This window comes from Streptomyces sp. NBC_01716 (genome assembly GCF_036248275.1).
GTDB lineage: Bacteria > Actinomycetota > Actinomycetes > Streptomycetales > Streptomycetaceae > Streptomyces.
Genome location: NZ_CP109181.1, coordinates 3,959,756 through 4,017,426 on the forward strand (window position 1 = coordinate 3,959,756; position 57,671 = coordinate 4,017,426).

Genomic DNA, 57,671 nt, shown 5'->3' on the forward strand with positions numbered 1-57,671 from the left:
CAACCAGCCCTAGCCGCCTGCCTCTTGACCCGCCGCAGCCTCATGCATGAACGAAGCCCCCGGCAAGGCCGGGGGCTTCAACCGCGACCTCTCAACCGCCATCCCTAGCGATCAACCTGCGGAAACCGGGATTGCCGTCCCATACGGCCCGCAAGCAGAGGAGCTGATGCCCAGTATGACCGAACCCCAGCCGAAGACCCCGTCTCACCGTGACGCGACGCCACCGTGGCCTCCGGTCGCCGTACCCGGCCAGCCCGTCAACTCCACCGTGCCTCCCACGGACGAGGACCGCGACGACGAGCCTCCAGCGACGCCGCTGCCCGAAGGGGCACAGGTACTGGCCGATCTGCAGGCGCAGATCACGCGGTACGTGATCCTGCCTTCGGCGGAGGCTCTCACGGCGGTGACGTTGTGGGTGGCGGCGTCGCATCTGCAGCCGGCGTGGCAGCACGCGCCGCGTCTGGCGGTGGTGGCTCCGGAGAAGCGGTGCGGTAAGTCGAGGCTGCTGGATGTTCTGACCGAGACGGTGCACAACTGCCTGATCACGGTCAACGCCAGTCCAGCCGCGATCTTCCGGTCGATCACCGACGACAATCCGCCCACGCTCCTGGTCGACGAGGCAGACACCCTCTTCGGCACCGCGAAGGCGGCTGAACGGAACGAGGATCTGCGGGGTCTGCTGAACGCCGGGCATCAGCGCAACCGGCCCACGCTGCGGGTCTCGGGGCCCGAGCACAAGCCGACCCCGTTCCCCACCTTCGCCATGGCGGCCCTCGCGGGGATCGGCGACCTGCCGGACACGATCATGGACCGGTCGGTCGTCATCCGGATGCGCCGCCGGGCACCGGGCGAGAAGGTCGCGGCCTTCCGCACCCACCGCGACACCCCCGCGCTGCACGCCCTGCGCGACCGCCTCTCCTCCTGGCTCCAGCCGCTGGGTGCGCTGGCGGCGGACCGGGAGCCGGTCATGCCGGTCGAGGACCGCGCGGCCGACACGTGGGAGCCGCTGGTGATCGTCGCCGACCTCGCCGGGGGTGACTGGCCCGCGCTCGTGCGTACCGCCTGCCGGATCATGAGCGACTACGAGGCGGGGCAGGACGAGGAAGGCGGGCTGCGCACGCGGCTGCTGGTCGGGATCCGCCGGGCCTTCGGCGCCGAGCGCGACCCAGGGGTGCTGGCCACCAAGCGCCTGCTGGAGGCACTGAACGCGGACAGGGAAGCGCCGTGGGCGGAGTACGGTGCCGGCGGTCTGACGCCGCGCGGCCTGCAACTGCTCCTGAAGCCCTACGGCATCAGCTCGGCCAACCGTCGCTTCCCCGACGGCACCCAGGCCAAAGGCTTCGCGCGCAACCAGTTCCTCGACGCCTGGGCCCGCTACTGCCCCGAACCGGCACCCGCGGTTCAGGTCACGGCGCAACGGCTGCCCGGCACCGCGCCCTGACCCGGAACGTCCCGTCGCACTCGTCCCCGCCCAGCTCAGCACGGGGACGAGTGAAGACCTCGCAACGAGTCGACTCGACATCACCATTCCACCCGTACCTGTCCTGACCAGGCACGCAACGAGTGGTACGAGTCCCACCCCCACGGCGGCCCTGCCCTCGCTGAGGCAGTGCCCGGATCCGTCTTGTGCCGTCCCGAGCGACTTCGCCGTGTCCCCCCGCCGCCAGGACGGACCACCGCTATCTGAGGAGAACCCGCTTGCTCCACCCCACCACCACCCGGCACCAGACCACCATCGCGACGAACCATGGCCAACGCATGATGAAGCACACGGCTGAGCGGTACGCGCTCGTGGCCGCTGGTGCCGTCATCGTGGCCCTGACCGCTGGGGCGTTCTGGCTGTCCTACACGCATCTTGCCGAGGTGTCCGGGAAGCACGGGCTGGGCGGTTCACCCGTCCGTCAATGGGCGTGGCCGGCGACGCTGGACGCGTTCATCGTCGCGGGCGAACTCCTCATGCTCCGCGCCGGTCTGCGCAGGGTCACCGACGGATGGGCCATCGCCGTAACCGCCACCGGATCGGCCGGCTCCATCGCCCTCAACGTCGCAGGCGTCAGCGGCACAGCAGGTGCTGGCACCGTGCCGCTGCTCGACTACGTGGTCGCCGCGGTCCCGCCCACCGCAGCCCTGCTCGCCTTCGGAGTCCTGATGCGGCAGATCCACCAACTCGTCGACCAACCCACAGCACCTCCGGACACCACTTCCGAACGGCACGTCGGCGTGCCGACCACGGCATCCGCGAAGCAGCCGGAACCACCGGTCCTGGCTACGGAGGCGAAGAGCGAGTCGCTCGGCGGCAGTCCTGAACTCACCGGAACATCCGGTTCTCCCACCCGTAGCGCGCCGGAAGTGCCCGACACGGTGCTGGATCAGGAGGCGCCTGCACCTCGGCGTACGGGGCGGCCCCCGAATGCCTCGCTCGACGAGCTGCTGGCCATCGCCCGCCCCGTGGTCGAACGGCTCGGTGGGATCGACCGCGACGAGATCACGGACGAGATCCGGAACGTGCAGGAACGCAAAGCCTCCAACGAGCGCCTGCTGAAGGTCATCAAGGTGCTTGAGAAGGAGCGGGACTCAGCGCGCTCCTCGGCCCAGCCATCCGGCTGACCTCCCCGCGCTACCCCACCCGCCGGAAGTCCGGAAGCGGTTCCGGACTTCCGGCCACCGGGTCGCCCCTGCCCCATTCGCACAACCCGCCCAGAGCCTCTGATCCAACGGCACCGCCGTTTCATAGCCCCTCAGCGGACCCCGCCGACGCATCACACCCCAGCCCGATCACTTACGGAACACGGAGATCCGCGCCATGACTGGCCAGCAACACGAACACCCGAGCCCACAGCAGGAGATGACAACCACCAGCACCAGCCGAGCAAGTTGGAGGTTCGGACACTCCCCCGCAGGGGGAGCGTCCGAACCCGGCCCCGCCTCCGGGGTGGCGGGGACCGTCCGGCGCCAGGGGGCGCCGGACGGGAAGCCTGCGACCGGGGGCGGATCGCAGCCAAGTGCGGGCGTCCGCAAGCGCCGGTCCAAGGGGAAGCCGCGTCCCCGTGACAAGAAGCAGCGCCCCGCGCAGAGCGTCCGCCTCAACGAACGCGAACACATCGTCATCCAGGCCGGCGCCGACGCCGTCGGCATGAGCGTCGCCGGATTCCTCGCCCACTGCGCCCTGGCCGCCGCCCGCGACCAGACCCGCACCGCCGCCACCATCGCCGCCGACCACGACGTTCTCATCGAGCTCTTCGCCACAGGCCGCAAGCTCAGCTGGGCCGGCAGCAACCTCAACCAGATGGCCAAGACCCTCAACTCCGGCGGCGACATCGCCCGCATTGAGGAAGCCCTCACCGACGTCCGCCGCGCGGCCACCGCCACCAGGGCGGCCGTCGAGCGGATCACCAACCGCCAGAAAGGCAAGACCGCTTGATCCCCTGTATCCACAAGCAAGGCAGCAGCACCCACGGGCTGCTCAACTACCTCTACGGCAAAGGCACCCGCGAGGAGCACGTCGACCCGCACCTGGTCGCCTCCTTCGACTCCATGGCACCCGACCCCGGCCGCGCCCCTTCCGCCACGAAGGAAGACCTCCAGCGGCTTCTCGACCAGCCACTGCACCTCCTCGACGAAGACCAGCGGCCCGACCAGCACGTGTGGCACTGCTCCGTACGCGCGGCAGGCACCGACCGCATCCTGAGCGACGTGGAGTGGGCCGACATCGCCCGCCGCATCGTGGCCGCCACCGGCATCGACCCCGGCGGCGCAGACAGCGCCGGGTGCCGGTGGGCCGCCGTCCGCCACGCGGATGACCACATCCACATCATCGCCACCCTCGTACGCGAGGACGGCCGCCGCCCCGACCACCACCGCTCCGGCCAACGCGCCCAGGCCGAAGCCCGCCTCATCGAAGCCGACTACGACCTGCACCGCGTCAACCCCGGCGACGGCACCGCGGCCAAACGCCCCACCAGCGCCGAACGCCACAAAGCCCAACGGGCAGGGCGGGAGCGTACAGCGCGAGAGGAGCTGCGAGAGGCCGTGCGCGGCGCCTCGGCCGGCGCCGCCTCCACGGATGAGTTCTTCGACCGTCTGGCCGCCGACGGCCTGCTGATCCGCAAGCGGATCGCGCCGTCGGGCGACCTGCTCGGCTACAAGGTCGCGCTGCCTGGCGACCGCAACAAGGACGATGAGCCGGTTTTCTATGCCGGTTCCACGCTCGCTCCCGACCTGTCTCTGCCCCGCATCCGCAAACGCTGGTCCCTCCAAGCGGAGGCGATCGCCGAGAGCGGTCCCGGGACGGCCCAGCCGGTTCTGCCGCCGGTGACCCACCCCGCGTTCGCCCGGCGACGGGCCGCCGCCGCCACCTGGCAGGCTCTGCTGATCATCGATCACGGCGACGACGGCACGGCAGCAGCGCAGATCGCCGCAGCAGGGGAGGTCCTGGACGCGCTTGCCAAGACCTCCGCCGCCCACACCCGCGCGGAACTCCGGCAGGCGGCGTTCGTGTTCGAGCGGGCCGGCCGCTCTCACGTGCGCGCCGTACGCGGACATGACCACGCCCTGCGACAGGCCGCCCACGATCTCGTCCACAGCGGCCCCGCCCTCGGCCGGGGCGAAGACGGAGCCACCACGGCGATGGTCATCGACATGGCCGTCTTCCTCGCCATCGCCGCGGCGAACTGGCACGCCAGAAGGCACCACAGCCAGCAGGCAGCCGCAGCCCAGCAAGCCGCCGAGCATCTACGCGCCGCCTATCAGGCCGCCGCAGCCCACCCCATCGCCGCCCTCCGCCGGCGAGGCCAGCGTCTGGCACCGCGTATGCGGCAGCGGCAAGCCGATCTCCTGCACCAGGCACTGCCAGAGCTCGCCGAACGAATCCAGGCCGAGCCCGGCTGGCCCGCCCTGGCCGCCACCCTCGCCGACGCCCGGCAAGCGGGCCACGACCCGGCAGCCCTGCTCGCCGAAGCCACCCGACGACGCGAGCTCGACAGCGCCGACTCCCTCAGCGATGTCCTCGTCTGGCGCCTGCGCCGCAGTGCCCACCTGCCCGCCGCACCCGAAACCCCCCAGGCCACACCCACCCGCGACGGCCGGCACACCCCGACCCCAACACCCGCCACACCACCAGCGGCCAAGGCAGCGAACCACCCCGGCCGTCCGCACTGACCGGGGGAAGCGGGCGCAACATAGCCGACGATCGCCGGTTAGCCCAACCGGCGATTCTCCAGACCATTGAAGCTCCCAATTCCACGAGGAGCATCCGTATGCCCAACACCGACTTCCGACCCGACATCGTCGCTCTACTCTGCGACGCGGACTTCAAGTACCGGCCCGACACCCACACCTGGACCCACCGCGACGGACGCCCGTTCAGTAAGGAGGAACAGGCTCACGTCTTCATGGCAACCCGCGCCGAGCTCGCAGAAGTACGTGCGCAGACCGCGCGGTACCGGCAGTACGTGCAGGCAAGGACAGAAGCCCCGGAAACCATGCAGCGCTTCCTCGCCCCGTTCATGCAGCAGCTCACCCAGAAAACCCTCGGCAACGCCACCCAGCTGATGAGCAAGGACGAACGGAACGAGTTCGATCGGCTGCTCGCCCTCGTGCTCGAGCCAGTGCGTCCCTTCGCCCCCAACGCGTTCTGATGAGGGGCCACTTCCCCCAGCAATGAGGGCGAGGGAATTCCGGGCCGGGATGGCTCCCGGTTAGCGATCGGAGCGGCCAGTAGCGCCAACGAGCTGCCAGAGCAACGTGAAGCCGGGCCTCCCGAATGGGAGGCCCGGCTTCTCACAGCGTGGGGGCGGTGGTCAGCTGGCAGGGGCACACAGGAGCTGGTCCCGCGTGCTCTCCGGCAGCACCCTGCGCAACACCGGCGCGGTGGAGCTGAGCGAGGAGGCGAACGCGGCGACAAGACCGTGCGGCACGCTGGCGCTGAATGACGCGGCCCACAGGTACGGGGCACTCATGGCCGGCTCAGCCCACGCCTGCCAGCCCATCGCCCCCAGCCCCTCCGCCTCGGCAGTCAGAGCGCGGGGGTCGGCGTCCTGGATCAGGGATGGCGCCTCGGCGAGGCTGAGGCGGGAGGTGAAGGTGGGGTGTATCGCCACCGCGCGGGGTTGGTCAGCGTCGCGGAGCCAGCCGTGTGCGGTGGCCGCATCGAGGACCGCCTCGGGACCGGCTGGCAACGTCGTGGGCTGGCCGCATTCGTCGAGCGCGGAGAGGAAGTCGGTGATGACCTCGCCCGGGACGTCGGGGGTGAAGTAGGCGGACCAGTCCGCGAGCGGACTGCTCGCGTCCGAACGGGCAGAAACCTGCCACGCGATCGGCAGCCCACCGAGGTGAAACGGCTCGTCCGGCAGCACCCACTGAGCCCACCGAAGAGCGTCGCGACTGATATGCAGGACCGTGCTGCGTAGCACCTGATGGTCCTCCAGCGGCTCGTCGAGCTCACGCCGCCCTCGAACGACAGTCAGGCTCGTCCAGCCGAAGCCGGCGAGGCTGTCCGCGACGGCATCGTAGAGACGACCGTCGTCGCCGGCTAGGTGTCGGGGACCGACCCAGTACGCGGGAGGGGCACCGGGTCGGAAGGGATCGCTGGGGTGGTGCGGGTACAGGGGCGCCTCCGTGGGCTCGGGGGTAGGTCTTCCGGCAGGGCGTTGTACGTTGACATGGTCTGCGGCAGCACACCAGTCCTTTCAGGGACCTCTCTGTCTGCCCCCAGCGAACTGGTGAAAAGGTGGACAGATTTGCCTCGAGTGCAGGGCCAGCCTGTCCCGCTCCAAGACTGGCTCAGCGACATCCGGCGCTGCTGCTCTCGACAACGGTCGGACTTCGGTCGCCACCGACGATCGAGGCGGCTAGACCCTCTCGGACGGTGGTTCGGTCCGCCATCGTGCGGCTGGAGGGACAAGGCCACATCGGTAACGGACCAACGCGGGGGCGGGCCATCCTCGCTCTGCCTGCAACACAGGAAGGTCAGACGGCATGACGACGAGCAAGCGAACTGCGTTCGACCCTGCAATGGCAGCGAGGATCTTGCGTAGTGCCTGCGGGCCAGCCGGGTTGGATCCCGACGGGATCGAGATGCTGCGACTCGGTGACCATGCGGTGTTCCGCATCGACGGCGGGCGGGTCGTCTCTCGCGTCGGCCGTCACGCTGACCGTCTGCCGTCCGTGCGCCGAGAGGTCGCTGTCGCGCAATGGCTCGCGTCTGAGGGCTATCCGTCGGCGCGACTCGTCACGGAGGTTGAACAGCCTGTCGTCGTCGAGGGGCACCCGGTGACCTTCTGGGAAGGGCTGGCCGACGGCGAGAAGTACGCAAGTACGCGTGAGATGGGCGAACTCCTGAGGCAGCTCCACGGACTGGAGCCGCCTCATTTTCTTCTGCCCGAACTCCGCCCCTTTGACAAGGTCCAGCAGCGGCTGAGGCGTGCTGTGATCCGTGCCGAGACTCGCGCATATCTCACTGACCTAGCCGGGAAGTTGGCTGCTGAGTACGAGAAGCTGGAGTTCGCGCTTCCGCCGGGACATCTGCACGGTGACTTCAACATCGGCAATGTTCTGTTGGACGCCGAAGGACACCCGAAGGTGATCGACCTAGATGGCTTCGCGACGGGCCCCCGCGAGTGGGACCTCATGCAGACGGCCATGTACTACGACAGCTTCGGCTGGCACACGGAAGCCGAGTATGCCGACTTCGCGGTCGGCTACGGCTTCGACGTCCGGCAGTGGTCCGGGTACACAGTGCTCCGGAGCGTCCGCGAACTGCTGATGGTCACCTGGCTTTCGCAGAACGCCGGGGCGAGTCCGCGCGCAGCTGAAGAAGTTGAGAAGCGCGTCGAGACGCTGCGGTCAGGTGGCTCCCGGCGGGCTTGGGCACCTTTCTAGGCGGCTCCGGCCTGCTGCCAAAGGCGGAATTCGCGGGCTTGTTCCTCGAACTCGCGGCTCTCCGGGGCCCGCCTCATGGCGTCCGTGACGCGGCCCTGGAACTCCCGCACGTACTGCAAGCAGCGTGCCGACTTCAAACCGTCACCGAGACTCAGGGCCCTCAGAGCGATCTCGTAGCCGCGGCCGATCTCTCCTTGGTCGATGTACGCCTCGGCCTGCACCATCGTCGCGAAGAAATCGCTTCGGTTGTTCATGCCATCGCCGAAGATGGAGCCCGCGCCCCGTTCGGTCGCTTCGACAGAGCGTCCCAGGTCACGGAAGCAGTGACCGATCTCCGCCGCTAGCTCCACCTCGTCGAAGTAGGCGATGTACGGCGGATCGCTGTCGGCCGTCCTCTGGCTGAGCTGGCGTTCCGCCTCCACCAGGGCCAGGTCGCAGCCTCGCTCGTCACCAAGACGAGCCAGAGCCCGTGCCTCCATCGCGCGGAACTGCGCGGCCATCGTCGGGCCCAGGCTTGCGGCCGGCCCCATGTACGCGGCACGGGCGAGAGATGCAGCGTCCTGGTACCGCCCCGTGAACGTGGCCTGATGGCTCATCGCGGACAGGATGCTTCCGCCGAGAAGCCTGTCGCCCGCCGCTTGGGCCATGCGCAGGCCCTGGATGAAGTAGCGCTGGGCGATGCCATGCAAGCCGCTGTCGTATGACATCCATCCGGCGAGCAGGAGCGCTTCGGCTACCGCGGAGTGCAGCTGCCTCCCCACCCCATCGGAGTACTTCCCATCGAGTATCGGCCGGACATCCGTGTGCAGGTACTGGATCAGCGCGCGTCGCGCGTGGCCACCGCCGAACTTCCCGTCAAGCATGCTGAATGCCTCGGCAGTTGAGCGCACCATCTCCACGTCCAGCGCGCCGATTGCCCGGTTACCGGTGCGCGTCAGCTCCCCGTCCGGCCGGGCGACGAGCCAGCGCAGTGCCGCGGTGTTCCATGCGGCAGAATCCGGCGGTGCCCGGACCAATCGCTCAGCCTCGCCAAGGTCTGCGCGCCACAGGTCAGCCACGGTCTTGGCCACGGCCTCGGGATGATCCGCGAAGTCAAGCCCCAGGTCAGGCTGTACGGCGGACACCGCCGCGTCGCCCATCCCGATGTCATCGACGGTGAGGCGGCGCCCCAGGAGACGCCCGACGGCCTCGGCGATGAACTGCGGCATGTTCCCGCGCGGCATCGAGCCCTTGAGCCATCGGGTGACGTAGGTGTGATCGCAGGTGATGGCTTCGCCCGATCGAGCCGCCGCGGCGACTACCGCGCGGGCAAGCGACTTGTGCGAGAAATCAGCTTCCTGCATGAGTGCGGCCAGCCTGGCATTCCGGTCTGCCATTGGACCTCCAGAGAACGGCCGTAGTGCCAGCTCGACGCACCGTCACTCTACGAAGATCAGGGCCAGGGTGCAGGGGATTTGCACGTAGGGGCGCACGAGTGCACCCCCAAGTGCACGCTCCCGAAGTCGCCTCTGGGTGGCGACAGTTGGATCACCGCGGGCAGGCCGGACGTTCCGAGTCGAACACCATGGGCGACTCCGCGGCCCCGTGAGCATTTTCCCCAAGCCTTGATCGCGTTGTGCGCCCCAAGCGACGGCTGGCGCAACGGCATCGCGACGTGGAATGAGAGGTCACCGTGCACGGCATGACAGAACAGCTCTCCGAGCAACCGGGCTGGTCGCGACGCCAAATCGCCTACTACCGCGCAAGAGCCGCCGAGTACGACAGTGCATACGGCGAACGCATGCACCTGCCCCAGCTCGCGAAGACACTCGACGAGTTGCCCATCCGCGGCGATGTCCTTGAGTTGGCGTGCGGCACGGGCCAGTGGACCCGACTGCTCGCCGATCGAGCGCAGAGTCTGACCGCGCTGGACGCCGCCCCGGAGATGCTGGATATCGCCCGCGCCCGGATGCAGGGTACGACGACTCGCTTCATCGGAGCGGACGTCTTCAGCTGGGAACCTGACCGCCAGTACGACACTGTCTTCTTCGCCTTCTGGCTCAGCCACGTGCCGCCCGTGGAGATGGAAGCTTTTTGGGACTTGCTTCGGTGGGCGCTGGCGCCCGGTGGCTGTGTGGTCTTCCTCGACGACTCCCCGGCGAAGGCCGAGATCGAAGACCTGGCGGTCGAGATGGACGTGCCCACCGTGCGCCGCAGGCTCGCCGACGGAACTCAGCACCACGCCGTCAAGGTGTTCCGTGACCCTGCCGGCATTACGCGCCAGCTGAACGACCTGGGATGGGGTGCCCAAGTCAGCCAGGCAGACCCGTACCACCTCGCCGGCATTGCACGCCCCCGGGACCACGCGTGACCGGCATCAACGGCTATCCCAGTCAGCCCAGCGTCCGCGCTGGCGAGACGGTTCGACTGCACATCGCCACATCGGCTCCCCACTTCAACATCGACTTCTACCGATGGGGCTCAAAACCGCGCCATGCAGGGCGTGTTGGGTGGCTAGGATGTGACGCCGCTCCCGGCCGCTACGACAGGGACTGGCACTGGCCCGCCTACGACTTCCGGGTGCCGCGTGACTGGCCATCAGGGGTTTACGTCGCGGTCCTGAGTACCGATCCGGTGTCCGGCACGCCGTTGATGGACACTCGCGAAGCCAGGATGCTGCTGGTCGTCACGCCTCCGGCTCCCTCAGGCCGCAAGGTCCTCTACAAGATCCCGATCTTCACCTACCACGCGTACAACACAGCAGGTGGCGGCAGCCTTTACAGCGCCTCCCACGTGACACTGCGGCGCCCGGGCGGTGGAGTCGGAGGTCCCGTCAAGGGATTGCCCGACCCGTACGACGCCACGTCCCCGCGCCAGACGTTCGCGCACTGGGACGCCCCCTTCATCTCAGGGATGGAAGGAAGCGGCATCGAAGTCGACTACTGCACCGACCTGGACATCGACGAGGGTCGGTTCCTGAACGACGGATACCGCCTGCTCGTCTCCGCCGGGCACGACGAGTACTGGAGTACGGGGGCCCGCCGGAACGTCACCGCCTTCCGCGACGGAGGCGGAAACATCGCTAACTTCGGGGCCAACACCTGTTGGTGGCGCGTGAAGGTCGCTCCAACCGGCATCTCCGGTCTTGAGTGCGACAAATTTCCTCCCGGAGCCCCCGAAGGAACCGACCCGGATGGCTCGTACGGATGCCCCGACCACTGGTGGGAGTCGGAACCGGAGAACACGCTGCTCGGCGTGAGCTACCGAAACGGCGGCGGCCACTGGGACGGACCCCGCGCCTCCCTCGGATTCACCGTGGCGGACGCGGACCACTGGGTTTTCTCCGGCACCGGCCTGAAGACCGGTGACACCTTCGGCCGCGACGGGGCACTGATCGGCTACGAGTGCGACGGCGCCGCGTATCAGATCGATAAGGACGGCCGTCCCCGCCCGACCGGCCAGGACGGGACGCCGAAGGACTTCGAGATCCTCGGCCTGGCCCAGCTGCCGGCCGACTGGCACTTCGCGGCCCGAGAACCGACGGACAGCCCTCGTGCGGCCACCCTCGGCCTCCGTGCCTCATCCGCGTCGGGCGGCGCGGTCTTCACCGCCGCCACCACCGACTGGGCTCGGCTGCTGGCCACCGACCCTCACGTCGCGACCATCACCCGCAACGTTCTCACCCGTCTCGTCTGACCAAGGGATCGTCATGTCTGGACTTATACGGCCGCTCAGCGTGATCATCGGCGTCAACGGCATCGGCATGGGCCACTCGGTCCGGCAGAGCGTGATCGCCCAGTACCTCCGCGATCGCGGGCACGAGGTGCGGATCGTCACCAATGGCACAGCCCGCGTCGAGTACTTCCATGACCTCGGCTTCACCGCGTGGAACGGGTGGATGCCGACCCTCCTCGCCCGCGGTGACCGCATATACGCGAGCGACGCCGCACGGGCCAACATCCGTCAGGCACCGGCTGGCATCGCCCAACACTTGCGCCTGCGCCAGCTCGTCCGCGAGACCCGCGTTCCCGACGTATTCATCACCGACTACGAGCCCAACACCCCACGTCTGGCCTACCACTTCGACAAACCGCTGATCTCCGTCGATCAACAGAGCAAGTACCGGCACCTGGACCTGCCGAACGTCGACCGCTACGCACGTACCGCCGACGAACAGCGGCTCCGCTACTTCACACCCCGCGCCGATCGATCCTTCATCTGCTCCTTCGTCCCCTTGAAGGACGAGGACCCCAAGCTCGAGTTCATCGCACCTGTCGTCCCCGACGTCGTCCGCTCAGCGCCGGTCAGCACCGAGCCAGTCGTCACCGCCTACTTCTCCCGGTACTTCGACCACGGTCCGGAAGACACCGTCCGCGCCCTGACCGATATCTTCCAGCAGCACGTCACTGACCGTGCCTTACGCATCTACGCTCAGGGCGCGGACATCGGGGGCCTACGTCGGTACGCAAGCGGCAAGATCGAGATCTGCCCCTTCGACCGAGAAGCGTTCATCGCCGACATGGCCCGGTCCGAAGCGGTGTTCTCCAACGCCGGCTTCAACCTCATCAGCGAAGCCTTCGTCCTCGGCAAGCCCGTCCACTTGGTGCCGCTGCCCACCTACGACCAGCACTGGTGCGCCAAGGTCGTCGACGAGGCGAAGCTCGGGACCAGCACGGCACGTATCAGTCCCGCGGGAGTCCTCGGCTTCCTCCGACATCTCCAGGAACTGCGCGAGAACGTCGTACGCCATCGGGATCAGCACCTCACGACCGACCCCCGTGAGCAGATCGCCTCCTACCTGGAGAGCCTGCTGTGGGAGTCCCCAAGTCAACTCCACAGCTCTTCCGCCCGGTAGACGGTCATGGGGCTGCCTTCGCTCTCCGCACAGACGGACACCGCGGTGACCGTCGCCGCTGTCGCGGCCTGCTACCGCTTCGCTGTCTCTCCGGCTGTACGGTTCCTTTCGCTACGTTCCTCGGCCCGACCCGCAGTGATCGCGAGCGGCGCGTCCACCGTGGTGCTCCCCTTCCTCCCCGTGCCGATCCCCGGACCGTTCCACTGGTTCGCCCTCTTCGTGACCGCGTTGCTCAGCTGGCAGGGCGCCACGAGCGACTACGACGTGACACGCCCCGTAGCGCCGCAACGCCAGGACAAGCAGCTGTTGCTGCTGCTCGCGGTCGCCTCGGCGTTGTGGACGCTGCTGCTGCTGCCGTGGCTCGTCGTGTATTGCGGCAGGCTGCGGGGGTGGAAACACCACGCGATGATGCCGCTGCGGCTGCTCAAGGCGTACCTGGCCTGGTTCTTCGTGGCCCTGCTCCTCGGCCCGTCGGGGTCACCAGCAGGACTTCTCCTGATTCTCGGCTGCGTCTGCCTCTCCCACTACGTCAAGCCGGCCTGGAGCAAGGCCCGCCTGGGGCCGCGCCCTTGGTCATGGGCCTGGCACAACCGCACGCACTACCTCACCGCCTCCGCGTACTGCTGGGGCTGGGCGCGATTCATCCCCCCGAAGGCCATGTCCCAGGTACTGCGCCGGGTCCGCGTCGTCGACCGGCCGGTCAACTTCCTCACGATGGCGGTAGAGGCCGCCGGTCTCATCGCTTTCCTCGACCGTCAGCTGCTCATCGCGGCCCTACTGGCAACTGGGATCTTCGGCCTCACGGTGGCCCTCGCCTCCGGCATCCTGTTCTGGGAGAACATCGCAACCAGCATCGCTCTGGCGCTCACCGTCGCTCTGGTCCCCGGCCATGACGCCACGTACGACCCAGCGTTCGGCTGGCCGGCCGCGCTCCTGGCGCTCGCGACGCTCCTGCTGAGCACCACCGACCTGCTGTGGCAGCCGTGGCATCTGGGCTGGTGGGACGCACCCTTCACCGCTCGCATGCACTGGCAAGTCGAGACCGTCTCGGGCGCGACGCTTGGCCTCTACAACGACTTCATGTGCCCGTACGAGCGCGAATACGGCCGGGTCTTGGGCTACTTCCTCACCGAAGAGCCCGTGCTCCACGGCCACCTCGGCATCGTCTGGGACCGACACCTCCGCGACCTCCTCGTCGCCGCCGACGGTGACCTCGACAAACTGCGCACGCTCAAGCAGACGTACGGCAAGGCCCAGACGAACGAGGAGCAAGCACGCGAGCACGTGGTCTTCCTGACCACGATGTTCACGCGCCTCAACTCCGGTGTGCCAAAGGGCCCTTTGCCTCGCTCACGGCGCTGGCTCAAAGCACCCGGAGGACAACTCTACCGGTGGGGAGACCTTCCTCCCCACCGCGGTGAGGAGCCAGTCCGCCGGATCACCATCCGGTACCAGGAGCGCTGCTACCGCCCGGACACCGGCGAATTCGCCCTGCTCACCAGCGCCATCGCGCTGGAGATCGAAATTCCCCTGCCTGCCCATGACTGAGGGAGTACCTCATGCGCAACGTCTTCATCGACTGCGGAACCAACCTCGGAGTCGTGCTGAAGCGCTTCATGCACGAACTTCCCGACCATGACTTCTACGCCTTCGAGCCCAACGAGAAGCTGCTGCAGTCCATCCGCGACGAAGTCGAACGGGCCGCTCACTCTCCTCGCGTGGAGATCTCTCACAGCGCGGTATGGACCCACGACGGAATGATCAACCTATTCCTGGGCCACCACGAGAGCTCCACCGTGATGCCCGGCAAGCGCGTGCCCCCGGTGTACGAGCAGCAGATCGACTACGGCTCACCCGTCCCCGTGCCCGCCACGGACTTCAGCTCCTGGCTGCGCAGGACCGTCACCCCGGACGATCACGTCGTCGTGAAGATGGACATCGAGGGCGCCGAGTACCCCGTGCTGACGAAGCTGATTGCCGACGGGACTCTCGGCCTCATCTCCGTCCTCTACATCGAGTGGCACTACGACCGCTTCTCCTACATGACCAAATCCGACCACGACCAGCTCGTCGGCGCCGTATCCGCGTGCGTCGACGTCCGCGACTGGGACTGACGCGAGGAAGGCGAGAGGGAAGGGGCGCCAAGTCATGCACACAAAGCACATCTACTTGATCAAACACGGCGAGACGGAGGAGAACCTCCGCGGCATCCACCAAGGCCAGGCCGTCGGCGGTCGTCTCAGCGAGCGCGGACGCGACGACATACGCGCCGTCGGCGACAGCCTCGCCGCCTCCGAAATCGCTGTCGGCCAGATGCTCGTCAGTCCGATGTCACGCGCCCGCGAGTCCGCTGAGCTGCTGGCCGCCGCGCTCGCACCGGACGACGTGCGGGTGAATGAGCGTCTGGTCGCGAAGAACAGCGGCCACCTCGGCGGAAAGTCAAGGGACTTGGCGGCCGTGGAAGCCACCCGCCAAGGAGTGCCGATCCACCAACTCCGCTCGCCTGGAGGCGAATCGTCCGAGGACGTCCAGGCCCGCTATGTACGCCTGCTGAACGACGTTTGCTCGGGACCGCACCGCACGACAGTCCTCGTCGGGCATGGAGGCGGAATCGCCTGCCTGCTGCTGCACCTCACCGGGCAGGGCTTCGGCCGCTACTTGGAGTACGTGCCGGAATCAGCGGGCTTGACGTGGATCGAGGTCGACGAGGGCCGTCCACGGATCCAGGTGATGAACGCGCGGCCGACCGCTTTGACCGACCACGTCCAACGCACAGCCCGTGCCGCCCGATGAACGCCGGGCCGGTACGGGTGCGAGTCCGGATGCGGCGACGAGGAGACCGCTCAGGCGCTCTCGGCGCCGCCGAATCGCTCACGGTAGGACTCCAGGTCCTCCTCCGTGATCTTCGCGAAGAGGACCGGCGGAACGGTGAACGCGGTGCCGGCCGGGACGGTGTCCAGCGTCTGGGCCTGCTCGGCGGTCACCCAGGTCGCTGTGTCGTCCTCCAGGGCGAACGCGCCGCGCATGGCAGTGGCCGACGCCGGGATGAATGGCTCCGAGACGACCGCGTACAGGTGGATCAGGTTCATCGCGGTGCGAAGAGTCAGCGCGGCGCCGTCCGGGTCGGTCTTGATCTCCAGCCAGGGAGCCTTCTCTTCCAGGTAGGAGTTGCCCGCGGACCACAGGGCACGCAGCGCGGCTGCTGCCTTGCGGAACTGGAGGGCCTCCATCTGCTCCTCGTACTCGGCGAGCAGCCGCGCGATCTCCACGCCCAGCTTCGCCTCTCCCTCACCAGCGGCATGCCCCGCCGGCACCTCATCGCCGAAGCGCTTCCGGGAGAAGGACAGCACGCGGTTGACGAAGTTGCCGAGAGTGTCGGCGAGGTCCTTGTTCACCGTCGCTGCGAAGTGCTCCCAGGTGAAGGAGGAGTCGTCGGACTCGGGGGCGTTGGCGATGAGGAAGTAGCGCCAGTAGTCGGCGGGCAGCAGCTCCAGGGCGGCGTCGGTGAACACTCCGCGCTTCTGCGAGGTGGAGAACTTACCGCCGTAGTACGTCAGCCAGTTGAAGCCCTTGACGTAGTCGACCTTCTTCCACGGCTCACGGACGCCGAGCTCGGTGGCCGGGAACATCACCGTGTGGAAGGGGATGTTGTCCTTCGCCATGAACTCGGTGTAGCGGACGGTGTTGTCGGCCTCGTACCACCACGACTTCCAGTCCCGGACCTCTCCGTCGGGCGCGGCGTCGGCCCACTCCTTCGTCGCGGCGATGTACTCGATCGGCGCGTCGAACCACACGTAGAAGACCTTGCCGTCGGCCGCCAGCTCCGGCCAGGTATCAGCCGGAACCGGGATGCCCCAATCCAGGTCGCGGGTGATGGCGCGGTCGTGGAGGCCCTCGGTCAGCCATTTGCGGGCGATGGACGAGGACAGCTGCGGCCACTCCCCACCGACCGCGTCGATCCACGCCTCGACCTCGCCCTGCAGCTTGGACTGCAGCAGGAACAGGTGCTTGGTCTCGCGGACTTCGAGGTCCGTGGAGCCGCTGATCGCCGAACGCGGCTCAATGAGATCGGTCGGGTCAAGGACGCGGGTGCAGTTCTCGCACTGGTCGCCGCGGGCCTTGTCGTAGCCGCAGTGCGGGCAGGTGCCCTCGACGTACCGGTCCGGCAGGAAGCGGCCGTCGACGGGCGAGTACACCTGCCGGATCGCACGCTCCTCGATGAACCCGTTCTCGTTCAGCTTGCGCGCGAAGTGCTGGGTGATCTCGGCGTTCTGCCGCGAGGAGCTGCGGCCGAAGTAGTCGAAGGCCAGCTCGAAGCCGTCGTACACGGCCTTCTGCCCGTCGTGCGCCTGCGCGCAGAACTCGGCGACCGGCAGCCCCTTCTCCTTCGCGGCCAGCTCGGCGGGCGTGCCGTGCTCGTCGGTGGCGCAGATGTAGAGGACGTCGTGACCGCGCTGGCGGAGGTACCGGGAGTAGACGTCCGCCGGAAGCATCGACCCGACCATGTTGCCCAGGTGCTTGATCCCGTTGATGTAGGGAAGCGCGCTGGTGATCAGGTGTCGAGACATCCTCGGATGCTCCATTTCGTAACGTACGGCGCCGCAGCCGACGGTGCGGCGCGATCATGTCGGAGGCTGCTGCCGATGCGACCACCCAAGCCGCACAGCGACGTCACGCTCGGTGACGATTCCGGTCTGCAGGCCGCACTCATCGTATCGAATCGGAAGCTCGCCCTTCCCCTGGGTTTTCCAGCCGCTCCGGGCGGGGCCGGAAAGGCGCTCGGCCGTCCGAGACAGGCCGCCAAGCGAGTCTCGGACGGCCGAGGCAGTCCCCATCTTAGAGCCGCCGCATCGCGGCAGATCCCCATGCATCGCTCTCACACGGTTCCTGATCCGACTCCAACGAGGTGGACAGCATGACCATCAATTCCGCGTTTCAGCGGCTCCGTGTCGTCGTGGTGGGCCAGGGGTACGTCGGGCTCCCGCTGGCGGTGAGGTCCGCCGAGGTCGGGCACCAAGTCGTCGGCCTCGATATTGACGCGCAACGCGTGAAACGGCTCGTGCTCGGAGAGTCGTACGTCGAAGACATCCCGGACTCGCGCCTGGCACCGCTCCTGGCATCAGGCTCTTACCGGCCGAGCCTCGACGCATCCGACTGCGCGGACTTCGACATTGCGATCGTCACTGTCCCCACCCCGCTCCGCGACGGGGTACCAGACCTGTCGTACGTCGAGGACGCGGCGCGGATGCTCGGACGCCATCTCAGACGGGGAGCGACCGTCGTGCTGGAGTCCACCACGTACCCCGGTACCACGGAGGAACTCTTCGGTCCGCTCCTGGAAAGCGTCTCCGGCCTGACTGTCGGCCGCGACTTCCATCTCGGCTACAGCCCCGAACGCATAGACCCCGGCAACCCCAACTGGACGATGGAGAACACCCCCAAGGTCGTCTCCGGAGTCGACGTAGCCTCAGCGGAAGCCGTCAGCCGGTTCTACTCAGCCATCGTCGACACGGTCGTCCCCGTCACCACCTGCAAGGAAGCCGAGCTGACCAAGCTGCTGGAGAACACCTTCCGGCACGTGAACATCGCTCTCGCCAACGAACTGGCGATCTTCGCCCACGAACTCGGCATCGACATCTGGGCGGCCATCGACGCCGCCGCCACCAAGCCCTTCGGATTCATGCGCTTCACCCCCGGTCCCGGCGTCGGAGGCCATTGCCTCCCCATCGACCCGTCGTACCTGTCGTGGCGCGTGCAGCGGACTTTGGGCCGCAGCTTCCGGTTCGTCGAACTGGCGAACGACGTCAACAACCACATGCCCGACTACGTCGTGCGCCGCCTCATCGACGGCCTGAACGAGCGCAAGAAGTCCCTCAACGGATCGCGGATCCTGCTCCTCGGCCTCGCCTACAAGGCCAACACCGGAGATGCCCGGGAGACCCCCGCGGCGCGAATCGCCGAGCTACTCGCCGGCATGGGCGCCGACGTCCGAGCCAGCGACCCGCACGTGGACGACGCCCACCCACGTGCGACCGATCTCGAACACGTGCGACACGTCGAGGCCACCCCCGAAAACCTCGCGGCGGCCGACGCCGTCGTCCTGCTCGCCGACCACGACGCCTTCGACTACCCGCTGATCACCGCACATGCCCCCTACATCCTCGACTGCCGTCGTCGGCTAATCGGCACACACGTCGACTCTCTCTGAAGGGAACCCACATGAAGATCGTGATCACCGGCGGAGCCGGATTCATCGGCAGCAACCTCGCGCGAACCCTGACCACGTACCCCCAGATCAGCCAGATCCGGGTGGTAGACAACCTCTCCACAGGCCACAAGGCGAACATCGCCGACCTCGACGTCGACTTCTTCGAGGGCGATGTGCAGGACTCCACCCTGCTGGACCAAGCGTTCCACAGCGCGGACGCGGTCGTCCATCTGGCTGCGCTGCCTTCCGTGCCACGCTCGGTGCGAGACCCCCTGGCCAGCCACCACGCCAACGCGACCGGCACCCTGCAGGTCCTCGAAGCCGCACGCCGCGCTGGGAACCTGCACGTAATCGCTGCCTCCTCGTCCTCCGTCTACGGCTCGAACACGCACCTCCCGAAACACGAAGACCTCGCCACGGCCCCCATGAGCCCGTACGCGGTCACCAAACTCGCCACCGAGGCGTACCTGGGCGCGTACCACCACAGTTACGGCCTGCCAGTCCTGCCCTTCCGCTTCTTCAACGTCTACGGCCCTGGCCAGCGCGCCGACCACCCCTATGCCGCGGCGATCCCGAAGTGGATCCACGCCGCGATCACCGACCAGCCCCTCACCGTTCACGGCGACGGCACACAGACGCGAGACTTCACCTACGTGGGGACCGTGAGCCAGGTCCTCACCGACGCTGTCCTAAGCCGACTCAACGAACCCCGTCCCGTGAACTTGGCCTTCGGGACCCGAATGTCCCTTCTGGACCTCATACCCGAGATCGAGGCCGCGACCGGGCACCACGCCCGCCGGGAGCACAAAGCCGATCGTGCCGGCGACGTCCCACACTCACAGGCTGACGGCGCCCGATTGCGAGCGCTCTTCCCGGCGATAGCACCCGTACCGATTCACGAAGGGATCTCCGCAACGGTGAACTGGTACAGAACTCGGCCATGAGCGCGGTTCCGAACTGAATCCTTGGGGCAGAGCAAGAAAAGGACCTCAGCTCTGGAGATACTGCTCCAAGCGGAGTCCATCGCAACCGAGCAGATCCGGCATCGCACCATGAGCCGGGAATCGGTTCTCCGCTTGATACTCAACTCCCGAAGTCGACCTCACCGCTACTGTTCCAGTCGAGGACGAGGACACACGCACCCCGAGGGTGGAAAATGGGTCGTCCGGGACTCAGCGGGGGGAAAGACACGCGTGCACGCGCAGGAGACCACGTTCAACGAACTCGTCCAGGGCGAGAAGCAGTTTCAAGTGCCGCTCTATCAGCGCACCTACAGCTGGCAGCGGGATGAGCTGCGGCAACTCTGGGACGATGTTCAGGAGTTGGTCGAGGAGCACCTGGAAGGACGGCCCCCCACAGCGCACTTCCTCGGCTCCGTGGTGCTGGCCCCGGGCCGGATCACCGCCGGCGGCATGCAGCGTTGGCTCGTCGTCGACGGCCAGCAGCGGCTCACCACCCTCATGCTGGCCTTCACGGCGTTGCGCGACCGCCACCGGGAACGCGGCGCGGAGCAGAAGGCCGAGCGCATCCACGACCTCGTGCTCGTCAATAAATACCGAAGTGGCGACGACCACTACCGGCTTCTGCCCACGCAAGCGGACCGCGACGCCTTCACCGCCTGTGTCGAGAGTTCGCCCAGGGCGGGCGGCCCCGGCAACGTGGGCGCCGCCTATCGGTTCTTCCTGGGCGCCCTCGCAGCGGGCGAGGAAATCGCCGGTGAGACGTGGACGGACGCGGTGGAGACCGTGCTGAGTGGTCTGCTGTCGATCGTGGAGATCACCGCGTCGGAGGGTGACAACGTCTACCGGATCTTCGAGTCGATCAACAACACGGGGGTCGGACTGAGCCAGAGCGACCTGCTGCGCAACTACCTCTTCATGTGCCTGCCGGCCCGGGGCGAGTCCGTCTACCAGAATCTGTGGCTGCCCATGCAGGAACGGCTGGGCCCCGCCAACCTCGAACTCCTCGTCTGGCTCGACCTGGTGGTGGCCGGCAACAGCCGGGCGAAGCAGAGCGAGATCTACCGGGACCAGAAGAAGCGCCTGGAGCCTCTGAGCTCCGACGAAGCGGCCCTGGAGGGCGAGATCGCCTCCCTGGCCCGCCGGGCGGAACGTCTGATGCGGATCCTGGAACCCGAGAGGGAGCCCGACCCGGGGCTGCGCGAAGTGCTGGAGAGGCTCTCCCGGTGGGGCGGCCAGACTCACTACCCGCTGGCACTCCACCTGCTCGACCGCGTGGACGACGGGCAGGCCACACCGCACCAGGCCGCCCGGGCACTGGCGTACGCCGAGAGCTACATGGTGAGGCGTCTGTTCACCGGACACTCCACCACGGGCAGCAACCGGGTGTTCATGGAGATGGCCAAGGAGATGGAGAAGGACGACGACCCGGCCGAGGCTGTAAGCCGCTTCCTGTCGAAGAGCAAGACGGGAGCCCGCGTCTGGCCCGACGACGACGCCGTCCGCGACGCGATCCGCACCCGCCCCTTCTACAAGGCGGGCCGCAGCAACCAGCGGTTCCAGGTGCTGCGCAGGCTGGAGGAGAGCTACGGAGCCAGTGAACCAGTCGACTATGTCAAGGCGCACCTGACCGTCGAGCACGTGCTGCCTCAGAGCCCCGCGCACCAGTGGCTGGACCTGCTGGCCGAGGAGACCGAGAACGGACAGGGCGCCGAGGAACTCCACGCCGTACTCGTCCACACGTTGGGCAACCTGACTCTCTCGGCTGACAACGCGAAGCTCTCGAACCATCCTTTCCGCCGCAAGCAGGAGATCCTGGACTTCAGCTCCCTGCGAATGAACCAGGAGATCGCAGGGCGGCAACGTTGGGGGAAGGCGGAGATCCTCGACCGCGCCGCCACCCTCGCCGACCGGGTGGTACGGCTGTGGCCCGGACCCGTCGCGGGCACGGTCCCGGTGGACGACGAGTGGCCAGGATGGAAGGAGCTGCGGGCCGCGCTTCTCGCCATGCCAGCCGGGACGTGGACGACGTACGGCGATGTCGCGGCGCTCATCGGCACCCACGCCGTCCCGGTCGGCCAGCATCTGGCGTCCAAGGTGGGCCTGCACGGCGCCTACCGGGTGCTGACGGCGGACGGCCGCATCTCGGCGGGCTTCAGGTGGCCGGACGGCCAGGACCTCGGTGATGTGCGAAGCCGTCTGGAGGCCGAGGGAGTTTCCTTCGACGGCGCGGACCGGGCCCGCCGATCCCACCGGCTGACCACCTCCGACCTGGCGGCCCTGCTGGGCAAGGATGTCGCCGACGAGGCCGAGCCGTCACTGCGGGCCGACGGCGACGAGCAGCAGTCGGCGGCCAGCCGGTTCGAAACGCAGCTGCACGACAACCAGACCGAGGAGACCGTCGACGGCGTCCTGGCCGCCCTGCGCTTCTGGGAGCAGCAGGGCGGTCATCTCGCCTACGGCCGGGCAAGCGAGACCAGTTGCTTCCCCACAGTGCGTTTCGGCAACGCGCCCGCTTCCCGAGAGCTGTGGCCCCTGGCTCTCTACCCGGTCTCCGGCACCGTCGAGGTCGTCTTCCAGTATCTGAAGAGGCGTCCCCCGTTCGATGACGAGCCACTGCGGCGCGAGTTGATGAACCGCCTGAACGGGATCGAGGGCATCGACCTGGCCGAGGCGAAACTGGACCTGCGCCCGTCCTTCGCGGTGGAGGTCTTCGCCGCGCACAGTGACGAGATCTGTGCGGTGCTGGAGTGGTTCGCGCATACGGCGGCCCTCGCGGAGGCCCGCCGTATGGTGGACGAGGACCCCGGCACCCCCTGACACCCTCCGTGACCCCTCCAAGTGGAGCGTGGGGCGACGGCATACTGCGGGCCCCACGCACGTCACGCATGAGGCCTGCAGCAACGGCGTGCGGGGCCGATGAGCACTACGGGAGCGGGTTGATGACCGGCGCTAGAAACGGACTCGGCGCCCCGTGCCAGGACACCCGCAGCGCCTCGCGCGCCCGTGTGCACGCCACGAAGAGCAGGTTCAGCTCGCCGTTCAGGTCCTCCTGGTGCTGCTGGGCGTCGACCTCGACCGCGGTGACGGCCGACTTCATCGGCACGGTGGCGTCGTTCACCCCGGTCACGGCGACACAGCGGAACTCCAGCCCCTTCATCCGGTGCATGGTGCCGATCCGGACACCGGGGCCACCATGCCCGGCGCCGAGCACGCACGCGGCGAGGCCAGCCCTCTCCAGGGCCTGGGCGATGTCCCGCCCCAGCTGGACGAAGCGCACCGCAACCCCGATGTCCTCCGCCCGCACCCCCGCGCCGGTCCAGTCCCGCACCCGGGCCACCAGCGCCTCGATCTCCTCGGGTTTGGTGGCATACGCGGCCGTCTCCGGCCGCTCTCCGTGCATGGTGGAGCGGTATCCCGCCAGCGTCTCGTTCCCGCCGTCCATGTCGTCCGGCTCCTCACCAGTCAGCAGCGAGGCCGACCAGGCCAGGATCTCCTGCGTAGTCCGGTAGTTGATCCGCAGCCGGTGCGAGCGGCCGACGACCTGGACGCCGAGCGAGCGCAGCGACACCCGGTTCCCGTAAATCCGCTGGTAGGTGTCCCCGGCGAGGAACAGATCGTCCTGACCGGGGGCGACCAGGGCCCGCAGGAACCGCCACTGCGCGGGGTGCAGGTCTTGCGCCTCGTCGATCACAACATGGTGGTACGGCCGCTGCTCCCGGCCGTCCAGGACGTGTGCCGCCTCCGCGCACACCTGAAGAAACGTCCACTCGCCGGCCTGGCGCAGCTGCTCCTCGAACGCGGAGACAGCCCGCCACACCTGAAGACGTTTCAGCGGTGGGAGCGGTGTGCCGCGGCCGGTGCGCGACGCCTTCAGGTACTGCTCCGGGGCCGTCAGGGCCTGCGCCAGGACGATCTGACGCCACTCCTGGTCGAGGAAGACGTCTGTGAAGTCCGTCCCCAGCCGCCGGGCGATGCGCGCCCAGCGGGCGGTGATCTCCTTCTGGTCAAAGACCAACTTCAGTGGGGCGCCGCCGCGTTCCGCCCGCACGATCTCGTTGGCCAGGGCGTCGACGTTGACCACCCGGATCTTCGCCCGGACGTTCTCCTCCTCGACCAGCAGCGTCAGACATCGCTCCAGCTCGGCCGCGAGATCCTTGGTGAAGGTGGTGAGCAGAACGCATCCGTCGGGGGCTTCCACGGGCAGTTGCCTGGCCAGGTGGTACGCCCGGTGCAGGGCGACCACCGTCTTCCCCGTGCCGGGCCCGCCGGTGACCCGGGCCGGCCCGGCGTAGCCCTCGTGGTACGCCACCCGGTACTGGCTCGGGTGTAGGAAGACTCGCCAGGCGTCGAACGGCTGCTCCAGGATTCCTTGCAGTTCGACGGGGCCCGACACGAGCGCGACTCGGCCGCGGGAACGGGCCATCGCGGTTCCCAGCTCATCGCCGTCATCGGCTCCGGGAGTCCGCGCGGCGGTCCGGGCATACGCCTGCACCAGTTCCCGGTCGATCGCCTCGGGCTTCATACCGGTCGCGAGCCCCAGCAGCACGTCGTACTGATGCTCCGGCAGCACCTTGTGCAGCGCCTCCAGATGATCTTCGTCTGGGATCAGCCGGATGATCGGCAGGATCTCCTCGTCCACGCCGAGGCTTCGCAGCACCTTGTCTGGATACTCGGAGGCGGGGAACAAGCGGGTCGGTTCCTCGGCGGCGAGCGCCCGCAACCCTGCGGTGGCGCGTGCCAAGGCCACGTCGTTTCGTATCTCGATGCCCTGCGTCGCCTCGTTCACCGAGGCCCGGTGCTTGGCAGCCCAGTCGTTGGCCTTGTCATGGGGGAGCACCTTGAGTAGCAGGTAGCTGTCGCCTGACTCACCCTTGAGAACGACGCCGCGCCAGAAACCGGTGATGCGGATGGTCCGCAGCCGTGGATCCTTCTGGTGAGTCAGCTTCTCCAGATGCAGCCCGGTGTGCGTGGCTGCCGCGAACTTCTCGAAGACCTCGAAGACCCTCTTCTGGACGGGTTTCTCCAGCGCCGCGAACTCCAGCAGAAAGTCCCGGTGCATGCCCAGCGTCGCCATCCGTGCCCCCTCCAGAAGACTACGATCACTTTACTGACCGGCTCCGATTCGCGAGGCCGGTCCGTACGTGCCGGAGCGCAAGTACAAACGGACCGCCTGGACCGGCGTCCACCTGCGGCGCCGGTCAGTTGACTCGGCGGTTGCCGGGCGGAACCTCGCTCCGGTGCATCCCCACGACGACGGAGCCCGGTCCGCCGACGGACAGGCTCTCGCGTATCAGGTCGATGACGTTAGTCCCAGCCGGTGCCGCGCGTGCCGATCCATCCGTCCCTGAGCAGCGTGGTGAAGGTGGTGTTGTTCAGGTACCGGGGAACCGACTCCTCGACGATGCGCGTCCCGCCGGACGGCCCGTCGGCCTCGGGGCGTTGAAGCAGTTCCTGGAAGTGCTCCCGCGTCAGATACATGCCGGGGATGAGCGCGGCGGAGTTCATCATGAAGGGAGTGGTCCGGCACAACTTGACCATGCTGGGCGTGGAGACCAGGCGCGGGTCACCCAGCGTCGCCGAGCCCTCTTGGCCGGTTCGAGACCACTCGTCCTCGGCCTTGCACTCGTCGTCCACGGTCTCCATCCGCTTCAGTTCCCCCTTACCGGTGGCGTCGTGCCAGTACACCCAGCCACGCCCGCTCTGACGCATGCGCTTGTACTGGACCATAGCCACGCTGCGGGCGTGCTCGTTCACGTAGATCATGTCGACGCCCATGACGGTCTCGGCGTTCGTGCGGTTGGCGTTGTACACGAACAGCCGATGGCGGGATTCGGAGTTGCGGCGGTAGATCCGCCAGCCGACCTGCACGGCGTCCTCGCCCTCCATGCCGGGGAAGCGCAGGTAGTCGTGGGCGATCTGCTGGTCCTCGATCTGCCGGAGGGCGGGCAGCCCTTCGATGAAGGGGACGGACCGGGAGCGGGGATCGTCACCGCTGAGCGGCTGCTGCCACGCTTCGAGCGGATCACGGTCCGCGCCGAACGTCTCCATGAGCGTGCCCACCGCGTCCTTCTCAAGGCTTCGCTGTTCTCCCTCCCGACCCGTCGGAGGATTGGACCCCAGGCTGCTCTCCAGATCGTCCAGTGTCTCGTTCAGTTCTGGCCGCAAACTCCGGACGGCAGCGAGCAGATTGTCGCCGGCCGCGGGAGACATACGGCCGTCGTCTCCGAGGAATCGGCGGCTGGCCCCCATAGCGTCTTCAAGGTCGACGAGCGGCAGCGGGAACTGGAGCGCGGTGAAGTCGCGTGCGAGCAGGGCGCGTTCGTAGGTGCCCGACCGTCTGCCCGGGAAGACGCCGCCCACCCCGATGATCCTGCGCTGCTCATCGCGGGCGTGACGGTCCGTGAAGAAGGCGAGACACCACACACGCGGTTTTCTCCAGTCCTTGTACGGGTACGCGAAGGTCCGCTCACCACGGGTCAGCCATGCCGGAGGCTTTTCGGGGAGCCGCTCCGTCATCAGCGCGGTGCTGTGGACCAGAGCGACGGCGACCATCTGTGACCTCCTGCATCGTGTGAAACCGGAGGCTCAATTGTTGGCCAGGTTCCGGCCGTCAGAGCACAGGGGCCATCAATCGGCCATGTGAATGGCGATGATTCGGTGGTCACAGGACCTCATCAGGCGCCTGGCCACCGCACGAGAACTCCTCGGCGCTGCAACTCCCGTATGTGGTCCGCCATCCGTCCCGGCATGGGACCGCCGTTCAGCAGGACGCCCGCCTCGATGTTGCGCTCGGCGCCGGCCGCCGTGAGGTTGGCGCTGGAAAGGAAGAGGATCCGGTCGTCGGCCACCGCCAGTTTCGCGTGCAACCTGCCGCCGGGAGTGGGGCGTTGACCTGTCGGCCAGTGCCAGAGCCGTAGGCCCGGTATGCGAGAGAAAGCGTCGGCCGGTTCGCGTCCGGAGAGCAGTCCGCCCGCGCCTGCCAACGTCTCCACGACGATGTCCACCGTGACGCCACGGGCTACGGCCTCGGACAGTGCCGCGGTCAGAGGTGCGTACGAGCGGGCCGAGTAGGTCATGGCGATGAGCCGGTGCTCCGCGGCGTCGACCACCTCCGTCAGTACCTGGGCGGTGGCGCGACCAGGTGTCCCGGGTGTGGAGGGGCCGCTCCACACAGTACGGGCCTCGGTGTCCTCTCGTCGGCGGGTCCAGGCCGCCGCGTAACCCCGCAGATACGCCGCCGCCTCCGCCGGGGGCACGCCGTCCTCCTTCATCGACGCCAGCAACGCCGAGACGGCCTCCAGCGCGGCCGGCGTCTGAAGCCTGCCGAGGACGTACGCCGGGGAGCGGCCCTGGGCGAGGAGTGCTGTCAGGGCCTTCGTCCGGGTGGGCCCGAGCGAGGCGGCGGCCGTCGCTGCCGCCGCCTCGAAGCGCCTGCGGCTCACCGGGTCGATCCGCTCACCCGAAGTCCGGGATCAGGGCCAGCGGTTCGGCGTCGCCCGCCAGCGGGGTGATGAACCGCCGGTCCAGGAACCGGTTGCCGCGCTCGCACGTGGTCTCGGACACGAACAGGCAAGCGTGGCAGGCGGCGCCGTGCAGAAAGTCTTCCGGCGCCTTGGGAAGGCGTTCGCCGCACAGGGGGTCCGAGGAGCACCGCCCCGCCTTGTACAGCGCCGTCCGTACAATCCTGGTCAGTCGGTTCTCGCCGGTGCTCGGGTCCTGATCGGCGAGGGAGACCAGCCCGCCGAGTGTGCCCTCCGAGTCCGGGACGGCCGTGTAGATGAGGATGCCGGTTCGCCGTTCCTCGGCGTCACCGCTGTAGATCCGCTCGGCCAGGCTCGCCGAGTTGTAGCCGCACTCCATCGCGATGGTGCGGATGAGCAGATGGGAGAGCGTGTGCAGGGCGATGTAGCGACTGCCCGGCCAGCCCTGCATCAGGTCGGAGCCGTCCTCGATCCGGTCCGACCTGCGGTGCTCACGGAACCGGCCGAAAGCCGCAGCGTGTGCGGCGAGGGCTTCGCTCGACGCGACCCGCTGCTCCCACTGCTCGATCAGGTGATCGTCCACCCGCAGGAACAGCCCCTCGCCGCGCACCTCGCTGGCCGGCACCCAGCCGCGCTCGCGCCGCCCCAGGTCCACACGGGTGACCAGGCCGGGGTCCTCCGGATCGGGGGCGTCGAGCCGGGTGAAGCCGATGAGTGCCCGCACTTCGCGCAGTCGTTCCGCCTGCCGCACCTGGGAGAAGACGGTGGACAAGGGCCCGCTGAGCGAGGCGTCCACCAGTGCGAAGTCCTCAGTCGGGTCGGCGGTCTTCGCCGCGGACAGCACCTGCCACTCGGGAGTCAGTAGGTCCGGAGGGCCTGGCGGCTGCTCGGTCTCGCCCGCATCGCCCGACAGGGCCGCACGGAAGGCGGACATGGCCTGCCAGACCTGTCCGGGCTCATAGTCGCGAAGGTAGCGGTGGTGCTTCGACTTCTTGGCGAACATGGCGATCTCCGCCTCATCCTCGAGGTCCTTCAGGTCCGGCCAGCGTTCCTCGACGAGCTTGCGCAGGGAGTCGGTTCCTGTGTCGGGCAGTGCCAGCGCGCTGAGCGTCACGGGGAACCACTGGTTGGACGCGCCCACGACCAGCAGGTAGGGCCGCTCGCCGCAGGTGTCGTAGACGCCGTCGAACTGCGGGTGCCGACCGCGGCAGAAAGGCAGGTTCTCGCGACCCTTGTCGCCCATCGCAGCCCGGATGTTGCGCTTGGCCTTCTTGCACACGAGACACTCGAGGGAGACGTTGGCCGCGAGGTTGCCGCCGTTGTCGCGCATCCGCAGTGTCGGGTACGTCGTGTCGGGGCAGGCGCGGCCCTCGTGCACGAACTCCGTGTACGGGAACTCGTCGAGGTGGCCCTTGGTGCAGGCGAGCGCGAAGCGGGCGGCCACGGCGAGGGGCTTGCGGCCCCTCTTCTTCCGGTGGCAGTTCTCGTGGTAGAACCGCGCCTCGTCAGGGCGGCGGGCGTTGTTGTTCTCGAACCCCCACTTGCCCGAGCCCAGGGAGGCCAGCTCATTGCACGCCGTGCAGCGCAGCCACTGCGGAAAGGGGGTTACGGGCACGCCGATCCGTGCCGCGTTCCCCTTCGGATCGGTGTCCGTGCCGGGGATCCACGGGGCGGCGCGCAGTTCGCCCACCTGGTTGGGGCCGTAGCGTCGCAGAGCCCGGTTGACGGCCCCGCGGAGCCGGGGCTCCTCGATTACCGGATCAGGCACACCGGCGTAACTCCAGTGGTCGAGGCCCTTGACCATGACGGAGAAGTTAGGCAGGTCGACGAGGGCGCCGACGCCGCCGGTGAACATGAGGTGGCTCGGCCGTACCGCCCCCACCCGCCTGAAATATCCGCCGCCGCTCATGACCGCCGCCCCCTGGCCGTGCCGTTGTCGTCGCCGTTCCCATCCGGCAACTCGCCGAGTTCGTCGCCGCTCGCCGTGTCCGGGGCGTCGCCGTTCTCGGCGGGTGGTCCGAACTCCCAAGCGTTGCCGGCCAGGGCGGACAGCACAGTGTCGGCGGACAACAGCATGTTGATCTCGTTCTCCGTTTCGCGCATCGACTGAGGGACGGTGAGCACGTCCCATCCGCTGCCGTCCGCGTTGCGCAGCAGGCCCAGCACCGTCTGCTTCTGCCGGGTCTGGCCCCGGTAGCCGAGCCGGCCCTGCTCACCCTTCTTGGCCGTCCAGGCGTCACGCAGAGCGTCGATGCGCTCTGCGAGGTAGCCGCGCGCCCGGTCCCCGTCCACGGCCTCCGCACGGGCCAGCAGTCGCCGCTCGACGTCCCGCACACGCGGGTCGTCGAGGTCCACCCCCTCCGCGTCCACGTTGTCGGAGAACTCGTCACACGCCTGCCGCACGGCGGAGACATACGTGGCGGTGGTGCCCCGGTCGAGCGCCCGCCGCGTGAACGGGGTCACCGACAGCGCCTCGATTTGCCGGTAGAAAGTCGCGTGGTAGTGCTCGAAGTCCTCGAAGTGGGCGAGGTCCCGGGGCCGCGCCCAGTTGTAGAGCGTGATTACGATGCCCGGCCGCTTGGCCTGACGTCCGACACGGGAGGACGCCTGGATGTACTCGGCGGTGTTCTTCGGCTGCCCGGTGACGACCATCAGGCCGAATCGGGAGACGTCCACGCCCACCTGGAGCATCGACGTGGCCAGTACGTGGTCGACCGGCCTGCGGTGCAGCGGAGCGGGCAGGACCCGGGGCTGACGGGCCCTCCCGGCGTCCCGGAGCTCGTTGACAATCGCCTTCTTGCGCTCCGATGTGTCGTGCTCCGGGTTGAAGCCGATCTCCAGCCGCTTGAGGGTGGCGCTGATCTCCGCCGAAGAGATACGGGAGGTCAGTTCCTGGAGGTTGAGCATGTCGGTGTCGCGCAGCAGCCGGTTGGCGATGCCCCGGCGGCTTCCGTTGGCCCGCAACCGGCTCGGTACGTCGTCGTCCAGGACGCGCCGCATACCGGCGAGTTCCTTGGTCGCGTTGAAGTATCCGACCACCGTCATGTAGGGATCGGCGGGAGCGCCGTAGAGGTCGAACATGTGCTGTCCGGCGAGCAGGAGGATCTCCGCGACACGGATCTCGGCAGCCTTCATGCGCACCCCGTGCGCGCAGACGCCGTAGTAGCGCCGCCCAGGGTTGTCCCGGGTGACGTCGACCTGCTGGGAGAAGAAGGTGTCGCTGACATCGACCACCTGCGGCGGGAAGATCGCCAGGTCCCGGGCGAACACGCCCAGCACCTGCGCACGGGCGTTGCGGGTGGTGGCCGTCGACGCGACGATCTTCGGCCCGGTGTCCCGGAGCTGCCCGTGGGAGTCCTTCGCCCGCCAGGTGCACAGCTGGTCGACGGCCGACTCGAACAGCCCCACCGTCGTGCCCAGCGCCCCGGAGATCAGGTGTAGCTCGTCCTGGATGATGAGGTCCGGAGGCCGCAGCCGCCGTGGCATCGGCCGGCTGGTCACGGCCTTGTGCCGGTCCTTGGCGTTGTGCCGGGACCCGCAGCCGATCTCCTCGTCGAGGTCGTCGTGGCGGTAGCCGTGCCGCTCGCAGTAGGCGCTCACGCGCCCGAACAACATTCCCGCATAGCCGCGCCACGGCAGCTGGGCGAGCTTGTCCACGGTCGCGATCAGCAGGCTCGGCACCAGCCGGTAGATCTCCTCGTCGACCGTGAGGATCGGCAGCCCCTCGTCCCGCGCCCGCATCCGGGAGAACGGGCAGGGTTCCGCGTCCTCCCCGCGCGGGCAGTACACAATGACGCGCCGCCGTACGTCGTCCGGTGCCACGTCCCGCCACGCGCGCAGCTCCTCGCCGCACCACGGGCAGGACAACACCTGCAAGACGTTCGCATGCCGCCCCGAGGCGGACTCGTTGGCCTCGGCGATCTGCTGCGCCGCGTCCCCGTACCAGTTCGGCGAGACACCGGCACCGACCCACAGCCCGATACGGAACGGCCTGCGGCCCCAGACCTCCTCGTCCTCCCTGCGGAGCACCTCCGTCGCGCACACGAGGGCGGAGGCCCGCTGGAACTGCTGCGCCGTCAGCAGCCGCAGGGTGTACCGCATCAGTACAGCGACGCCGTCCCGCCCCTCGCGGGCGTCCTCGCCCTCCCCGACGACCTTCTGCAGCCGTCGGATGGCGAACGTGTAGGCCGTGAGACCGAGATACGCCTCCGTCTTGCCGCCACCGGTCGGGAAGAACAGTAGGTCGACCGTGGCGGTGCTGTCGGCCCTGCGCTCCTTGTGTGCGGGGTCGGTGAGCGAGCAGAGGTTGAGCAGCACGAACGCCAGCTGGAAGGGGTACCAGCTCGCGGCCACGGGGCCGCGTCCGTCGACCTCGGCGTAGGCCGCCGTGTACGTGGGCGGCTTCTCACCGCCCTCAGCCCGCAGTGCGGCCGTCGCCGCGGCCCGGCGCTGCATGGCCATTGCCCGGTTGGCGAAGCGGAACGCCCGCAGTGCGTCCTTGTTGGTGTGCAGCAGCTCGATACCGAGGGCGATCCGGCCGCACGCGTCGCGGGCCTCGTCGACCGCCCGCAGCGCGGTGGTCCGCAGCTCGCCCGACAGCGACTCCGCCTTGGCGGCCTGCTGTTGCAGCCAGCCGTCGTAGCCGTCGGCCAGCGGCTGCAGGGCCTTCAGCAGTTCGTCGCGCCGCTCCCATACGGCCAGTTCGGCGAGCTTGTCCATGCTCACCTCAAGACCGGCGAGCAGCGGCTGCCGCGCCGTGTTTGGCGCAACCGTCGCCGGTACGTCCTTCACCGGCAGCCAGGTCGTCTCCAACTTGACCGCACGGCGCCACTTGGGCAGGACGCTCGCGTGCACGGCGACGTTCCGCCCGTGAGCGTGCTTCAACTCCTGCCGGTACAGCAGCCGGAGATGCTGTTCCTCGGGGTTCTCGAGGATGTGGCCGGGCTCGTCGGACAACGGGTCGTCGATCGGCAAGAAGACGCTGGACTGCCCGTCGAAGGAGGTGACTTCCAACTTCGTCTGGAACAGCCACTGCCCGTCCCGCAGTTCACGGGACTCCTCCAGCGCGTTGATCAGCGATACGTCGACGAAGCGGAGGTTGTCCGCGCCGTCGACGGTGCCGGGGCGCTCCCGTACGTGTACGTCGAGCCGGATGCAGGGGAGGTTCGGGTCGGTGTCGTCGACACCCTCAAGAACCTTGCGGACGGTGCCCGGCGAGTCGACGTGAATGTCCACCGGGTACCGGACGGGCTCGCGCGACCACGCGCGCACCGCCCGGCCGTCGTCGGCCTTACTGTCGCTCTCCCGGTATCGGCCCCAGGACGCGACGACGCTGAGAATGCCCACATCGGCCGGCACCAGGAAGCTCAGCCCCATGGACGACGCCCACAGCCGCCCGGCCGCCTGCGGGGTGAGCCGGTCCGCGAGCTCCGGGTCCCGTCCGTCCCCCTCAGCGCTGACCACGGTCTCCGCCTGGCCCGCCGCGACCTTCACGGGCGCATCGGTCGGTGCGGGTCGGGGCCCAAGAAGCCCGACGAGGTAGCGGTCACGGGGTCCCGCGCTGTGCGGCGCGAGTGCCTCGGTCTCGTCCCCCCACGGCCCCAGCAGATCCCGTGAGATCAGATCGCCGAGTTCCTCCCGGACGTCGTAGGACGACCCGGATCGGAATGTCTGCGGGACCTCGTCCACAGGATGGGGAACGCCGGGCTCTGGAGCGGGGGCGTTCTGTGGTGACGACGGCATGCGCGTATCCCTCCCTGGGCGCGGACCGTGCTGACCGCACCCACGAACAACGATAGGAGGGTGCACTGACATTGGTGGGGTCGCAGTGAGCCGCGCAGGGCCATGCTGGGTCGACAATGACTCAAAGCGGCCCCGAGAGCCCAGCGGGCTTCGTGGACCCGCCGAGCTACCGCAAGCCCTGCGGTGGGACACCACTTCAAGCTCGAGCTTCCTGGCGGCACGACAGGCATTGGCGCGAGCTTGTTCTCCGCCCCTTTGGCCGTGATGCGCCCGGGTCAGCTCCTGGGAGACCATGCACGATCACGTGAACAAGATCGTCCGCGACGGCCGCGTACCCAGCGGTGGTCGCTGGAGACGCGTGGCGCATCAAGCGTTGCGTCATGAGAAGGTCTCTGCCGGAAGAGCGGTAAACCATCGTTCCGTATCGGTGTCTCAGCTGGTGGTAGCGCATGCGGATGCCGATCTTTGCAGCGATCCCGGCGACAGTTCGGGAGACGGATTCGGCACGCGTCCCTTCCCAGAATCTGCCGCTTCCCGTCAGGTCGAGTGCCTTCATGACGACCGGTGGCACAGGGATGGTGTCCGTGCGTCCACCCTTGCCTGTAACGCGGAGCATCGCTGTGCCGTCATCGAGAGTGGATAGGTCTTCCCTGGCAAGTTTGGCCGTTTCGTGTGCGCGGAGGCCGCAGAAGGCCCCTAGCAGGACCCAGGTCTTGTGTGTTCCACGTGTGGCTGCGGTGAGCCGCTTGAGTTCATTTTCTGGGAGGGGATGAGGTGTTGCCCGAGGTGCTGCGGGCTTACGTATGCCCTCTATGAGGTCCGCTCCCAGCCACTTTCCAAACGCCTGGAGATGGTTCAGATAGGTTCTGCGCGACCATGGACGCAAGGGGCGTGCGGCGAAGTACGCGATGACATGCTCGACCTTGAGCTGGCCTGCGGCTACGCCGGCGGAGCGAGCTATGGCCTTGATGCAACGTACCCGGGCTCCGATGGTGTTGGCCGAGTAGCCGTCCGCTCGCTGAGCCTCAGTGAACTTGTCGAGTGTCATGGAGAACGTCATGTGCCTGGTCGTGGAGCGCTTAACGTGACCCGATGAGTCTGGCGAGATCCGCCCCTAAATCGTCCTGACCTGCGCTCTTGGCAACCGGCAATCGTCTGGTATCGAACAAGGGCAAGTCGTTCCAGGGGTCCAACGTCTTGGGGAAGGGGTTCATTCTCACCCCCGAACAGGCCGACGACCTCATCCAGCGCGACCCCCGCAACAAGGACGTCCTCTTCCCCTACCTCAACGGCGAGGACCTCAACTCCCGCCCAGACTGCTCGGCCAGCCGCTGGGTGATCAACTTCCATGACTGGAGTGAGGAACGGGCCCGGAGCTACCCAGAAGTCTTCGCCATCGTCGAAAGGGACGTGAAGCCCGAACGACTCAAGAACAACCGGAAAGTGCGACGCGAGAGGTGGTGGCAGTATGCCGAGCGAGCACCCAAGTTGTACCAGGCCATCGGCGAACTTGATCGTGTTCTGGTGGTAGCGCGGGTGAGTAAGACTGGACTGCCTCTCTTTGTGCCCACTGGCCAAGTCGTCAGCGAACAAACCGTGATCTTCGCAACTGATCTGCCTGCGGACCTGGCGCTGCTCAGCAGCAGCATCCACTACGCCTGGGCGATTGCGCGAGCATCGAGTCTCAAGGGAGATCTTCGGTACACACCGTCTGACGTCTACGAGACACTGCCCCTACCTGTCACCACGGAGCGCATGGCGGCAGCAGGGACAACCCTTCATGTCCTGCGCTCGGAGATTATGAACGCAAGCGAGATGGGACTCACGAAACTGTACGGACTTTTCCATAATCCGGAAAATGACAGCAGTGAAATCATCGCACTGCGAAGTGCTCACAAATCTGTCGATGAAGCAATCGCGGACGCGTACGGGTGGCGAGATCTCAATCTCGAGCATGATTTTTGCGTAACGCGCCAGGGTATTCGTTACCTCATTTCTCCGTCTCCTCGTGCAGAAATGCTCGATCGACTACTTGAGCTTAATCATTCCCAGCACCAGGGTCAGACCTCCAGGCGGTCGCGTAAAATTGCCGAGCGCCCTCGAGTAACGCACCGATTGGGGGCGCCAACTGATGATAAGCTTTTCTGATTCCGAACTTAGAAAAGTGCGGCGTTCTGCGCTTTTTCGCTCTTCGATCCGAGCGGCCCATCGGATACCCCTGTGCGATCTCCCCTGATGCGACGAGGTGAAGAGGCATGCTGTTCATGATTTAGTTCAAGTAGCCTGTCGAGTGCTTCGGTTTGGCTTGACGATCTAAAGGTTAGGCGGCGGCCTTGGCGAGTCTCATGGAAATCGTGCACCAAGTCGAGATCATTCCAGCCGTACGCTTCGCCCACCGCTTCATCGATTTCTTGATGGATTCGACGCAGGTCGACGATATCCCTATCCCTTACTGTGGAATCATGGATCAGATTATACAGTCGAGTAAGACCCAATCGCCTATCCCTCATTGCCTCAATTCGACGAGACTCGAGAGCATGGCCGACCGTCCTCATTCGCTCCGTTGTGCGCGGCTGTGGCATGGTCTCGTACACATCGGATGGCGTGTACCGAATCCGAGTCTCAAGAGTTGAAGCCTGAGCAACTGTCCAGCTGAAGTGGATGCCGCTACAAAGTAGAGCAGTTTGCGCTGCATCCGCCGAGGCGAAAACACCCAACATATGCGAAAAGACTTGACCGGTGGGTACGGAGACCGGCATCGCGGTTCTACTGACAAGCGCTACCACCAGAACACGGTCCAAGTTAGAGATCGCACGGTAAAGATCCATAGCAGGACGAGTGAACCGCCACCAAACCTCGCGACGTTGACGGTTGTTGTTCTTGAGTCGTTCGGGCTTCACGTCCCTTTCGACGATGGCGAAGACTTCTGGGTAGCTCCGGGCCCGTTCCTCACTCCAGTCATGGAAGTTGATCACCCAGCGGCTGGCCGAGCAGTCTGGGCGGGAGTTGAGGTCCTCGCCGTTGAGGTAGGGGAAGAGGACGTCCTTGTTGCGGGGGTCGCGCTGGATGAGGTCGTCGGCCTGTTCGGGGGTGAGAATGAACCCCTTCCCCAGCACGTACGAGCCGATGAACGCCGGTGGCCTCCCAACTGCCGTGCCGCCTCCGCTGCCAGGAGCCCATCCTGATACCAGACGGTACGGCCGCCCCGAAACCCGTGACCTAGGATCAAGTGACGAAGTGATACCTCGGACCACGACATCGTCCAGCACCCGAGTGGCCTCAGCACCCAACCCCGGCCTGGTAGTCCACACAGCGCAGTACTCCAGCGCAGCAGACCGCGAAGGCCAGCGTGCGCTCTTCACGGCTCGGCGTACCTCGATGCCGTCGTCGAGTAGCTGATCGAGTCCGACCTCCCGGGTGTCGCCCTGGGCAAGGGTGTTGGTAGCGATCAGGCCCGTCTGGCCGCGCTCGCTGAGCAGTTGGTGGGCCCGGAGTTCGAAGTACGCGACCAGATCCGCGCTACCCCGCTGCCCGCGTCCCAGCCCAAGCACGAGATACTCGCGGTACGCCTGTCCCAGAGTCCCCGTCAGCTTCTGACCACCGAGGAAAGGCGGGTTGCCGATGATCGCGTCGAAGCCGCCCTGCTCGGCCTCGAAGACCTCGGGGAAGACGAGAGGCCAGTGCACGGGCAGGCGAACGAAGCCGTCCGTGGGTAGGTCCTTGCTCAGCCACTCCAGAGCCCGCGTCCGAGCTTCGTGGATCACGGGGTCGGAGTCGCGGACCGCATCTGAGGCGACTGTGCTGGCCAATTCCGCGGCCTTGAGGTAGAGCGAGTCACTGCCGCCCACGGAGGCGAGGCCGGCTCCCGTCGTGAGGTCGCCGATCAGTCGTAGACGCTGAAGATGTTCGTTACTGGCCGCGAGCAGGCGCCGCTTCTCCTCCAGGTCGGCGATGGAGTCACTATGGATTCCGGCGATGGCCTGACGGTTGCCCGACGCGCTATGGACACGGGCGCGCGCCTGTTCGGTCCACAGCTCATCAAGGCGTCCCTCGTGTAGCTTGCGCCCCGCGACCGGATCCAGGTGAACGTTCTCGATCTGCTCCAGCTTGGCGACCCCCAGCAGCGAGTCCCCCGCCACCAACCGGTCATCCAGGAACGTGAACGGGCGTTCCGGGTCCATGGAGATCAGCCATAGCGACAGCTTGGCCATCTCCACCGCCATGGGGTTGATGTCTACCCCGTACAGGCAGTGTTCGATGATCAGGCGCCGGGCGCGGACCATTACCGGGTCGCTCTCCGCGTCCGCCGCCGTCATCGCGGCCGCTTGATCGCGGTGGCTGCCACGGAAGGCTAGGGCCTCCTCGTCCTCTGCCTCGACCCAGGCGTCGACCAGACGGTCCGCGAGGTAGCGGCAGGCGGCGACCAGGAAGGCGGCCGAACCCATCGCGATGTCGGCAACCTTGAGCTTAAGGATGTCGTCCGCGCCGATGAGCTTCCACTGCCTGTCGTCCGCCGTCTGGAGCGGGCCCGGACGGTAGACGAGTGGCTCCAGTGCTCCCACGGCAACCTGCTGGGCCAGGACACGCGGCGTGTAGTGGGTGCCGGTGTTCTTGCGGAGGCTGGACTCTGTGACGTACAAGCCGTCCTCCGGGATCACCACCGGCAGGCCGCGAAGGTCGTCGCGGAGGAGGCCGTGGAAGGGGAGGATACGCTCGGCCAGGTAGCGGTCATTCTCGGTGACCGCGAGCAGGCGGTGGGTGGCCTTGCCCCGCACCTGGTCGTCTCCAGGGGCAAGCAGCTTCTCCATCTTCGACGCCGCGGCCGGCGGCCTGGGGTCCTTCAAGTGCTCGTACAGCTTCTTCGCGAGGCCCGGGAGGTTGGGCTTCTGACCGGGGACCGAGAGTGCTCCCACACCGAACGGGGCAGCCAGTTCCTCCAGTTCGGTCAGGCTCACCTCGTGTTCCAACCCGGGCTTGCCGATGAGCCCAAGCACGGTGTCCTGGGCGCGCTTGCCGTCGTATGAGAGGAGGCCCTCGTAGACGTAGCCGATTTGCTCGACGTCGAGGGCGCGGAAGGTCAGCCGGCGCCGCTCCCTGTTGACGACGACGAACTGCACCGAGTCGAGAACGTGCAGGACGGTGCGGTCGTCGATCGGGAGGAGAGAGATGTGGCCGTCGGACGCCCGGGTGGGGTCATCGTCCGTGGCGTCTGCGCCCTCCGGCACCGCCTCCAGCCAGGGGAAGCGCTTCGGGTCGAAGATCGAGCCGTCGTACGCGGGCAATGTGAGCAGCGGGTGGTCCACTCCGCCGTGGACGGCGTGGAAGAGGGCGATCAGCCGGTGCCAGGCGGCGGTGGTGTGGTCCAGGGAGTCCTCGCCGTCCGCGCGGCGGCGTTTGTCCAGCGTCTCGTACAGCCGCCCGGCCGAGTACGCCTCCGCGTACAGCTCGTTATCAGCGGGCAGCAGGCCCCGTTCCTCGGCGAAGAGGAGGAAGACGACGCGCATCATGACCGCGACGGCGCCGCGGTAGACCTCGCTCGCCGGTACGCCCGACAATCCCTTGCCGCCGCGTTTGACCATCCGGGCCTCGGCGCGGCCGATGGAGTCCACCAAGAGTTCGACGGCCTGGCGGACCTGGATGCCGAGCGCCTCGGTGACGTCTTCCTGACCGTCCAGGCTGTCGCGCAGCAGCGCAGGGAGGAGTTCGTCCACCGGACGTCCGAAGAACCGGCCGCGGCGGAGGAGGGATACCCAGGCACGGACCGCCACCAGGTCGGCCGCCTCGTTCCAGGCGATGGTGTCGAAGGTGGCGCTCGTCGTGACGCCGCCGGGCGGTGCCCAGACCAGGGACCACCAACGGCCGTCGGTGACCAGCCCCAGCTCTACGCCGTGGTGGCGCAGGACGTGGGCGAGCCGGTCGACTCCACTCGCCGCCCAGGAGTCGTCCCTGATACGGCGGGTCGGCACGGTGTCGGGCGAGAGGACCAGGCCGAGGATCGGTACGTGCTGGGCGGTGCCAGCAGTATCCGGTTCGGCGGCGGGGTCGGTTCCGGGGCGGACGAGGGCGAAGTCGGGGCGAACGGTGGTGTCGGCCCCAGGCGGGCTGACCGCGAACCGATCCAGCAGCGTGTCATCCTCGGCCAGACTCTCGCCGTTGTCGCCGAACTGCCCGGCCCCCTCCCGCAGATGCAGGGCGTCGTCCCATTCCAGCAGGGTACGCAGCTGGAAGCCGATCCAATCGAGGCGGCCGGCGCCCTTGCGGTCGTCCTGCCAGATGCCGTGGTGGAGGCGGATGTCGGCGCGGCGCCCACTGGGGACACCCTCCAGTTGTGGCCAGGTGCGTAGCAAAACCGGCAGGGTGAGGAACGGGCCGGTCACCTCGACGAGGTTCAGCCAGTCCAGGTGCTGCTGCTTGCCGTCAGCGGCCTTCGCGGCACGGATGGCGGCGGCGGAGGGGCGGCGGCTTCCGGAGCGGGGCGCGGGGCTCATCAGTAAGCCTCCTTGGCGGGGATGACGAAGACGACGGCGACAGGGAAGAGATGGTCCTGCGGGTCGCGGTAGCGGGCGGCGATAGCGGCGAGTTCGCGCTCGCGTTCGTCCTCCACGCCGTCGAGCCTGGCCCGCCAGCGTTTGCGGTCGTCGGTGAGCTGGCGGCGTTCGTCGGGGTCCTTCAGGTCGTCCAGGCCGAAGAGCGTGTCCATGCTGGCCGTCGGGGAGGCCGCCGTGGCGGAGGAGGTCTCGCCGAGCCGGTTTCGCAGGGTGCGCTGGAGACGGTCGAGGGTGGCGTTGATGCGCTTCTCCTCATCGGCCTGGCGCTCGGCCAGCCGGTCCATCAGGGACGCCTTGCGTTCCTTGCCCCGTGCGTCGACGGACTGGGTGAGGCTCTCGTACGTCTTCGGCCAGCTCTGCTGGAGCTGGTGGAGCAGGCGCTCCTTGGCGGGTCGGCCCTTGGCGAGCGCGCGGTCCAGGATCGAGGCGACCGCTTCCACACCGCGCAGCCGACGCTGCCAGCCGTTGTCGCCGAGCCAGCCGCCCGCGTGCAGGACTTCCTCGTGGAGGCGCTGCCCGTCCGTGCCGACCAGGACGAAACGGGCGTACGCGCCGACGAACGTGGTCTCCAGAGCCGGGTCGTCGCTGACGACGGCCGTGATCCGACGCAGGTCGACGTTGTCCGCGTTCCACACGGCCGCGCGCAGCAGCCGCGTCGACATGGCGACCAGCGGATGGTTCAAATGGGCCAGCACGATGTCGGGGCGTCCCGAGGCCACCTGCGCGTCGAAGGTGACCGGGCGCAGGATGTCGGGGCGGAGCTTGTCGGGCAGGCCGCGGGTGGCGCGCTCCCAGGAGCCGGTAAGCGGCGGCACGGTGTACAGGCCCTGCCGGAAGTCGTCCTCGGACGGCGCGTTCACGTCGAGGCACGGCACAAGGGGCTGCTGGCGGGCCAGGTTCAGCGCGGTGTTCACCACGCGGGCAACCCGATCCGGGGTGATGCCGAGTTCTACGGTCGTCTGCTTCAGCTGGGCGCTGAGCCGCCGCACCTGCTCAGTGACGTTCTGTTCGGAGTCCACCTTGCCGCCCGTGGGACGGCCCTTGATCTTCTTCGCGCGGGCGTGCTCGATGTCGAAGTCGCTGAGCTGGCCCGTCATCCGCAGCTGGACTTTCTCAGCGAGCACGGCGTTGACCTCGCCGAGGTCCTCCTCCATCTGCGCGACTTTCCTCGCGATACGGGCGAGGAACTCAAGGTCGGCCTCATACACGTCCGTCCTGGCCTTGTCCCAGGCGGCGCCGACGAAGTGCATGATCTGCGGGTTGTGGCGCTGGCCGTAGCGGTCGATGCGGCCGATGCGCTGTTCGAGCTTGTTGGGGTTGAACGGGATGTCGTAGTTGATCAGATACCGGCAATGATCTTGGAGGTCGATCCCCTCGCTGGCGGCGTCAGTCGCGATGAGGATGCGGACCGTGCCCTCGGGGCTGGTGGGCTGTTCCTGAAAGGCGAGTCGGATCTGCTCGCGCTCATCGGCGTTCTTCCCGCCGTGGAGAGTGAGGACGCGACCCTCCTGAGCGAGGCCCTCCTGCTGGAGCAGGTTCAGCAGCCAGTCCTGGGTGTCGCGGTACTCGGTGAACACGACGACCCGCTCGTTCCCCCACGTCCTGCCGGTGAGGCAGATGGCCTTGAGAGTCTTGACTAGCTCCTTCGCCTTGGCGTCGGGGGACGCCTGGTGGGCGTGGCCCCAGTGGACCATCCGCTCCAGCAGTTCGGCCTCTTCCTCGGACGTTCCCGGAGTGACCGTGGCAGCGCGGGTGATCGCGTCGTGCTCGGCCTCTACCAGTTCCTCGTCATCGAGCTCGGCGGCGTAGTCCTCGTACTGTGTGATCCACAGCGGGGTCTCGACCGGGGCCGGAAACTCGTTGTTCCCGCCGGACTTCGCCTTGGCGCGCACCGATTCGAGGTGGACGCCGACGGTGTGTGCGAAGGCGGCGGGGGAGGAGAACAGCCGCTTCTTCAGCAGCAGGGTGACCAGGTCCACTGCCTTCCGGCCGCCGCGCCGGCCGGGCGCGACGCGCTTCTTGCGCAGCTCGGCGTAACGAGTGAGGAGGGCGTGGATCTCCCGCTCGGTATCGGGGTACTCGACGGGCAGCGCCTTCGATTCGCGGATGTGGAAGCGGGGGTTGCCGTCCTCGTCGGTGATGGAGGTCTTCAGACGTCGTACGACGGTGTCGTCGAGGGCTGCCTTGTCCGGCTCGCCGCCGCGGAAGAAGCGCTGGTTGTCGATCAGTTCCAGCAGGGCCGTGTACGACTCCTGGTAGCCGTTGTGTGGGGTTGCGGAGAGGAAGAGCCGGTGCTCAAAGTGGGGGGCGAGGCGCCGGATCAGCTTGGTCTGCTGGGAGTCGACGGCGTAGATCTGCTTGGGCGCACTCGGGGCGACGTGGTGCGCCTCGTCCAGGATCAACAAATCGAAGGTACGGCGTCCGGGGCGGCCTGGCAGCTCCGTCGACCCGCCCGGAGGCAGCGCCTCGTCGATGAGCCGCTGCGCCTTGGGCGTGCGCAGCCAGGGAAGGCTGACGATAGTCAGCGGGAACACGCGGAACGGGTTCGCGGCGCTGCTGTGCGTCCGGCGCAACTCGGCGCAACAGGCCGAGTCGACCACAGTGAAGTCGAGGCCGAACTTGTCGGCCATCTCGTCGCGCCATTTGAGGGTGAGCCCCGCCGGGCAGACGACCATGACGCGGTGGGCCCGGCCGCGCAGCCGCAGCTCCTCGGCGACCAGTCCGGCCTCCACGGTCTTGCCGAGACCGACGTCGTCGGCGAGCAGCAGATTGACGCGGGGGGCACCGACGGCGCGGGCGACTGGTTCCAGCTGGTAAGGCTCGATGGCCACCCCAGACCGGAAGGGGGCCTGGAGCGTTTTCACGTCGGCGGAAGCAACGGCGGACCAGCGGACGGCGTCGAGGAAGGCCGCGAGCTGCTCCGGCGGGTCGAACGCTCCGGTGGAGGCGTCGGGGAGGGAACCGGCGGGGAGGACGCGGCGCCCCGGCTCGACCTCCCATATCACGGAGAGGGTGTCGCCGTAGCGGCCATCGGCGACGGACTGTAGGTGCACCACGGTGACATCGCCGGCCGGGGCGGCTTCGACTCCGGACACCACCCAGTTCTGGCCGCGTACCTGTACGAGAGCGTTCTCCTTGGGCGGCGCGACGATTGCGGAGGCTTCGGAAGTACGGGTGGTTCCAGGCATGCGGACATCCTCCACTTTCGGCGAGGTTCTTCTTCGATTGTGACGGATTGTCGGCGGGCTACTGCGGGAGGCTGAGCGCGCGGGTCAGTCTGCCCAGGCGGCTGACCAGATGCTCCACCTCGGCATGGGCGGGATGGTCGGGGGGCAGCATGGTCCGTTGGTCGTCGGCGAGGTGGCGCAGAGCCTCGAGGGCTTCACCGGCCGCACCTGATCCCGCCAGGAGGGTGGCGATGTCTCGGCGGGTCTCCAAGACCTCCGGATCCAACGGGGGAAGCACCTCCTTCTGGAGATCGAGCGCCTCGCGAAGCTCCAAGAGGGCGGCGGAGTTGTGCCCGAGCCGGCCAAGGCAGCGGGCTGCCATCACCCGGCAAGCCGCGAGGTCCCCGTCCGGCGCGGAACGGGTCGACACGAGGGTTTCCGCAAGCTCCAGGCAGCCCTCACGTGCCGCTTGCAGTTCCTGCGCTTCGAACTGCAACCGGAGGATGGCCAGTCGGCGGGAGACGACCTCCGGATGGGAGGAGTCGAAACGGGGCAGCGCCTCCTTGAGATCCTTGCCCAACAGCTCCAGTGCCTGTGACAACCGTCCCTCTGCCGCGAGGCGTTGCGCGCGCTCGCGCAGGTCCGCCGACTTTGCAGGCGACCCAGCCCCGGATGTGGACGGCGGTTGCGCTGCTCGAACCTGAGCTCGTGCACTTGCGAGCGGGGCCGGGGCGTGCTCCGGAACGGGTGCGTGCGCTTTGTCCGGCGGAGGACCCTTCGGCAGGTCGGTGCCATCGTACGGCAGGCGCGCGGTGGCTTTGCCTGGCTGCGGAGTTCCGGCGCGGGTGGCTTTCGGCACCGCCTGCTCGGCCCAGGGCGCGAGTACCTTCCGGACTTCGGCTGCGTCCGCCGGTCGGTCCTCCGGGCGCTTCGCGAGTAAGCGGGAGACCAGGTCGGACAGTTCGGCTGGTGCGTCGTCGCGCAGCCGATTCAGTGGTACCGGAGTATCGGCGATGTGCTGGATCACCAGGGCCAGCGGCTCGTCGGCCGTGAACGGCGGTCGGCCACCCAGTATCTCGTACAGCACGCAGCCCAGTGCGTACAGATCACTGAGGGGAGTGGCTGCCTGCCCCTTGCCTTGCTCTGGAGAGATGAAGCCCGGAGTTCCGGCCACCATGCCCGCGTCGGTCAACCGTGGCCCGCCCGGTGGTTGCAGGGCGGTGGCGATACCGAAGTCGAGGACGCGTACCGTGCCATCTGCCGTGAGCATCACGTTACGGGGCGTCAGATCCCTGTGGACGAAGCCGCGTCCGTGAGCCTGGACCAGCACGGAGCACACCTGGGCGCCCACTGCGGCGGCCCATTCCACGGGAAAGGGTCCGCGCTGGGTCACCAACCGGTCCAGCGTGTGTCCGTACACGCGCTGCATGACCAGATAGAGCTGACTCGCTCGATGGGTGCCCGCATCATGGATGACCGGTACGTACGGATGCTCCAGCTTGGCCATCAGTCGTGCTTCTCTGGTGAATCGAACGACGGCGGGGTCCTGCGGATCGAGCCTGCGCGGCATCTTGGAGACAGCCGTCCGTGGTGTCAGCAGTTTCACCGCCACAGACCGGTCCAGCCGCTGATCGTACGCCGCCCACACCTCGCCCATGCCACCTCTGCCGAGCAGCTCCGCCAGCTCGTAGCGGCCGTCGATCAGTTCGCCCCTCGTGAGGTGATGATCCCTCATCGTCTCCCCTGCGCTCTTGCGTTGCCCCGGGTTGCCGACGGTCGCGGAGAGGCCGGGAATGGCTGCGTCATGGACATACCTGGGTCCAGGAACAAATACCACGATGCGTCAGGTGCGGATGCATGAATATGAGGGGCCAGGAGGGAGTACCCCGAGGTGGCGTCAGCGTGCCACTCGCCGGGGTGCTCCGCGAGGAGCCGGAGGACCAGATCTTCGAGGTCCAGTGGGATGTCGTGGCGGAATGAGGCGAGGGCCGGAGGCGTACTGGTCCGGTGCGCCAGCATGACGATCGCTGGTATCGGGGCGGTGAACGGGGATTCTTCGGTCAGCATGTACAGCAAGCAGCCCGGTGAGTAGAGATCGACACGGTGGTCGACGTGGGAATGGGGACCGCCTTTCTGGTCCGGGGCTCGAGAGTGCGGTGCATCGTGCCCTCGCACGGGGCGGTCAGCCGTGCAGGCATGGCGCCGGGCGCGGCCACCAGACTGAAGTCGATCATCTTCAAGGTGCCGTTGGGCGCCACAGTGACGTTCTGCGGCTTGAGATCCCCTGCACACGAGACGTGCGGCGTGCACGGCGGACAGCCCGGCGGCGATCTGCGCGCCCACGGCGCCGGTCGCATCCACTGGAAGTGGACCGTGCTCCGACACGAGATCCGCCACAGTTGCTACGCCGGGGACGAACTGCATCACGAGGTGCTGCATCGCTTTCCCTTCACCGACGTTGTGCACGGTCGCGACGTGGGAAGGTCAACTCCGGCGAGAACAGCGGTCTCACGCCGGAAGCGCAGGACGATGCGCTGCCGTTCGTCATCGGAGTCGGGGAGTTCCGGACGAATGACATTGAGGGGGACCGGAGCCTCAGATGCAGGTCGGTGCATTCCCATACCTCGCACATCTCGCAAGGATCGGCGATGCACTGTCCCCGAGCCATCCGGGGCCTCCCCAAAGTGTGTTCGTAGCTGGTCCGCCCGGACCATCACGGTGCGTACATGGTCGCTGACGATCCTAGGTCAGCACGAGAGGACCTGGTAGCGGACGAGTAAACCGGTTCGAGTCCACCGTGGCCCACCGTCGTAGCAAATGCTTCGACCGGCTGCCTCCGGTGGGGGCGCTTCGTCGTCTCCGGGCTTATGTACGTGGGCTGATGTACCAGCACGGCACCGGGAGATGGTCAGGGCGTCGTTCGCGGGTGCCGGCGGATTCGTGGCGATATTGCATAACGCTTCGCGCCGGCACATCACCGCGCAACCCTCTGTCCGTTATCGCTCGTCGCATCAGCCAGAGCTGTCTTCTCTTCCGTCCAATCACAGGCCAGCCCCATCCCAGCCCTTCCGTGCGGCACACCAAGGTCAGAAGCGGTCAATCCAATTAGCTCCAGCACAGCCCGTAAGCACAAGTAATCCCTGTTCAGCGCCCTGTGGTGCTCCAGGGCGCCGTGGATTCCCAAGCTCAGAGCGCGAGTTCGATTCTCGTCACCCGCTCCAAAGAAAAGCCCCGCGCCCCTGGCGGTTTCTAGGGGTCGTCGCAACAGGTGGTCGTGTTGATCAGGCCGCGATGAGTTTATGCAGGCGTTCGGCTGGGGTTTCCCAGTCGAGCGTTTTGCGTGGGCGGCCGTTGAGCTGGGCGGCGACGGCGTCGAGGTGCTCGCGGCTGTGGACGGCCAGGTCGGTGCCCTTGGGAAAGTACTGCCGCAGCAGACCGTTCGTGTTCTCGTTCGGGCCGCGCTGCCAGGGACTGCCCGGATCACAGAAGTAGACGGGGACGTCCGTGGCGGTGCTGAACGAGCGGTGTTCGGCCGTCTCGGAGCCCTGGTCCCAGGTCAGAGACCGCTTGAGGTGGGCGGGTAGTCGCTGCACGGTCTCCTGGAGGGCGTCGCGGACCTGCTCGGCGCCCCGGCCGTCAGGCAGGTGCAGGAGCATCACGCAGCGGGTGGCACGCTCGACCAGGGTCCCGATCGCGGACGCGCTGTCCTTGCCGATGATCAGGTCGCCTTCCCAGTGGCCGGGCACCGCCCGGTCCCCGGCTTCGGCCGGGCGGTCGCTGATCATGACCATCGGCTCGGTGAAGCGGGGCCGGCGGGAGTTGGCCTGACGGTGGGGCCTGCGGCGGGCACGTCCACTGCGCAGGGCGCCGGCCAGCTCTCGCCGTAGCTCTCCGCGTCCTTGGACGTAGAGGGCCTGGTAGACGGTTTCGTGGACCACGTGCATCTCCGGCCGGTCGGGGAACTGCCTGCGCAGAGCCTGGCAGATCTGCTCAGGGCTCCACCGCTCGTCCAGGCCCGCCTGTATCGCGTCCCGCAGCTCGGGGTTCTGTCCGATCTTCCCGGGCCTGGGGCGGGGCCGGCGGGCATCGGCGCGGGCCTGGGCCGCGTGCGGCCGGTACTGCCCGTTTCCGGGGTGGCGGTTGCGGCGGACTTCACGGCCGACCGTCGACGGGCTGCGGCCCAGCTCCGCTGCTATCACGCGGATCGTGGCCTTCTCCCGCAGGCGGTCGGCGATATGGATGCGGTCGGCCTCGCGCAAGTACCGCGAGCACACGGAAGGCGGCTCCACCGCGTTGATCGGTGGAGCCGCCTTCCTGCCGCCGGACGGGTTGCGTCCGTATCGCCGGCGTTTCCCGGTCCGCCGGTTGATCCCGACGATCCGGCACGCCTCCGTGTTGCTCACGCCCTGCTCCATGAGCCGGGAGTATGCCTCCCGCTCACGAGTGAGTTTCTTACGTCCCCGCGGCTGCCGGTCCTCGCGAATCTCGAAGTCCATCCCACCCCTTGAACTGGGGTATTGCAACGACCGCTAGAACCCAAGCCTCGCGCGGGGCTTCATTGTTGCCTAGACCCTTTCTCGTCCCACCAGCCCTCCACCAGTCCTTTCTGCTGGCAGAAGTGCCGTTTTCGGCGACCTTCCGCGCGATGCGCGAGCCTTTCCGCGCCGGACTTCTCGAATGGCGAGACGCATTTCCTGTGAACTGGATCACAGGAGTGTGAGGCGTTGCGGCATTACGAAGGCAATGCCGCTGCCCGCGAACTCCGCCAAGAGCATGCGGCGGAGACAGGACCGCTGTTGCTGAGCGGTCCCGCCTCGGCCACGCCGCGACGGACGAGGCCGCCACGACCTCAGCCGGAGTGCTTCCGCGTCTTCGCCTGAGCCCGCTCGGCGGCTTCGCCGCGCTGCTGCCGAACTTCGGCGTCGATGGTCTTCGCGAGCTTGCGCTGGTGCTTCGGCGTCGGTCACCATCTCGTAGAGACGTCCTTCGTCACCGGCCAGATACCGGGGGCCGACCCAGAACGCCTGGGCTCCAGACGGGGTGGACGGTTCGAGCGGGAACTCGGGTTACAGCGGCGCCTCCAAGGCTGGGATTCGGAACTACATACCGCCGACCGGCGGGGGCGACGCGGGGGCGGGAATCAGGTCGGCCAACCTGGGATCCTCGACCGCGTCCTCCTAGTCCGAGCAGGGTGTTGGCCTGGCTGATTCGCCCCGGGGACGTACCGATCCGCTCAGCAACTGATCTGGCCATGTGCCCAGTTCTGAACGTCGGTACGGCCTCCGTGTTCTGAATCGGAACGGGCCTCGACGGTGATCATCGCCAAATGCCCTTAGCCAGACTGTGGGTGGCGAATGATCACGGACAGCGCTCCGAGATTATTGGGCCTGGGTTTTCGCCTCGCTGACCTGAGACTCCGGGCATCGAACTGGCCGGCGGGCCCCGCCGCAACACTTCCCGCCATGTCTGGGGCCACGCCCCCCTGCCCGTCTCACTCTCCGCGCGCGCGGATCATGGTGAGCTACCATCCGCGCATGCGCGGACAGTTCACCGGCTGGCCCGAGCAGGCCATGGACGTGTTGTCGCAGCTCCAGGGCGAACCGACCCACGCGACCCGCGAGCGCTACCGCGCGGACCGCGAACGCCTGGTCCGGCAGCCGATGATCGCCCTTCTCAACGAGGTCGCGGACACCGACCCCCGGTACGAGGACTTCTCCGTCTGGCACTACCGCACCAACTCCTGGTGGTGGCAGCACCAGGGCGCGGTGATCCGGCTCGGCCGCAAGATCGAGATCGGTCTCCGGTTCTCCCTGGACGGCCTGCGGATCCAGGGCGCCTGGTGGTACCCCGATCCCGGCCAGGTGGACATGTTCCGCAGAGCCGTGGCCTCCGAGGGGAGCGGCCGCGAACTGTCCGCCATCGTCGAGGACGTGCGGAAGAAGGGCTACGACATCTCCGGGGACGTGATGAAACGCCCCCCGCGCGGCTATCCGGCAGACCACTCCCGTACGAACCTGCTGCGCCACCGTTCGCTGATCGCCGCGCGTCCCCTGGGCTGCGAGGAGTGGCTGCACACCCCCGAGGCGGTCGACCGGGTCCTCTCGGCCGCCGCCGACCTGGACGCCCTGCTGATGTGGCTGGTCCGCCACGTGAAGCGCGCCGCCTGACATCGCGAGGGCGCCGCGCTCAGAAGGTGATGCGCACCTCCAGCGCCGATCGGTCGTCCACCGCCCGACAACCGTCCGGCACCTCGGCCAGGGGGCGGCACGGTCGAAGACAGGCCCCGGATCGAGGGCCCCGGAGAGCACATCCGGCAGAAGTGTGGGAATGCGGGCGCGGACCAGGGCGACACCCCCGCGCAGCGCTCCCGGACGGGCGCTCAGCGCCTCGTCTCGTACCTGGTCAGGATCACGCCGCCGGGAAGCGTCCGCGTCTCCACCAGGTTCAGGTTCACCCAGTTGTCCAGCGCGGCGAAGAACGGCGTGCCGCCGCCCACCAGGACCGGCGCGGTGGCCAGCATGTACTCGTCGATCAGCCCGGCCCGCATGGCCGCCCCGGCGAGCGTCGCGCCGCAGATGTCCATCGGGCCGCCGTCCTCGGCCTTGAGCCGGGTGATCTCGGCGACCGCGTCGCCGGTGACCAGGCGGGCGTTCCAGTCGACCTTGTCGATCGTCGAGGAGAACACCACCTTCGACATGTCCCGCCAGCGGCGCGCGTACTCGATCTCCGCCGGGGTGGCGCCCGGCCGCTGGTCGCCGGTCGGCCAGTGGGAACTCATCCCCTGCCATAGCTTGCGCCCGTACAGCGTCAGGTCGGTCGCCTCCAACCGGTCGGACCAGAACTGGAACAGCTCGTCGCTCGGCACGCTCCAGCCGAGGTCGTCGCCGGGCGCGGCGATGTAGCCGTCCAGGGACACGTTCATGCCGTAGATCAGTTTGCGCATGGCGCCAGCCTTCCGTGAATCGGTCTCACGCGTACAGACCGGCGCGGCGCGGGAAACTCATCGGTGCGCGATCCGGGCTCACAGGTAGTCCTCGTGCTCGGTGGTCACCCGGTGCGGACCAAGCACGCGTTCAGGTGAGTCTTCGGAAGATATCGAGCGCCGCGTAGGCTCCTCGCCGTGACTGACCTCGGCCAGGTGTCCACCGCCACCGAGACCCGTGAACAGGCCGTCCAGCTCGCGCAGTCCCTCGTGCGCGAGCGCCTGGCCGCCGGAGCGCAAATCATCGGCCCCGTCACGTCCGTGTTCTGGCACAACGGAGAGTTCGGCGCCGGCGAGGAGTGGCAGCTCCTTATGAAGACCCGCTCCGACCGGTACAGGCGGTGGTTCTACCTTGCCTCTCGGACTGATCGTTTTGGGTACGCCTCTGTTCCGCCCCACCGCCGCCCGTGCAACGGCCGTGCTGTCATGCCGACGGCCCCTCCGGGCGAACGTCAGGGGTTCGCCCGGAGGGGCCGACCGCCCGTGGTGGTGCACCTCGCGAGGGTCAGCGACCACGGGGCGCGACGGGGCCGGCGGTCACGTCGTGCCCAGCGCCCTGGAGATCACCTGGGCTCCGTCCACGCCAGCGCCGGCGACCGGAGTCCGGTGCCTCTGATGCCGAACAGACCGGAGGTGGGCCACAGGCCGGGTCCTGCGATGGCGGCGTCACCGCCGGCACGGCCGTTGCCGCCGGCCGCGACCGGCCGGTCATCGCGGTCCGTGAGCTGGAACCCGACCGTGTAGGTCCGGGTGACCGAGCCGTTGGCCGAGGTCACCTTGATGGTGCGGGTGGTGAACCGGGACCCGGTCGAGGAGAGGACCGAACTGCCGTCGGTGACCTTGACCTGCGCGCCGGACCGCGCCGGTACGGCGGAGAGGGCTGGGATCTTCTTGTTCTTCGGCCAGTCGACGACATACGTGAACACGGCTGGGTCGAACCCGTCGATCGCGACGCCTCCGACGGTGATCGCCTTGGCGTCGGCGACACTGGCCTCGGTGGCGTCCGAGTAGTTCGTCACCTTGACCGACCCGTCGGCGTTGACGACGACGTGCGCCGACATCGCGGCCGCCAGGTTGATGCGCTCCCAGCTCGCTCCGCCGGCCGCGGTGATGTCCAGCGGGGAGCCGGAGTCCGTCGCGGTCTGCTCGATGATCTGGGTGCGCTGCGCGGTGGTGAGGTCCGGGAAGGCCGTGATCAGCAGGGCCGCCGCGTCGGACGGCGCCTTGAGGGCCTGCCCGGACTTACCGACCCGGGAGAACCCGTAATCCAGGCGCTGCGTGTACAGGTCGACGTGCTGCGCCGTGCTCAGGCCCGCGTAGGAGTCGCCCTCGCATGCCTTGAGCGTGTTGCCGTAGCCCTCCTTCTCGCACTGCGCGAGCAGTACGTTCTCCATCTCGGTGTGGGCCTGCGTCAGCAGCTTCGCGAAGTCGGGGTCCGCCCACCGGTGCGCGACGGTTGCCTGTCCGGTGATACGGCCGCCCATGACGTCGAGCGGGTAGTGGAACCCAAGGACGACCCGATTGTTCCCGTACTCCGAGGTGCGGGCGAGGATCGACGGTGCCAGCTCCGGCAGGAGCGTGGCGAGGATGGTCCCCGCTTCGTAGCCGCCGTAGGTATGGCCGCTCGGGTACGAGCCGCTGGTGGTGAGGCTGCCGTACGAGCCGTCCTGCGACTCGTAGATGTCGCCGCCGTCGCCGACGAGCCCGAGCCGCACGTACGGGCGCAGGTAGCCGTAGTGGTTCTTCGCCGCGTCGACCTTGTCGAGACTCTTCGTGACGCGGGAGAACAGTGCGCTGGTCTTGGGCAGTTGGCCGCCGTTCAGGGCGTCGCGGTAGATCGGGCCGAGCCGGGAGCCGAGGCCGTCGGCCATCGTGACGGTGCCGCTGGTGGCCGCGTCGGCCACGGCCCGGTCCACCTCCTTCTGTGTCGCCGCGTTGTTGACGCGCACGGCGATCCGGTCGTTCTCGGCGGTGGGCGCGGTGCCGTTCGGCACCTTGGCGTTGGCTCCGAGGACGTCGGAACCGAGGTCCTCGATGCCGTTGAGCAGGCTGTAGAAGTAGTCGGTCCCGTCGCCGGTGCCCGGCCACTTGTCCGACGCGTACGTGGCGTTGAGCGTGTCGTCCGGGAAGGGGGATGGCTCGTACGCCGGGTCGGAGGCGGCCGCCGCAGCGGTCGCCGAGGTGGTCGCCGGGACGGTCGCTGCGGAGTCGTCCGAGGTTCCGGCCAGGGTGACCGCGGTGACGGTGGCCGTGTGTGCCTTGGCCTTGCCCGTGGTCGTGAGCAGCGTCGTGCCCGTCGTGGCCGGGACGTGCGCGGTGGTTCCGTCGTCGAGGGCCACGGTGTAGCCGATGACCGGGAATCCGCCGTCGCCGGCCGCCCGCCAGGTCACGCGGACCCGCTTGCCGTCGGTGATCACACCCGTCACAGCCGGTTTCTGCGGCTTGCCGCCGCCGGTGACCACGGGTGCCGTGGCGGCGCTCGGGTGGGAGGTGCCGACGGCGTTCACCGCCTGGACGCGTGCCGTGTAGGACCTGCCGGCCCGCAACCAGGTGAACGTCGTGCTCCGGCTCTCCGGATCGTCGATCTTGATCTGGTGACCGTCGCTGAGGGTGACCCGGTAGCCGGTGACCGCTGAGCCGCCGGTGTCCGCGGGTGCGGACCAGGCGACGGTCACGCTCGTGCCGGACGAGGTCGCCGACACCGCGTCGGGCGTGGCCGGCACCGTCCTCGGCTTCGTGGTGAGCGCGGACCGGGCGCGGCGGAGGTCGTCGTACCGGGCGGTGAGCGTCGCGTCCGTGGCCGCGTCGTCGGCGACCGCGGTCTTCGCCGCGGCGAGTGCCGCGGTGAACGCCTTCCACGAGGCGTCCGTGTAGCGGTCGTCGTGGAGGGCCGACGCGGTGGCGACGAGGTCCTCCAGCTTCAGCCTCGGGAGCGGGATCAGTTGGCCGGCGGCCAGGCTGAGGCCGCGTGTCTGCGTGTCGACCTCAAGCTGGGTCGCGTCGTCGGCGACGACGAGGGCCCGTGCGGCAGCGAGTTCACGCTCGTACACGCCGAAGTCGATCGATCCGTAGCGCCCCGCGTCGGCGGAGAGCCCCTCGTACCGCTCGATCGCCTTCCGCAGGGTGGACTTGTCCGTGACGGCGGGCGTCTCGACGTGGTCGAAGGTGATCCGGCCCAGATTCGCGACGTACGGGTGCGAGGAGTCCGGGTTCGTCGTCAGCCGCAGGTGGACGGCGTGCGTGCCGGTGATCGCCTTGGGCAGTGTCAGACTCGTCGTCCCTCCTGACGACCACGCGCTTCCCGTGACCGGCAGCGGTACGGTCGCGTACGGCGTGCCGGGGTCGGCCGCGTCGAAGGAGTCCAGGTAGAGCTGGACGGCGGAGCCGGTGCCGCAGCGGGCGGAGTTGTTGACGTAGGTGATCGTGACGGTGCTCTTCGGGGAGCTGCCGAAGTCGATGTCCCCGTAGTCGAGCCAGGCTCCGTTGTAGGTACCGCCGAGGTCGGTGGTGGAGCCCGAGCCGGTCCAGCCGACGGGCTCGCTCTTGAGGCCGCCGCCGCTGTGCGAACGGAACGCGGTGGCGTCGAAGCCCACGGGGGCGTCGGCGGTCCGCGTCAGGGCCAGCGAGTAGACGTTGCCCACGTAGGGCTGGGAGGCGGTCTGCGTGCTGGAGACGAACACCGCGTACACGTCCTGGACGCCGGTGAAGACGCTCGGGTCGAGGTGCACGCTCGTCGTGGCGATGGTTCCCCAGCCCGATCCGCTGTAGTCGAGGGGGATGTCGACGCTCTTCGGGCCGTCCTTCGAGCCGAGGTGCAGCTCGATGTGCGAGTCCGACGCCGCGCGGGACTGGGGCTTGTCATAGCGGACGGTGACGGTGTCGGCGCCGCCCTGGAGGTCGGTGTCCTTCCACTGCGCCCACGCGCCGTTCGTCACGTTCTCGAAGATGCCGTTCGAGAGGTTGAGCGGGAGCGAGCCGCTGCCGGTCGCGGCGCTGTTCACCGCGGTCAGCGTGGCGAGCGTGGTCGTGGGGGACACCGAGACCTCGTACGGCGAGAACTGGTACCAGTCGAAGTTCGACACCCACTGCTGGCCCGACGGGGCGTGGAACACGAACGTCGCGCTCTTCGCGTCCAGCAGCGCGTCCGGGTCGGTGACGGCCGCCCGCACCGTGTTGTAGTACTGCCAGCCGCCGGTTCCGGGGAGCTGGACGGTGGCGACGACGGGGCCGTCGGCGGCGCCGGCGTGAATGTCGACGCTGCTCGGCTTCGCGTTCGTCGCCTGCGAGTTCGCGTAGCGGACCGAGATGCTCCGCGGGGCGACCCCGCCGAAGTCCAGCTTGGTGAACCGCTCCCACGATCCCTCGGTGACGCCACCGAGGTTGCCGTCGGAGTTGTTCCGCTCGCTGATGAGGCTGGGCCCCTCCTTCTGGTCGGGGTCCTCGGCCTGCAGGACGGCGTAGCCGCCCTCGTCGATGGTCAGCCCGTCGATGGCGGTCTGGAGCGTGTCCTGTGCGGCCATGATCGTGCCCGTCGCGGAGGTCGCGCCCGTCGCGGAGGTGGTGTCCGCGAGGACGGTCCGCGCGCGTTCGAGGGCCGACCGGAACAGGTTCCAGGAGCCGTCGGAGTAGTTGGCGCCGCGTACCACGGACGCCTGGTCGACGAGTGCGCCGAGGGCCTTGCGGTGCACCGCGGCCGCCGAGATCAGGAGCGGGTCGGTCGGGGATGTACCGGTGCCGCTCACCGTGGAGGCCCGCACGCCGTGGGCGAAGGCAGCGTCGCGGAAGGCGATGCCGAAGCGTGCGTCGACCTTCGTGGTGCCGGTGAGCGACAGCGTCGCCGTGCGCGAGCCGCTGACGCGGAGGTCAGCCGTGACACCGGCCGGCAGGCCGGTCACGCTCGCCGCCCCGGTCTTGGTGAGACTGGTTCCCTTGCGCGCGTCGAAGGACGCCGGTCCGGACAGAGTGAGCTTCACGCTGTCGTGGACGGTGCCGTCCTCGGTGGTGGCGATGGTGCCCGGGTGGGCGGAGACGACGGTGTGGCCCTTGTCCGTTCCCGTATCGCCGTCACCCGTGTCGCCCGAGTCGGTGTTCAGCGAGTACGCGGGTTTCGTGTGGGCGCCCCACCGGGAGGGCTTGGAACCCATGGTGAAGTCCAGGGTTCCGCCGGAGATGATCTGCGAGTAGTCGAGCCACGTGTTGTCGAACCGCTTGCCGTTGAGGGTCGCGTTCTGCACGTAGTAGTTGCTCGGCGACACGCCGTCGGCCTTCACCGTGAACCGGGTGCCGTTGGCGTAGGTGATCGTCGTGGAGTCGAAGAACGGGCTGCCGATCTGGAACTGGCTGGAACCGGCGGTCACCGGGAACAGGCCCAGTGCGGCAGCGACGAACATGGTCGACATGGTGCCGGCGTCGTTGTCCATGGTCGGCAGGAAGCCGTTCGGCGAGAGCTTGTAGACCTGGGTCTTGACCGGCGGGGTGAACTGGCCGCCGGAGCTGGGGGCCTCGTTCGTCGAGCCCGTCGCGATGTAGCGGTTCCAGGTCGTGCCGGTGTAGATGGCACGCACCCACTTCTGCGTCAGGCTCGGCTCGCCGACGTAGTTGAAGAGGTACGGGGCCTGCAGGTCGATCTCGTTCGCGTTGGAGTGCAGCATGGTCGAGCCGTCGTCGACGCTGGAGTCCTCGCCGAACATGTGCTTGACCGCGGCCTTGCCGGCCTTCTCGCCGCCCATGGCCTCGATGAGGCCGCCCATGTTGTACGCGTCGTACCAGTGGTACTGCCACAGCGTGCCCTGGTAGAGGCCGGCCGCCTCGAACTTCTCGTAGTCCGCGCTCTGCCAGTCGCCGTTCGCGGCACGCGGGGTGAGCAGACCGACCTCGGTGCCGTCGGCCGCGGTCCAGGCGCCGGGCTTCACGAGGTTGTCGATCGCCATCGTCGACTGGGTGCGCAGCTTCTTCGCGTCGTCCTTCTTGCCGAGCGCGCCGGCGATCACGGAGAGCGCCCACTGGTCGTAGCCGCGCTGCACGGTTGTACCGGGATCACCCGTGACGTACCCCTGCCGCAACTGCGCCCCGGTGTAGTACCCGGAGTACGAGAGCAGCGCCGGGTACGCCTCGTCGAGCCGGTCGAAGTTCTTGAAGCCCTTCGACAGCGCGTCGGCGACAAGCACGGCCGAGCGCTCCCAGCGCACGGTCGGGACCGAGTGGGTGAGGCTGCCGAGGCTCTTGCCGGAGGTGCGCGTGTCGGCGAAGAGCACAATCAGCGACTGGATCATGTCCCGGTAGGTGGCCGGGTCGATGTACGCCTCGACGGAGTACTTGCGGAAGTCGTCCCAGGTGGACCAGCCGTCGTAGTACGTGAAGCCGTTCGCCTTGTGCACCGCTCCGTCGGCGCCGCGGTACGTACCGCTGGTGCTGGTGGCGTTCACCGGCAGCGCGTACATGCGGTACAGGTGCGTGTAGAACTCCTTGGTGAGCGTCGACCCGGGGTCGGACTTCGCCGAGGCACGCACGCCGACGGCGCCGAGCGACTTGTTCCATTCCGCCTTCGTCCGGGCGCGCGCCTGGTCGAAGGTGAGGTCGCCCACCTCGTTGTGCTGGTCGGTCGCGGCCTGCTCGGCGCTGATCGGCGACAGCGTGATGCGCAGCTCGATGTCGTCGCCGGCGGCCTTGTCGAACCCGAGGACGGCGCCGGTGTCGGACCCGTCCCGCGTGGTCGCGTCGCTCAGCCTGCCGTCGTTGCCCCAGCTCTTCAGGGAGGTCACGGGGACGTTCGTGGTGGCGTTGTAGTACAGCTTGTACGAGGCGCCGTTGAACGACCCGGCGATGAGACCAGTGATCGACGTGGCCCCGTTCGGGAGCGTCGTCGCCTTCATGGTCGAGCGGGTGCGGCTGGTGAAGTTGTTCGCCAGGTCAAGGACGAGCTCGGGGTTCGATCCGGTGGGGAAGCTGTACCGCTGCAGCGCCGTGCGCGTCGTCGCGGCCATCTCGGCCTTGATGGTGCCGGAGTCCTGCCTCACCGACGACCCGGTTCCGGAGATGGCCCCGAGGCCCACCTGGTAGTAGCCGGGTGTCGCGGACTCGTCGTCGTGGCTGTAGGGGTGGGCGTACGTGCCGGCGGCGGGGCGGCTGTCGTACTGCACGGAGGTCGGTACGACGAGCAGGTCACCACCGCCTCCGGAGCCGCCGACGCCGTCGAGGTTCGTCGCCGTGAACCCGGCGATGTGGTCCTCGTTGTAGTCGTACCCGGTGTGGTTGCGGTTCGGCGTGGTCAGCGGGTTGACCTTGGCCAGACCGTGGGGCGCCTGCGCGCCCGGCATGTCGTTGCCGTAGTCGCCCGCGGTCGACACGAACGGGTCGACGAGCTTCGTGTAGTCCGTCCCGCCGGACGTCCCGCCGGACCCTGTGGACGTGGTGGCGCCGGGCACTGCGGTGGCCGCGCCGGCACCGGCCAGCGCGCCGAAGCCGAGCGCGCCGGTGAGCAGCACGGCGACCGTCGCGTGCAGGGGCCGATGACGTCGGCGGGCGGTCCGCGGAAGAACCGCGCGGGGCAAGGGAGCTTGGGATGTGATGGGCACGTAACCTCTCCAGCGTCGCGATACGCCCGCACAGTCCGCCCTAGGGGAGGACAGCGTTGTCAGACCGAACGCCGGAGCGTGCGGAGCGAGACGGCAGTGGACGCACGGGACAACACCCGTCGCGTTCACGAACGTGCGCCATAAGACAGGGAAAAGGCGTACAACGGGCAAACAGAACTCACACAGGAGGTGCGCGCCGGACGCAGCGAAGGGAGTCACCGCCTTCGCGCGCGGCGCGGCTCTCAGAGCGCGAGTTCGGTTCTCGTCACCCGCTCCACGGCGAAGGCCCAAGTCG

Annotated in this window: 33 protein-coding genes and 1 pseudogene; 19 read left to right on the forward strand and 15 right to left on the reverse strand. The window is 68.0% G+C overall.

Features of this window, described 5'->3' with window-relative positions; translation table 11 throughout:
• Positions 1-175: 175 nt before the first annotated feature.
• The 5 genes from OIE74_RS17230 to OIE74_RS17250 all read left to right on the forward strand — a co-directional run bounded on the left by OIE74_RS17230 (position 176) and on the right by OIE74_RS17250 (position 5,636).
• On the forward strand, positions 176-1,441 hold the full coding sequence (locus OIE74_RS17230; protein ID WP_329384202.1) for a DUF3631 domain-containing protein: 1,266 nt from the start codon (positions 176-178) through the stop codon (positions 1,439-1,441).
• A 257-nt stretch (positions 1,442-1,698) separates the two neighbouring features.
• The gene (locus tag OIE74_RS17235; RefSeq protein ID WP_443076143.1) at positions 1,699-2,607 is read left to right on the forward strand and encodes a DUF2637 domain-containing protein; all 909 of its coding nucleotides are present in this window, start codon (positions 1,699-1,701) and stop codon (positions 2,605-2,607) included.
• 196 nt (positions 2,608-2,803) lie between these two features.
• Positions 2,804-3,421 (forward strand): mobilization protein, encoded by a 618-nt coding sequence (locus tag OIE74_RS17240; RefSeq protein WP_329384205.1) that lies wholly within the window; start codon positions 2,804-2,806, stop codon positions 3,419-3,421.
• On the forward strand, positions 3,418-5,157 hold the full coding sequence (locus OIE74_RS17245; RefSeq protein ID WP_329384207.1) for a relaxase/mobilization nuclease domain-containing protein: 1,740 nt from the start codon (positions 3,418-3,420) through the stop codon (positions 5,155-5,157). The genes OIE74_RS17240 and OIE74_RS17245 overlap by 4 nt, the downstream gene beginning before the upstream one ends.
• Positions 5,158-5,255: 98 nt before the next feature.
• Complete coding sequence (locus OIE74_RS17250) at positions 5,256-5,636, forward strand: hypothetical protein (RefSeq protein WP_329384209.1); 381 nt, start codon at positions 5,256-5,258, stop codon at positions 5,634-5,636.
• A 162-nt stretch (positions 5,637-5,798) separates the two neighbouring features.
• Here the strand turns inward: OIE74_RS17250 and OIE74_RS17255 are convergent, their stop codons facing one another.
• On the reverse strand, positions 5,799-6,605 hold the full coding sequence (locus OIE74_RS17255) for a DUF317 domain-containing protein (RefSeq protein WP_329392333.1): 807 nt from the start codon (positions 6,603-6,605) through the stop codon (positions 5,799-5,801).
• Positions 6,606-6,975: 370 nt separating this feature from the next.
• Between OIE74_RS17255 and OIE74_RS17260 the strand changes: the two genes are divergently transcribed.
• Positions 6,976-7,878, forward strand: a complete 903-nt coding sequence (locus OIE74_RS17260; protein WP_329384211.1) for an aminoglycoside phosphotransferase family protein — start codon at positions 6,976-6,978, stop codon at positions 7,876-7,878.
• Here the strand turns inward: OIE74_RS17260 and OIE74_RS17265 are convergent.
• Positions 7,875-9,254, reverse strand: a complete 1,380-nt coding sequence (locus OIE74_RS17265) for a hypothetical protein (protein WP_329384213.1) — start codon at positions 9,252-9,254, stop codon at positions 7,875-7,877. The genes OIE74_RS17260 and OIE74_RS17265 overlap by 4 nt on opposite strands.
• A gap of 305 nt (positions 9,255-9,559) precedes the next feature.
• Between OIE74_RS17265 and OIE74_RS17270 the strand changes: the two genes are divergently transcribed.
• Genes OIE74_RS17270 through OIE74_RS17295 form a run of 6 tightly spaced genes read left to right on the forward strand, consistent with a single transcriptional unit; the run spans position 9,560 to position 15,505 of the window.
• Positions 9,560-10,228, forward strand: coding sequence for a class I SAM-dependent methyltransferase (locus OIE74_RS17270; protein WP_329384215.1), 669 nt, complete (start codon positions 9,560-9,562; stop codon positions 10,226-10,228).
• A complete protein-coding gene (locus tag OIE74_RS17275; RefSeq protein WP_329384218.1) occupies positions 10,156-11,553 on the forward strand; it encodes a N,N-dimethylformamidase beta subunit family domain-containing protein in 1,398 nt (465 codons plus the stop codon). Before OIE74_RS17270 ends, OIE74_RS17275 begins: the two co-directional genes overlap by 73 nt.
• A gap of 13 nt (positions 11,554-11,566) precedes the next feature.
• Complete coding sequence (locus OIE74_RS17280; RefSeq protein ID WP_329384221.1) at positions 11,567-12,712, forward strand: glycosyltransferase family protein; 1,146 nt, start codon at positions 11,567-11,569, stop codon at positions 12,710-12,712.
• Between the two features lie 6 nt (positions 12,713-12,718).
• Positions 12,719-14,260 carry a hypothetical protein gene (locus OIE74_RS17285; RefSeq protein WP_329384224.1) on the forward strand — a complete coding sequence of 514 codons (1,542 nt, stop codon included), beginning with the start codon at positions 12,719-12,721 and terminating at the stop codon, positions 14,258-14,260.
• 11 nt (positions 14,261-14,271) lie between these two features.
• Positions 14,272-14,826, forward strand: a complete 555-nt coding sequence (locus OIE74_RS17290; RefSeq protein ID WP_329384227.1) for an FkbM family methyltransferase — start codon at positions 14,272-14,274, stop codon at positions 14,824-14,826.
• Positions 14,827-14,860: 34 nt separating this feature from the next.
• Positions 14,861-15,505, forward strand: a complete 645-nt coding sequence (locus tag OIE74_RS17295) for a histidine phosphatase family protein (protein WP_329384229.1) — start codon at positions 14,861-14,863, stop codon at positions 15,503-15,505.
• Positions 15,506-15,555: 50 nt separating this feature from the next.
• On the opposite strand, the gene metG is transcribed toward OIE74_RS17295, so the two are convergent.
• A complete protein-coding gene (metG, locus tag OIE74_RS17300) occupies positions 15,556-17,280 on the reverse strand; it encodes a methionine--tRNA ligase (protein WP_329384232.1) in 1,725 nt (574 codons plus the stop codon).
• Positions 17,281-17,627: 347 nt separating this feature from the next.
• Between metG and OIE74_RS17305 the strand changes: the two genes are divergently transcribed.
• From OIE74_RS17305 to OIE74_RS17315, 3 genes are all read left to right on the forward strand, one after another.
• Entirely contained in the window at positions 17,628-18,920 is a 1,293-nt protein-coding gene (locus tag OIE74_RS17305) for a nucleotide sugar dehydrogenase (protein WP_329384235.1), read from the forward strand.
• 11 nt (positions 18,921-18,931) lie between these two features.
• Positions 18,932-19,864 (forward strand): NAD-dependent epimerase/dehydratase family protein, encoded by a 933-nt coding sequence (locus OIE74_RS17310; RefSeq protein ID WP_329384239.1) that lies wholly within the window; start codon positions 18,932-18,934, stop codon positions 19,862-19,864.
• Positions 19,865-20,113: 249 nt separating this feature from the next.
• Positions 20,114-22,699, forward strand: a complete 2,586-nt coding sequence (locus OIE74_RS17315) for a GmrSD restriction endonuclease domain-containing protein (protein ID WP_329384242.1) — start codon at positions 20,114-20,116, stop codon at positions 22,697-22,699.
• Positions 22,700-22,805: 106 nt separating this feature from the next.
• On the opposite strand, the gene OIE74_RS17320 is transcribed toward OIE74_RS17315, so the two are convergent.
• The 6 genes from OIE74_RS17320 to OIE74_RS38635 all read right to left on the reverse strand — a co-directional run bounded on the left by OIE74_RS17320 (position 22,806) and on the right by OIE74_RS38635 (position 34,165).
• A complete protein-coding gene (locus OIE74_RS17320; RefSeq protein ID WP_329384246.1) occupies positions 22,806-24,956 on the reverse strand; it encodes a UvrD-helicase domain-containing protein in 2,151 nt (716 codons plus the stop codon).
• A gap of 230 nt (positions 24,957-25,186) precedes the next feature.
• Positions 25,187-26,434: a hypothetical protein gene (locus tag OIE74_RS17325; RefSeq protein WP_329384249.1), complete on the reverse strand. Its 1,248-nt coding sequence runs from the start codon at positions 26,432-26,434 to the stop codon at positions 25,187-25,189.
• A gap of 122 nt (positions 26,435-26,556) precedes the next feature.
• The gene (gene drmC, locus OIE74_RS17330; RefSeq protein ID WP_329384252.1) at positions 26,557-27,324 is read right to left on the reverse strand and encodes a DISARM system phospholipase D-like protein DrmC; all 768 of its coding nucleotides are present in this window, start codon (positions 27,322-27,324) and stop codon (positions 26,557-26,559) included.
• A 13-nt stretch (positions 27,325-27,337) separates the two neighbouring features.
• Positions 27,338-29,272, reverse strand: a complete 1,935-nt coding sequence (locus OIE74_RS17335; protein WP_329384254.1) for a DUF1998 domain-containing protein — start codon at positions 29,270-29,272, stop codon at positions 27,338-27,340.
• Positions 29,269-33,105 (reverse strand): DISARM system helicase DrmA, encoded by a 3,837-nt coding sequence (gene drmA / locus OIE74_RS17340; protein ID WP_329384257.1) that lies wholly within the window; start codon positions 33,103-33,105, stop codon positions 29,269-29,271. Before drmA ends, OIE74_RS17335 begins: the two co-directional genes overlap by 4 nt.
• A 196-nt stretch (positions 33,106-33,301) precedes the next feature.
• Positions 33,302-34,165, reverse strand: coding sequence for a tyrosine-type recombinase/integrase (locus OIE74_RS38635; RefSeq protein ID WP_443076144.1), 864 nt, complete (start codon positions 34,163-34,165; stop codon positions 33,302-33,304).
• A gap of 77 nt (positions 34,166-34,242) precedes the next feature.
• Between OIE74_RS38635 and OIE74_RS17345 the strand changes: the two genes are divergently transcribed.
• Positions 34,243-35,253, forward strand: a complete 1,011-nt coding sequence (locus OIE74_RS17345) for a type IIL restriction-modification enzyme MmeI (protein WP_329384260.1) — start codon at positions 34,243-34,245, stop codon at positions 35,251-35,253.
• Between the two features lie 8 nt (positions 35,254-35,261).
• On the opposite strand, the gene OIE74_RS17350 is transcribed toward OIE74_RS17345, so the two are convergent.
• From OIE74_RS17350 to OIE74_RS17360, 3 genes are read right to left on the reverse strand one after another with little or no spacing between them, the layout of a single operon-like run.
• Complete coding sequence (locus OIE74_RS17350; protein ID WP_329384262.1) at positions 35,262-39,593, reverse strand: Eco57I restriction-modification methylase domain-containing protein; 4,332 nt, start codon at positions 39,591-39,593, stop codon at positions 35,262-35,264.
• A complete protein-coding gene (gene drmD / locus OIE74_RS17355; RefSeq protein ID WP_329384265.1) occupies positions 39,593-42,841 on the reverse strand; it encodes a DISARM system SNF2-like helicase DrmD in 3,249 nt (1,082 codons plus the stop codon). Before drmD ends, OIE74_RS17350 begins: the two co-directional genes overlap by 1 nt.
• A gap of 58 nt (positions 42,842-42,899) precedes the next feature.
• Entirely contained in the window at positions 42,900-44,555 is a 1,656-nt protein-coding gene (locus OIE74_RS17360; RefSeq protein WP_329384268.1) for a serine/threonine-protein kinase, read from the reverse strand.
• Positions 44,556-44,677: 122 nt separating this feature from the next.
• Between OIE74_RS17360 and OIE74_RS17365 the strand changes: the two genes are divergently transcribed.
• Positions 44,678-44,800: a hypothetical protein gene (locus OIE74_RS17365; protein ID WP_329384270.1), complete on the forward strand. Its 123-nt coding sequence runs from the start codon at positions 44,678-44,680 to the stop codon at positions 44,798-44,800.
• Positions 44,801-46,101: 1,301 nt separating this feature from the next.
• On the opposite strand, the gene OIE74_RS17370 is transcribed toward OIE74_RS17365, so the two are convergent.
• Entirely contained in the window at positions 46,102-47,316 is a 1,215-nt protein-coding gene (locus tag OIE74_RS17370; RefSeq protein ID WP_329384271.1) for an IS30 family transposase, read from the reverse strand.
• Between the two features lie 1,038 nt (positions 47,317-48,354).
• Here OIE74_RS17370 and OIE74_RS17375 point away from each other — a divergent pair.
• Positions 48,355-48,987, forward strand: a complete 633-nt coding sequence (locus tag OIE74_RS17375; RefSeq protein ID WP_329384274.1) for a DUF2461 family protein — start codon at positions 48,355-48,357, stop codon at positions 48,985-48,987.
• 212 nt (positions 48,988-49,199) lie between these two features.
• Here OIE74_RS17375 and OIE74_RS17385 read toward each other — a convergent pair whose 3' ends face one another.
• Positions 49,200-49,763, reverse strand: coding sequence for a dihydrofolate reductase family protein (locus OIE74_RS17385; RefSeq protein WP_329384277.1), 564 nt, complete (start codon positions 49,761-49,763; stop codon positions 49,200-49,202).
• A gap of 177 nt (positions 49,764-49,940) precedes the next feature.
• Here OIE74_RS17385 and cutA point away from each other — a divergent pair.
• Positions 49,941-50,138, forward strand: a pseudogene (gene cutA, locus OIE74_RS17390) (divalent-cation tolerance protein CutA); the annotation flags it as partial.
• A gap of 227 nt (positions 50,139-50,365) precedes the next feature.
• On the opposite strand, the gene OIE74_RS17395 reads toward cutA, so the two are convergent.
• Positions 50,366-57,376: a glycoside hydrolase domain-containing protein gene (locus OIE74_RS17395; protein WP_329384279.1), complete on the reverse strand. Its 7,011-nt coding sequence runs from the start codon at positions 57,374-57,376 to the stop codon at positions 50,366-50,368.
• Positions 57,377-57,671: the final 295 nt, after the last annotated feature.

Excerpts from the sequence above, each read along its gene's own strand:
- OIE74_RS17250 (WP_329384209.1), top strand. The coding sequence starts at position 5,256 with ATGCCCAACACCGACTTCCGACCCGACATCGTCGCTCTACTCTGCGAC.
- OIE74_RS38635 (WP_443076144.1), bottom strand. The coding sequence starts at position 34,165 with ATGACGTTCTCCATGACACTCGACAAGTTCACTGAGGCTCAGCGAGCG.
- OIE74_RS17285 (WP_329384224.1), top strand. The coding sequence starts at position 12,719 with ATGGGGCTGCCTTCGCTCTCCGCACAGACGGACACCGCGGTGACCGTC.
- OIE74_RS17385 (WP_329384277.1), bottom strand. The coding sequence starts at position 49,763 with ATGCGCAAACTGATCTACGGCATGAACGTGTCCCTGGACGGCTACATC.
- OIE74_RS17310 (WP_329384239.1), top strand. The coding sequence starts at position 18,932 with ATGAAGATCGTGATCACCGGCGGAGCCGGATTCATCGGCAGCAACCTC.
- OIE74_RS17360 (WP_329384268.1), bottom strand. The coding sequence starts at position 44,555 with ATGAGGGATCATCACCTCACGAGGGGCGAACTGATCGACGGCCGCTAC.
- OIE74_RS17325 (WP_329384249.1), bottom strand. The coding sequence starts at position 26,434 with ATGGTCGCCGTCGCTCTGGTCCACAGCACCGCGCTGATGACGGAGCGG.
- OIE74_RS17270 (WP_329384215.1), top strand. The coding sequence starts at position 9,560 with ATGACAGAACAGCTCTCCGAGCAACCGGGCTGGTCGCGACGCCAAATC.
- OIE74_RS17365 (WP_329384270.1), top strand. The coding sequence starts at position 44,678 with ATGAATATGAGGGGCCAGGAGGGAGTACCCCGAGGTGGCGTCAGCGTG.
- OIE74_RS17265 (WP_329384213.1), bottom strand. The coding sequence starts at position 9,254 with ATGGCAGACCGGAATGCCAGGCTGGCCGCACTCATGCAGGAAGCTGAT.
- OIE74_RS17290 (WP_329384227.1), top strand. The coding sequence starts at position 14,272 with ATGCGCAACGTCTTCATCGACTGCGGAACCAACCTCGGAGTCGTGCTG.
- OIE74_RS17230 (WP_329384202.1), top strand. The coding sequence starts at position 176 with ATGACCGAACCCCAGCCGAAGACCCCGTCTCACCGTGACGCGACGCCA.
- OIE74_RS17295 (WP_329384229.1), top strand. The coding sequence starts at position 14,861 with ATGCACACAAAGCACATCTACTTGATCAAACACGGCGAGACGGAGGAG.
- OIE74_RS17335 (WP_329384254.1), bottom strand. The coding sequence starts at position 29,272 with ATGAGCGGCGGCGGATATTTCAGGCGGGTGGGGGCGGTACGGCCGAGC.
- drmA (WP_329384257.1), bottom strand. The coding sequence starts at position 33,105 with ATGCCGTCGTCACCACAGAACGCCCCCGCTCCAGAGCCCGGCGTTCCC.
- OIE74_RS17305 (WP_329384235.1), top strand. The coding sequence starts at position 17,628 with ATGACCATCAATTCCGCGTTTCAGCGGCTCCGTGTCGTCGTGGTGGGC.
- OIE74_RS17275 (WP_329384218.1), top strand. The coding sequence starts at position 10,156 with ATGGGGTGCCCAAGTCAGCCAGGCAGACCCGTACCACCTCGCCGGCAT.
- drmD (WP_329384265.1), bottom strand. The coding sequence starts at position 42,841 with ATGCCTGGAACCACCCGTACTTCCGAAGCCTCCGCAATCGTCGCGCCG.
- OIE74_RS17260 (WP_329384211.1), top strand. The coding sequence starts at position 6,976 with ATGACGACGAGCAAGCGAACTGCGTTCGACCCTGCAATGGCAGCGAGG.
- OIE74_RS17240 (WP_329384205.1), top strand. The coding sequence starts at position 2,804 with ATGACTGGCCAGCAACACGAACACCCGAGCCCACAGCAGGAGATGACA.
- OIE74_RS17320 (WP_329384246.1), bottom strand. The coding sequence starts at position 24,956 with ATGGCGACGCTGGGCATGCACCGGGACTTTCTGCTGGAGTTCGCGGCG.
- OIE74_RS17350 (WP_329384262.1), bottom strand. The coding sequence starts at position 39,593 with ATGAGCCCCGCGCCCCGCTCCGGAAGCCGCCGCCCCTCCGCCGCCGCC.
- OIE74_RS17280 (WP_329384221.1), top strand. The coding sequence starts at position 11,567 with ATGTCTGGACTTATACGGCCGCTCAGCGTGATCATCGGCGTCAACGGC.
- OIE74_RS17370 (WP_329384271.1), bottom strand. The coding sequence starts at position 47,316 with ATGGACTTCGAGATTCGCGAGGACCGGCAGCCGCGGGGACGTAAGAAA.
- metG (WP_329384232.1), bottom strand. The coding sequence starts at position 17,280 with ATGTCTCGACACCTGATCACCAGCGCGCTTCCCTACATCAACGGGATC.
- OIE74_RS17375 (WP_329384274.1), top strand. The coding sequence starts at position 48,355 with ATGCGCGGACAGTTCACCGGCTGGCCCGAGCAGGCCATGGACGTGTTG.